General features: G+C 70.3%; 56 protein-coding genes, 2 tRNA genes, 1 pseudogene and 1 riboswitch (1 of these 60 only partly in view). Of the genes and pseudogenes, 27 read left to right on the top strand and 32 right to left on the bottom strand.

Annotated features, from left to right (window positions below; translation table 11 throughout):
* Positions 1–114 precede the first annotated feature (114 nt).
* Positions 115–999 (top strand): rhomboid family intramembrane serine protease, encoded by an 885-nt coding sequence (locus ACFFR3_RS36335; RefSeq protein ID WP_364368536.1) that lies wholly within the window; start codon positions 115–117, stop codon positions 997–999.
* Between the two features lie 35 nt (positions 1,000–1,034).
* On the opposite strand, the gene ACFFR3_RS36330 is transcribed toward ACFFR3_RS36335, so the two are convergent.
* Positions 1,035–1,280, bottom strand: a complete 246-nt coding sequence (locus ACFFR3_RS36330) for a cell division protein CrgA (RefSeq protein ID WP_364368533.1) — start codon at positions 1,278–1,280, stop codon at positions 1,035–1,037.
* Between the two features lie 144 nt (positions 1,281–1,424).
* On the opposite strand from ACFFR3_RS36330, the gene ACFFR3_RS36325 reads away from it, so the two are divergent.
* From ACFFR3_RS36325 to ACFFR3_RS36315, 3 genes are read left to right on the top strand one after another with little or no spacing between them, the layout of a single operon-like run.
* A complete protein-coding gene (locus tag ACFFR3_RS36325) occupies positions 1,425–2,039 on the top strand; it encodes a class E sortase (RefSeq protein ID WP_345393422.1) in 615 nt (204 codons plus the stop codon).
* Between the two features lies 1 nt (position 2,040).
* Positions 2,041–2,199: a hypothetical protein gene (locus tag ACFFR3_RS36320; RefSeq protein ID WP_345393424.1), complete on the top strand. Its 159-nt coding sequence runs from the start codon at positions 2,041–2,043 to the stop codon at positions 2,197–2,199.
* Complete coding sequence (locus ACFFR3_RS36315) at positions 2,196–2,768, top strand: anthranilate synthase component II (protein ID WP_379484608.1); 573 nt, start codon at positions 2,196–2,198, stop codon at positions 2,766–2,768. Before ACFFR3_RS36320 ends, ACFFR3_RS36315 begins: the two co-directional genes overlap by 4 nt.
* A 187-nt stretch (positions 2,769–2,955) precedes the next feature.
* Here ACFFR3_RS36315 and pknB read toward each other — a convergent pair whose 3' ends face one another.
* The 7 genes from pknB to ACFFR3_RS36280 form a co-directional block, all read right to left on the bottom strand.
* The gene (pknB, locus tag ACFFR3_RS36310; RefSeq protein WP_364368524.1) at positions 2,956–4,845 is read right to left on the bottom strand and encodes a Stk1 family PASTA domain-containing Ser/Thr kinase; all 1,890 of its coding nucleotides are present in this window, start codon (positions 4,843–4,845) and stop codon (positions 2,956–2,958) included.
* An 83-nt stretch (positions 4,846–4,928) separates the two neighbouring features.
* Complete coding sequence (locus ACFFR3_RS36305; protein ID WP_364368521.1) at positions 4,929–6,299, bottom strand: serine/threonine-protein kinase; 1,371 nt, start codon at positions 6,297–6,299, stop codon at positions 4,929–4,931.
* 21 nt (positions 6,300–6,320) lie between these two features.
* On the bottom strand, positions 6,321–7,781 hold the full coding sequence (locus ACFFR3_RS36300) for a peptidoglycan D,D-transpeptidase FtsI family protein (protein ID WP_364368518.1): 1,461 nt from the start codon (positions 7,779–7,781) through the stop codon (positions 6,321–6,323).
* Positions 7,778–9,157, bottom strand: coding sequence for an FtsW/RodA/SpoVE family cell cycle protein (locus tag ACFFR3_RS36295; protein ID WP_364368515.1), 1,380 nt, complete (start codon positions 9,155–9,157; stop codon positions 7,778–7,780). Before ACFFR3_RS36295 ends, ACFFR3_RS36300 begins: the two co-directional genes overlap by 4 nt.
* Positions 9,158–10,471, bottom strand: a complete 1,314-nt coding sequence (locus tag ACFFR3_RS36290; protein WP_364368512.1) for a Stp1/IreP family PP2C-type Ser/Thr phosphatase — start codon at positions 10,469–10,471, stop codon at positions 9,158–9,160.
* Complete coding sequence (locus tag ACFFR3_RS36285; RefSeq protein ID WP_345393437.1) at positions 10,468–10,938, bottom strand: FHA domain-containing protein FhaB/FipA; 471 nt, start codon at positions 10,936–10,938, stop codon at positions 10,468–10,470. Before ACFFR3_RS36285 ends, ACFFR3_RS36290 begins: the two co-directional genes overlap by 4 nt.
* Before the next feature lie 17 nt (positions 10,939–10,955).
* Entirely contained in the window at positions 10,956–11,696 is a 741-nt protein-coding gene (locus ACFFR3_RS36280; RefSeq protein WP_345393439.1) for an FHA domain-containing protein, read from the bottom strand.
* 199 nt (positions 11,697–11,895) lie between these two features.
* Here ACFFR3_RS36280 and ACFFR3_RS36275 point away from each other — a divergent pair.
* Positions 11,896–11,978, top strand: a tRNA-Leu gene (locus ACFFR3_RS36275).
* A 401-nt stretch (positions 11,979–12,379) separates the two neighbouring features.
* On the opposite strand, the gene ACFFR3_RS36270 is transcribed toward ACFFR3_RS36275, so the two are convergent.
* Both ACFFR3_RS36270 and ACFFR3_RS36265 read right to left on the bottom strand, forming a co-directional pair.
* Positions 12,380–13,399, bottom strand: a complete 1,020-nt coding sequence (locus tag ACFFR3_RS36270; protein ID WP_364368509.1) for a hemolysin family protein — start codon at positions 13,397–13,399, stop codon at positions 12,380–12,382.
* Positions 13,396–14,745, bottom strand: coding sequence for a hemolysin family protein (locus ACFFR3_RS36265; RefSeq protein ID WP_345393445.1), 1,350 nt, complete (start codon positions 14,743–14,745; stop codon positions 13,396–13,398). The genes ACFFR3_RS36270 and ACFFR3_RS36265 overlap by 4 nt, the downstream gene beginning before the upstream one ends.
* 393 nt (positions 14,746–15,138) lie before the next feature.
* Here ACFFR3_RS36265 and ACFFR3_RS36260 point away from each other — a divergent pair, with 393 nt between their 5' ends.
* Positions 15,139–16,296: an LCP family protein gene (locus ACFFR3_RS36260; RefSeq protein WP_364368505.1), complete on the top strand. Its 1,158-nt coding sequence runs from the start codon at positions 15,139–15,141 to the stop codon at positions 16,294–16,296.
* A 6-nt stretch (positions 16,297–16,302) separates the two neighbouring features.
* Here the strand turns inward: ACFFR3_RS36260 and ACFFR3_RS36255 are convergent, their stop codons facing one another.
* Positions 16,303–16,923: a GOLPH3/VPS74 family protein gene (locus tag ACFFR3_RS36255; protein WP_345393451.1), complete on the bottom strand. Its 621-nt coding sequence runs from the start codon at positions 16,921–16,923 to the stop codon at positions 16,303–16,305.
* Between the two features lie 69 nt (positions 16,924–16,992).
* On the opposite strand from ACFFR3_RS36255, the gene ACFFR3_RS36250 reads away from it, so the two are divergent.
* The 3 genes from ACFFR3_RS36250 (at position 16,993) to ACFFR3_RS36240 (ending at position 19,736) form a co-directional block, all read left to right on the top strand.
* The gene (locus ACFFR3_RS36250) at positions 16,993–17,871 is read left to right on the top strand and encodes an Fpg/Nei family DNA glycosylase (RefSeq protein WP_364368502.1); all 879 of its coding nucleotides are present in this window, start codon (positions 16,993–16,995) and stop codon (positions 17,869–17,871) included.
* Positions 17,872–17,916: 45 nt separating this feature from the next.
* Complete coding sequence (locus ACFFR3_RS36245) at positions 17,917–18,240, top strand: rhodanese-like domain-containing protein (RefSeq protein WP_345393457.1); 324 nt, start codon at positions 17,917–17,919, stop codon at positions 18,238–18,240.
* Positions 18,241–18,293: 53 nt separating this feature from the next.
* Positions 18,294–18,408, top strand: a riboswitch (TPP riboswitch).
* Positions 18,399–19,736 (top strand): purine-cytosine permease family protein, encoded by a 1,338-nt coding sequence (locus tag ACFFR3_RS36240; RefSeq protein WP_364368498.1) that lies wholly within the window; start codon positions 18,399–18,401, stop codon positions 19,734–19,736. (Overlaps the previous riboswitch by 10 nt.)
* On the opposite strand, the gene ACFFR3_RS36235 is transcribed toward ACFFR3_RS36240, so the two are convergent.
* On the bottom strand, positions 19,705–20,274 hold the full coding sequence (locus ACFFR3_RS36235; protein ID WP_345393466.1) for a methylated-DNA--[protein]-cysteine S-methyltransferase: 570 nt from the start codon (positions 20,272–20,274) through the stop codon (positions 19,705–19,707). The genes ACFFR3_RS36240 and ACFFR3_RS36235 overlap by 32 nt on opposite strands.
* Positions 20,275–20,369: 95 nt before the next feature.
* Between ACFFR3_RS36235 and ACFFR3_RS36230 the strand changes: the two genes are divergently transcribed.
* Both ACFFR3_RS36230 and ACFFR3_RS36225 read left to right on the top strand, forming a co-directional pair.
* Positions 20,370–22,238, top strand: coding sequence for a sensor histidine kinase (locus ACFFR3_RS36230; protein WP_379484607.1), 1,869 nt, complete (start codon positions 20,370–20,372; stop codon positions 22,236–22,238).
* A gap of 151 nt (positions 22,239–22,389) precedes the next feature.
* Entirely contained in the window at positions 22,390–22,812 is a 423-nt protein-coding gene (locus tag ACFFR3_RS36225; RefSeq protein ID WP_364368492.1) for an ATP-binding protein, read from the top strand.
* Here ACFFR3_RS36225 and ACFFR3_RS36220 read toward each other — a convergent pair.
* The 3 genes from ACFFR3_RS36220 to ACFFR3_RS36210 form a co-directional block, all read right to left on the bottom strand.
* Positions 22,796–23,437: a YidC/Oxa1 family membrane protein insertase gene (locus ACFFR3_RS36220; RefSeq protein ID WP_345393478.1), complete on the bottom strand. Its 642-nt coding sequence runs from the start codon at positions 23,435–23,437 to the stop codon at positions 22,796–22,798. The genes ACFFR3_RS36225 and ACFFR3_RS36220 overlap by 17 nt on opposite strands.
* A 118-nt stretch (positions 23,438–23,555) precedes the next feature.
* A complete protein-coding gene (locus ACFFR3_RS36215; protein WP_345393481.1) occupies positions 23,556–23,753 on the bottom strand; it encodes a DUF6412 domain-containing protein in 198 nt (65 codons plus the stop codon).
* A complete protein-coding gene (locus ACFFR3_RS36210; protein ID WP_345393484.1) occupies positions 23,753–23,926 on the bottom strand; it encodes a hypothetical protein in 174 nt (57 codons plus the stop codon). Before ACFFR3_RS36210 ends, ACFFR3_RS36215 begins: the two co-directional genes overlap by 1 nt.
* A gap of 94 nt (positions 23,927–24,020) precedes the next feature.
* Between ACFFR3_RS36210 and ACFFR3_RS36205 the strand changes: the two genes are divergently transcribed.
* Both ACFFR3_RS36205 and ACFFR3_RS36200 read left to right on the top strand, forming a co-directional pair.
* The gene (locus ACFFR3_RS36205; RefSeq protein WP_355416044.1) at positions 24,021–24,716 is read left to right on the top strand and encodes a response regulator transcription factor; all 696 of its coding nucleotides are present in this window, start codon (positions 24,021–24,023) and stop codon (positions 24,714–24,716) included.
* Positions 24,716–25,819: a sensor histidine kinase gene (locus tag ACFFR3_RS36200; RefSeq protein WP_364368485.1), complete on the top strand. Its 1,104-nt coding sequence runs from the start codon at positions 24,716–24,718 to the stop codon at positions 25,817–25,819. Before ACFFR3_RS36205 ends, ACFFR3_RS36200 begins: the two co-directional genes overlap by 1 nt.
* 334 nt (positions 25,820–26,153) lie before the next feature.
* Here ACFFR3_RS36200 and ACFFR3_RS36195 read toward each other — a convergent pair whose 3' ends face one another.
* Positions 26,154–26,543, bottom strand: coding sequence for a hypothetical protein (locus ACFFR3_RS36195; RefSeq protein WP_364368482.1), 390 nt, complete (start codon positions 26,541–26,543; stop codon positions 26,154–26,156).
* 187 nt (positions 26,544–26,730) lie between these two features.
* On the opposite strand from ACFFR3_RS36195, the gene ACFFR3_RS36190 reads away from it, so the two are divergent.
* From ACFFR3_RS36190 to mptB, 4 genes and pseudogenes are all read left to right on the top strand, one after another.
* Positions 26,731–27,078, top strand: coding sequence for an STAS domain-containing protein (locus ACFFR3_RS36190; RefSeq protein WP_345393493.1), 348 nt, complete (start codon positions 26,731–26,733; stop codon positions 27,076–27,078).
* Between the two features lie 46 nt (positions 27,079–27,124).
* Positions 27,125–27,853 carry a glycosyltransferase family 2 protein gene (locus ACFFR3_RS36185; protein WP_364368479.1) on the top strand — a complete coding sequence of 243 codons (729 nt, stop codon included), beginning with the start codon at positions 27,125–27,127 and terminating at the stop codon, positions 27,851–27,853.
* 28 nt (positions 27,854–27,881) lie between these two features.
* Positions 27,882–28,421, top strand: a complete 540-nt coding sequence (locus ACFFR3_RS36180) for a DinB family protein (RefSeq protein ID WP_364368476.1) — start codon at positions 27,882–27,884, stop codon at positions 28,419–28,421.
* A 298-nt stretch (positions 28,422–28,719) separates the two neighbouring features.
* Positions 28,720–29,991: pseudogene (mptB, locus tag ACFFR3_RS36175) on the top strand (polyprenol phosphomannose-dependent alpha 1,6 mannosyltransferase MptB); the annotation flags it as partial.
* 325 nt (positions 29,992–30,316) lie between these two features.
* On the opposite strand, the gene ACFFR3_RS36170 reads toward mptB, so the two are convergent.
* Entirely contained in the window at positions 30,317–32,725 is a 2,409-nt protein-coding gene (locus ACFFR3_RS36170; protein ID WP_379484606.1) for a hypothetical protein, read from the bottom strand.
* Positions 32,726–33,076: 351 nt separating this feature from the next.
* On the opposite strand from ACFFR3_RS36170, the gene ACFFR3_RS36165 reads away from it, so the two are divergent.
* The 4 genes from ACFFR3_RS36165 (at position 33,077) to serS (ending at position 37,096) form a co-directional block, all read left to right on the top strand.
* Entirely contained in the window at positions 33,077–34,282 is a 1,206-nt protein-coding gene (locus tag ACFFR3_RS36165; RefSeq protein ID WP_364368470.1) for a glycosyltransferase 87 family protein, read from the top strand.
* A 22-nt stretch (positions 34,283–34,304) separates the two neighbouring features.
* Positions 34,305–34,724, top strand: coding sequence for a DUF4446 family protein (locus tag ACFFR3_RS36160; RefSeq protein WP_345393520.1), 420 nt, complete (start codon positions 34,305–34,307; stop codon positions 34,722–34,724).
* Between the two features lie 75 nt (positions 34,725–34,799).
* Entirely contained in the window at positions 34,800–35,720 is a 921-nt protein-coding gene (pheA, locus tag ACFFR3_RS36155) for a prephenate dehydratase (RefSeq protein ID WP_364926922.1), read from the top strand.
* Between the two features lie 113 nt (positions 35,721–35,833).
* Positions 35,834–37,096 (top strand): serine--tRNA ligase, encoded by a 1,263-nt coding sequence (gene serS / locus ACFFR3_RS36150; protein WP_379484605.1) that lies wholly within the window; start codon positions 35,834–35,836, stop codon positions 37,094–37,096.
* A gap of 4 nt (positions 37,097–37,100) precedes the next feature.
* Here the strand turns inward: serS and ACFFR3_RS36145 are convergent, their stop codons facing one another.
* On the bottom strand, positions 37,101–38,654 hold the full coding sequence (locus tag ACFFR3_RS36145; protein WP_379484604.1) for a beta propeller repeat protein: 1,554 nt from the start codon (positions 38,652–38,654) through the stop codon (positions 37,101–37,103).
* 187 nt (positions 38,655–38,841) lie between these two features.
* Complete coding sequence (locus ACFFR3_RS36140) at positions 38,842–39,045, bottom strand: cold-shock protein (protein WP_043619750.1); 204 nt, start codon at positions 39,043–39,045, stop codon at positions 38,842–38,844.
* A gap of 223 nt (positions 39,046–39,268) precedes the next feature.
* Between ACFFR3_RS36140 and ACFFR3_RS36135 the strand changes: the two genes are divergently transcribed.
* Positions 39,269–40,066 (top strand): Cof-type HAD-IIB family hydrolase, encoded by a 798-nt coding sequence (locus tag ACFFR3_RS36135; RefSeq protein ID WP_379484603.1) that lies wholly within the window; start codon positions 39,269–39,271, stop codon positions 40,064–40,066.
* 30 nt (positions 40,067–40,096) lie between these two features.
* Here ACFFR3_RS36135 and ACFFR3_RS36130 read toward each other — a convergent pair whose 3' ends face one another.
* Together ACFFR3_RS36130 and ACFFR3_RS36125 are read right to left on the bottom strand one after the other, a co-directional pair.
* The gene (locus ACFFR3_RS36130; protein ID WP_364368456.1) at positions 40,097–40,609 is read right to left on the bottom strand and encodes a bacterial proteasome activator family protein; all 513 of its coding nucleotides are present in this window, start codon (positions 40,607–40,609) and stop codon (positions 40,097–40,099) included.
* A 5-nt stretch (positions 40,610–40,614) separates the two neighbouring features.
* On the bottom strand, positions 40,615–41,571 hold the full coding sequence (locus tag ACFFR3_RS36125; RefSeq protein WP_345393538.1) for an NAD(P)H-quinone oxidoreductase: 957 nt from the start codon (positions 41,569–41,571) through the stop codon (positions 40,615–40,617).
* A gap of 114 nt (positions 41,572–41,685) precedes the next feature.
* Here ACFFR3_RS36125 and ACFFR3_RS36120 point away from each other — a divergent pair, with 114 nt between their 5' ends.
* Positions 41,686–43,971 carry a MinD/ParA family ATP-binding protein gene (locus tag ACFFR3_RS36120; RefSeq protein WP_379484602.1) on the top strand — a complete coding sequence of 762 codons (2,286 nt, stop codon included), beginning with the start codon at positions 41,686–41,688 and terminating at the stop codon, positions 43,969–43,971.
* 1 nt (position 43,972) lies between these two features.
* Here ACFFR3_RS36120 and ACFFR3_RS36115 read toward each other — a convergent pair.
* Positions 43,973–44,059, bottom strand: a tRNA-Ser gene (locus ACFFR3_RS36115).
* Between the two features lie 24 nt (positions 44,060–44,083).
* Here ACFFR3_RS36115 and ACFFR3_RS36110 point away from each other — a divergent pair.
* On the top strand, positions 44,084–44,440 hold the full coding sequence (locus ACFFR3_RS36110) for an STAS domain-containing protein (protein WP_364368450.1): 357 nt from the start codon (positions 44,084–44,086) through the stop codon (positions 44,438–44,440).
* Here the strand turns inward: ACFFR3_RS36110 and ACFFR3_RS36105 are convergent.
* The 6 genes from ACFFR3_RS36105 to ACFFR3_RS36080 are packed head-to-tail and all read right to left on the bottom strand — an operon-like array spanning position 44,423 to position 49,007.
* Entirely contained in the window at positions 44,423–45,268 is an 846-nt protein-coding gene (locus ACFFR3_RS36105) for an NUDIX hydrolase (RefSeq protein WP_379484601.1), read from the bottom strand. The two genes, ACFFR3_RS36110 and ACFFR3_RS36105, sit on opposite strands and share 18 nt — an antisense overlap.
* 12 nt (positions 45,269–45,280) lie before the next feature.
* A complete protein-coding gene (locus tag ACFFR3_RS36100; RefSeq protein ID WP_379484600.1) occupies positions 45,281–46,015 on the bottom strand; it encodes a M15 family metallopeptidase in 735 nt (244 codons plus the stop codon).
* A 29-nt stretch (positions 46,016–46,044) separates the two neighbouring features.
* Entirely contained in the window at positions 46,045–46,521 is a 477-nt protein-coding gene (locus ACFFR3_RS36095) for a universal stress protein (RefSeq protein ID WP_345393553.1), read from the bottom strand.
* Positions 46,522–46,534: 13 nt separating this feature from the next.
* Positions 46,535–46,771 carry a hypothetical protein gene (locus tag ACFFR3_RS36090; protein WP_345393556.1) on the bottom strand — a complete coding sequence of 79 codons (237 nt, stop codon included), beginning with the start codon at positions 46,769–46,771 and terminating at the stop codon, positions 46,535–46,537.
* Positions 46,768–47,202, bottom strand: coding sequence for a hypothetical protein (locus ACFFR3_RS36085; RefSeq protein ID WP_345393558.1), 435 nt, complete (start codon positions 47,200–47,202; stop codon positions 46,768–46,770). Before ACFFR3_RS36085 ends, ACFFR3_RS36090 begins: the two co-directional genes overlap by 4 nt.
* A complete protein-coding gene (locus tag ACFFR3_RS36080) occupies positions 47,199–49,007 on the bottom strand; it encodes an MDR family MFS transporter (RefSeq protein WP_364368440.1) in 1,809 nt (602 codons plus the stop codon). Before ACFFR3_RS36080 ends, ACFFR3_RS36085 begins: the two co-directional genes overlap by 4 nt.
* 99 nt (positions 49,008–49,106) lie before the next feature.
* Between ACFFR3_RS36080 and ACFFR3_RS36075 the strand changes: the two genes are divergently transcribed.
* The 3 genes from ACFFR3_RS36075 to ACFFR3_RS36065 all read left to right on the top strand — a co-directional run bounded on the left by ACFFR3_RS36075 (position 49,107) and on the right by ACFFR3_RS36065 (position 52,249).
* Complete coding sequence (locus ACFFR3_RS36075) at positions 49,107–49,667, top strand: TetR/AcrR family transcriptional regulator (protein WP_364368437.1); 561 nt, start codon at positions 49,107–49,109, stop codon at positions 49,665–49,667.
* A 139-nt stretch (positions 49,668–49,806) separates the two neighbouring features.
* Positions 49,807–51,144, top strand: coding sequence for a glycoside hydrolase family 6 protein (locus tag ACFFR3_RS36070; RefSeq protein ID WP_345393567.1), 1,338 nt, complete (start codon positions 49,807–49,809; stop codon positions 51,142–51,144).
* Positions 51,145–51,268: 124 nt separating this feature from the next.
* Positions 51,269–52,249 (top strand): LLM class flavin-dependent oxidoreductase, encoded by a 981-nt coding sequence (locus ACFFR3_RS36065; protein ID WP_345393570.1) that lies wholly within the window; start codon positions 51,269–51,271, stop codon positions 52,247–52,249.
* On the opposite strand, the gene ACFFR3_RS36060 is transcribed toward ACFFR3_RS36065, so the two are convergent.
* The 4 genes from ACFFR3_RS36060 to ACFFR3_RS36045 form a co-directional block, all read right to left on the bottom strand.
* Positions 52,246–52,644 carry a MerR family transcriptional regulator gene (locus ACFFR3_RS36060; protein WP_345393573.1) on the bottom strand — a complete coding sequence of 133 codons (399 nt, stop codon included), beginning with the start codon at positions 52,642–52,644 and terminating at the stop codon, positions 52,246–52,248. The two genes, ACFFR3_RS36065 and ACFFR3_RS36060, sit on opposite strands and share 4 nt — an antisense overlap.
* A gap of 9 nt (positions 52,645–52,653) precedes the next feature.
* The gene (locus tag ACFFR3_RS36055) at positions 52,654–53,022 is read right to left on the bottom strand and encodes an SDR family oxidoreductase (protein WP_364368425.1); all 369 of its coding nucleotides are present in this window, start codon (positions 53,020–53,022) and stop codon (positions 52,654–52,656) included.
* A 312-nt stretch (positions 53,023–53,334) separates the two neighbouring features.
* Positions 53,335–53,772, bottom strand: coding sequence for a DUF8820 family protein (locus ACFFR3_RS36050; RefSeq protein WP_364368422.1), 438 nt, complete (start codon positions 53,770–53,772; stop codon positions 53,335–53,337).
* Positions 53,773–53,782: 10 nt separating this feature from the next.
* Positions 53,783–54,077, bottom strand: partial view of a DUF6745 domain-containing protein gene (locus ACFFR3_RS36045; RefSeq protein WP_379484599.1) — the 3' portion only. It continues 779 nt past the right edge of the window; the window shows 295 of its 1,074 coding nt (coding positions 780–1,074); the start codon falls outside the window, past its right edge; it ends in the stop codon at positions 53,783–53,785.

The following is a 54,077-nucleotide window of genomic DNA, read 5'->3' as shown; positions in this document are numbered from 1 at the left end:
CTCCGGCCGCGCAGGGCAGCGGGACGTGCCGATCCGCGACGGGCGCGTCGCCCCCGCAGGACGGCAGGTTCGCGGGCTCACGCGGCATACCCCCGCAAGCCTTAGGCTTCGGTCATGACCAGCCAGCCGCCGAGCCAGCCCCCACAGCCCGAGCAGCCCGCTGAGGCCGTGCCCACGTGCTACCGGCACCCCGACAGGGAGACGTGGGTGCGCTGTCAGCGTTGTGAGCGCCCCATCTGCCCCGACTGCATGCGCGACGCCGCGGTCGGCTTCCAGTGCCCCGAGTGCGTCGCCGAGGGCAACAAGGCCATCCGCCAGGCCAAGTCCACGTTCGGCGGCGGCCTGGTGCGCACCCCGATCGTCACCTACGCCATCCTGGGGCTCATCGTCCTGGTCTTCGGCGCCCAGCTGCTCGTGGGCGACGTCGTCACCGCCGCGCTGGCGATGTGGCCCCCCGGCGTCGCCGTGCTCGGCGAGTACTACCGCCTGATCACCGCGGCGTTCCTGCACCAGGACTTCATCCACATCCTGTTCAACGGCTGGGCGATCTGGGTCATCGGCCCCTACCTGGAGCGCGCCTTCGGCCACGCCCGCTTCATCGCCCTCTTCCTGCTCAGCGCCCTGGGCGGCTCGGTGCTCGGCTTCTGGGTCGACCCGCTCAACACCTTCACGCTGGGCGCGTCGGGCGCGGTGTTCGGCATGTTCGGCGCGGTCTTCGTGGTCGGCCGCCGGCTCAACCTCGACGTACGCGGCATCGCCGTGATCATCGCGCTCAACCTGGCCATCACGTTCGTGCTGCCGGCGTTCTCAGGCCTGCGCATCAGCTGGACCGGTCACGTCGGCGGCCTCGTCACCGGCACGCTCCTGGCCCTGGCGCTGGCCTACGCGCCGAAGGCCAACAGGACGCTGGTGCAGTGGCTGGCGATCGCTGGAGCGCTGGTGCTCCTCGTGGCGCTCGTGCTGGTACGCGTCCCAGCGATAGCAAGCATGGTCGGCTGAGCTTCCCCAGGCTGTGGAAAAGACTGTGGAAAGAACTAACGCCAGCGGGTGGAAAGAACCACACCGAAGATGATGAAAACAAACCCGATCAGCAGGTTCCAGTTCTGGAGGTCGCTGAAGAAGGGAGCCTGCGGAGCGACGTAGTAGACGGCGATCCACAGGATTCCGATGATCCACGCGGCGACCATCGTGGGAGCCAGCCAGCGGGGGCTGACCTTGACCTGCTGTGACCTCTGCGGCGGGGTGTAGACCGCCTTCTTGCGAGCCTTCGACTTGGGCACTGGGTAACTCCTGCTGAGGGCCTGGGCTTCCGGATCATCCGCAGGCTCTTCGGTAAGGGTAATTGAAGTGAGGCCCAGGATAGTCGCCACGCGCGTCGCATGGCGATCCCCGGGCCCCGCATCGTCGCCGAATACCCTGATCGCATGCGGGCCGTGTTCCGGGCCCTCGGGGAGACCAGCATCACCGCGGGCCTGATCCTCATGCTGTTCTGCGCCTACCTGCTCTGGGGCACCGGCGCGTACACGCAGCGGCAGCAGCTGCTGCTCCAGCGCGAGCTGGCGGCCGAGAAGAGCCGCACGGCCCCGCCGGAGCCGAAGGCCGGGCAGGCGTTCGCGCTGCTGCGCATCCCGCGGCTGGGCCGCGACTACCGGTACGCGATCGTCGAGGGCGTCGGCGCCGACCAGCTCAAGAAGGGCCCAGGCCACTACCCCGACAGCGCCATGCCGGGCGAGGTGGGCAACTTCGTGCTCTCGGGCCACCGCACCACGTACGCGGCCCCGTTCAACGAGATCGACGAGCTCGAACGCGACGACGAGATCATCGTGGAGACCCGCGAGGCCCGCCACACCTACCGCGTCACCTCCCAGGACGTCGTGCGGCCCGACGAGGTCGAGGTGCTGGCCCCGGTGCCCGGCAAGCCCGACATCCGGCCCATCCGCGCCTTCATCACGCTGTCCACCTGCCACCCCGAGTACTCCGCCGCCGAACGGCTCATCGTCTACGGCGTCCTGAAGCACAGCGAACCGCGCGAGGAGTGACATGTACGCCTGGCTCTGGCGCAAGCTGCCCGGCCGCCCGCCCGCCCGGCTGCTGACGGCCGCCGTGCTGGTGCTCGCCGCGGTGGCCCTACTCTGGTACGTCGTGTTCCCGCTGATGGAGCCGGCGGTGACACTCGATGAGGTGACGGTGAGGAAATGAGCCGTGTGCTGGTCGTGGACAACCACGACAGCTTCGTGCACACCATCGTGCAATACCTGCGCGAGCTGGGCGCCGAGTGCGACGTCCGGCCCCGCGACGACGTCCGGGTGCACGACGCCGACGGCTTCGACGGCGTGGTCGTCAGCCCGGGCCCCGGCACGCCCGAGGCGGCCGGTGTGAGCGTCCCGCTGGTCCGCCACGCGGCGGAGACCGGCCGGCCGCTGCTCGGCGTCTGCCTCGGCCACCAGGCCATCGCGGTCGCCTTCGGCGCCACCGTGACGCGCGCTCCCGAGCTGTTCCACGGCAGGACCAGCGACATCAGCCACGACGGCAGGGGCGTGTTCGAGAGCCTGCCGTCGCCCGTGCGCATGACCCGCTACCACTCGCTGGCCGTGCTGCCCGAGACCGTGCCCGCCGTGCTCGACGTGACGGCCCGCACCGCCGACGGGGTCGTCATGGGGCTGCGGCACCGCGAGCTGCCCATCGAGGGCATCCAGTTCCACCCGGAATCGGTGCTGTCCGAGCACGGTCATCGGTTGCTGGGGAATTGGCTGCAAAAAATGGTGTAACAAACGTCTCGCGTAGAGCGACGTACCAGTGAGCGTCCCCGCCGTTGCCCCCGAGCGGCGGGGGCGTTCTCATGTCCGGCCCCGCTCGCCGCGGGGCCTTCTCATGCGCGCGGCCTCTCACGGACCTCAGCAGCCCGGCAGCGCGAAAGCCGCCCCTCCGCGCAGGAGAGGCGGCTTTCAGCGTGTCTCAGCGGTTGCGCCAGCCGTCACCGTGCAGACCGCCACCGAGGCCCTCGTCGCCGATCGGGTTGTCCGTCGGCGGCTCCTCCTCGTCCGTCGGGAAGTCGTCGGTCGGCTGGTCGTCCGTCGGGAAGTCGTCCGTCGGCTGGTCGTCCGTCGGCGGCGGCGCGGTGTCCTGGGGACCGGTGGACACCGTGATCGTGATCGTGGTGCCCGGCAGCAGCTTGGTGCCCTCGCCCGGGTTCTGCTGCACGACGGTGCCCTCGGGCTCCTGCGCCGGCTGCTGGGAGACCTTGACCTTGAAGCCCGCGCCCTTCAGCTGAGCCGTGGCGTCCTGCTGGGTGAGCCCGATGACGCTGGGCACCTCGCGCTGCTCCTTCGGCACGAAGAGGGTGACGGAGCCGCCCTTCTCCAGCTCGGCCCCGGGCTTGGGGTCGGTGGCGATGACAGTGCCCTGCGCCTTGCTGGAGTTGCGGGTCTTGATCACGCCGCGCAGGCCCACCTCTTCGAGGACCTTCTGGGCGTCCTCGGAGCTCATGCCGACCAGGCCGTCGGGCACCTTGATCTTCTCGGGCCCCTTGGACACGATCAGCTTGACCGTCGAGCCCTTCTCGACCGTGGTGTCGGCGGGCGGATCGGTCTCGATGACCGCGCCCTTCTCCACGTCGGAGCTGGCCTTCTGCACGAGCTCCGGCACCAGCCCGAGCTTTTTCAGCTCCGCTTCCGCGTAGGAGCGCTCCTGCGACACCAGCGACGGGATCTTCACCGACGTCTCGGCAGGGGTGTCCTTTCCGCTGAAGACGACGTAGCCCACCGTGATGAACGCGCCGATGATGAGCAGCGGGATGACGATCCACAGGGCGGTCTTGACGGCGTTGTTGCCGCCGCCACCCGACGCCCTCCGCCGGCCGCCCCGGCCGCCGCCCTCGTCGTAGTCGTAGTCGGGGATCGCGTTGGTGCGCTGCGTGGCCGGGCCGCCGGCCGCGTGCGTGGCGGTCATCATGCGGGTGCCCTGGCCCATGGTGCCGGTCATCGCCATCGTCTGGGCGTCGGTCGGCATGCCGGACATGGCCCGCTGGATGTCGGCCCGCATCTCGCCCGCGCTCTGGTAGCGCTGGGCCGGGTCCTTCGCCATGGCCTTGAGCACGATGGCGTCGGCCCACGCCGGGATCTCGCGGTCGATCTGCGACGGCGGGATGGGCTCCTCGCGCACGTGCTGGTAGGCGATCGCGACGGGGGAGTCGCCGGTGAACGGCGGCTGGCCGGTCAGCAGCTCGTACAGCACGCAGCCGGTGGAGTAGATGTCGCTGCGCGCGTCGACCCGCTCGCCGCGGGCCTGCTCGGGCGACAGGTATTGGGCGGTGCCTATCACCTGCGCGGTCTGCGTCATGGTGGCCGCGGAGTCGGCCATCGCGCGGGCGATGCCGAAGTCCATCACCTTGACGTCGCCGGCGCGGGTGATCATCACGTTGGCCGGCTTGATGTCGCGGTGGACGATGCCGCCGCGGTGGCTGTAGTCGAGCGCCCGCAGGATGCCGTCGACCAGCTCGACCGCGCGCTCGGGCAGCAGCCGCCTGTCCTGGCGCAGCAGGTCGCGCAGCGTCCGCCCGTCGACGTATTCCATCACGATGTACGGCACGGGGGTGCCGTCGGTGACGTCTTCGCCGGTGTCGTAGACCGCGACCACGGCCGGGTGGTTCAGTGAGGCCGCCGACTGCGCCTCACGGCGGAACCGGGCCTGGAAGGTGTGGTCTCGCGCCAGGTCGGACCGGAGGGTCTTGATCGCGACTATGCGGTCCAGCCGGATGTCTCGGGCGCGATACACCTCGGCCATGCCGCCGCGCCCGACGACACCGTCGAGCTCGTAGCGACCTCCGAGTAGCCGAGGCTGAGTCATTTCCTGCACTGTCCCTTACCGTTCATCTTGGGTACCGGCCGGCTCGCGGGGCCGCCGGTGTCCATCATCGACCCCATGGCGCATCACGTCTCCTCTTTGGGCGGGTTTGTCTCACCCGGATCCGGCGTGGCGGTGGGTGTCGGTGTCGTCGGTGTCGTGGTGGGCGTTGGGGTCGGGGTGGGGGTTGGCGTCCGGGTGGTGGTCGGGGGCGGTTTCGTCGGCGTCGGCTTCTTGGTGGGAGTAGCCGACGTGCTTACCGTAGCCGACCGTGAGGGTATCGGCCTCGGTGTCCTCACCGTAACAACCGGCGGTCGCCGCGTGCTCTTCGTCTTCGACGGGCGGGGCTTCTGCCGGGTCGGCGTGGCCTTCACGGTAGGCGATTGTGTCGGTTCGGCCACCTCGGGAGTCGCCTGCGGCCGCTGCGGATCGGCGAACGTGATGGCCGTCAGCCCCACCGCCGCCACGCAGCCCGCCGCGGCCACCAGCGCGAGCGTCCGCGCGCCCCTGCGCCGCTTCTTCCGCGGGCCCTCCTGGAGCGTGGCCGGGTCGAGGTTGTCGGTGGCCAGCTCGTCCTCGGGGGCCGGCTCGCGGACGCGGAAGCCCCCCGGGTCGGTCAGCATGCTGAGCTCGGCGGCGCCGTGCACCGCCCCCGCCAGCGACTCGCGCAGCACGTACGCCCGATCGGCCACCTCGATCGCCGACCCGGGCCGCTGCGCGGGCTCCTTGGCCAGCAGCCCCATGACCAGCTCGCGCACCGCGGCCGGCACGTCGGCGCCGAGCGGCGGCGGCTGCTCGTTGAGGTGCAGCAGCGCGATCGCCACCTGGCTGTCGGCACGGAACGGCGTGCGCCCCGCCAGGCACTCGTACGCCACCACGCCCAGCGAGTAGAGGTCCGTCGAGGGCGTCAGCGGGAAACCCTGCGCCTGCTCGGGACTGACGTACTGGGCGGTGCCCAGCACCGTGCCGGTCTGCGTCACCGGCGCCGCCTCCAGGGCACGCGCGATGCCGAAGTCGGTCACCTTGATCGACCCCTCGGGGGTGACCAGCAGGTTGCCCGGCTTGACGTCGCGGTGGATGATCCCGGCGGAGTGGGCCGCGTGCAGCGCCTTGGCGGTCTGGTGCACCACGTCGAGGGTCACCTCGGGCCCTAGCGCGCCGTTGCGCGCCAGGATGGCCGACAGCGGCTCGCCGTGCACCAGCTCCATGACGAGGTAGGCGAGGTCGCTCTGCTCGCCGTAGTCGAAGATCTGCGCGACGCCGGGGTCGGCCAGCGCCGCGGTGAGCCGCGCCTCGTTCCTGAACCGCTCGCGGAACGTGGGGTCGGCGTAGATGTGGCTGCGCAGGATCTTCACCGCCACCTCGCGCCCGAGCAGCTCGTCGCGGGCACGCCAGACCTCTCCCATACCGCCCGTGGCGATGCGGGAGACCAGGAGGTAGCGGTTACGGAGCCGCATGACCCAGCAGGTTACCGTCGCTCACTTGTTCAGCACCGCCTCCAGCACGGCCTTGGCGATGGGCGCGGCGGTGTGACCGCCGGTCGCCTCCGCCCCGACGTTGGCGGCGCCCGACTCGACGATGACCGCGAGCGCCACCTTCGGGTTCTCCGCCGGCGCGAAGCTGATGAACCACGCGTGCGGCGGCTGCCCGTCGGAGGTCTCCGCGGTGCCCGTCTTGCCCGCTACTTGGACGCCCGGCACCTGCGCCAGGTTGGCGGTGCCGTTGGAGACGACGCTCACCATCATGTCGCGCAGCTTGGCCGCCGTCCCGGAGCTGACCGCCGTGCTGAGCTCTTCGGGGTCGGCCTCGTCGATGGTGTCGCCCTTGGAGTCGGTGACCTTGTTGACGAGGTACGGCTTCATCACCGTGCCGTCATTGGCGATGCCCGCCGCGATCATGGCCATCTGCAGCGGCGTCATCCGGTTGCTGCGCTGCCCGATCGAGGCCATCGCCACGGCCGCCTGGTCCTCCTTGGGCCCGAAGTCGCTCTGGGCGACCGGCATCGGCACGGCGACCTGCTGCCCCATGCCGAACTTCTCGGTCTGCTCCTTCATCTTGTCGTAGCCCAGCTCCATGCCCATCGAGCCGAACGGCGTGTTGCAGGATCTTTCCAGCGCGTAGACCAGCGTGACCTGGCCGCTGCCGCACGCCGCGCCGCCGTAGTTGGGCAGGCTGATGTTCGTGTTGGGCAGCGGCAGCCGCTGTGGCGCCTCGACCGTGGTCTCGGGGCCGCGCGAGTCGTCGTCCTCAAGGTAGGCCGCCGCCGTCACGACCTTGAACGTCGAGCCGGGCGGGTAGGTCTGGGCGATGGTCCTGTTGAGCAGCGGCTGGCTCTTGTCCTTGGCCAGCTCGTCGTAGCGCTTGAACACCTTGGCCTTGTCGGTGCCCGACAGCTCGGTGGGGTCGTACGTGGGCAGCGAGACCATGGCGAGGATGCCGCCGGTCTTCGGGTCGAGCGCCACCAAGGCGCCGCGCTTGCCGCTCTGCCGCAGGGCGTCGTAGGCCGCCTTCTGGGCCTTGGGGTCGATCGTCAGCTCGACGTTGGCGCCCTTGGTCGGCTCGCCGGTGAACAGGTCGATGCTGCGCCGCAGCAGCAGGTCGGCGCTGGAGCCGTCGAGGAGCTTGTTGTGGGTCGACTCGATGGCGTCGGCGCTCTCGGGGGAGAAGAAGCCCGTGACGTGCGCGTAGAGCTTCGCGTCCGGATATTTCCGGATGAAGCGGAACCTGTTGTCGCCGGTGTCCACGGACTGCGCGATCACCTTGCCGCCCGCCGTGATGCGGCCGCGCTCGATCGCGTACCGGTCGAAGAAGTTGCGGGTGTTGCGCGCGTCGGATTGGTACTCCTCGGCCTTGACGGCCTGGAGCCAGTTCACGTTGATCATCAGGAGCGCGAACATGGCCAGCGCGGCCACCGCCACTCGCTTCAAGGTGCCGTTCATCGCTGGAACACCTGCGTCAGTCCCTCGTTCTGGATCGCCTGGGGTGGGGGGCGTCTGGCGGCATCTGACGTTCGTACCAGGAGAGCGATAAGAATCCAGTTAGCCAGCAGCGCCGAGCCGCCCTGCGACATGAACGGCGTGACCAGGCCGGTCAGCGGGATGAGGTTGGTCACGCCTCCCACGATGATGAACACCTGCCAGGCGAGGATGAACGACAGGCCGCCCGCGAGCAGCTTCGAGTAGGGGTCGCGGGCCGCGAGCGCGGTGCGCAGGCCGCGCTCGACGATCAGCGCGTAGATCATCAGGATCGCCATCAGCCCGGTCAGGCCGAGCTCCTCGCCGGTGGCGTTGAAGATGAAGTCGGAGAAGGCCAGCGGGATCAGCTCGGGGTGGCCCTGGCCGAGCCCCGTGCCGAGGATGCGGCCCGCGCCCAGCCCGAACAGGCCCTGCATGATCTGGTAGCTGCCGCCGAAGGGCCGGTCGTAGTACTCCTGGGAGCCCGGGTCGAGCCACACGTCGAAGCGGTCGCCGACGTGGGAGAAGATCTGGCCGGCGATGAACGCGCCGCCGACGAACAGCAGGATGCCGATCAGCACCCACGACGTACGCTGCGTGGCGATGTAGAGCATCACCACGAACCCGCCGAACAGCAGCAGCGACGAGCCCAGGTCCTTCTGCAGCACCAGCACGCCGATGGCGACGGCCCACGTGATCAGCACCGGGCCGAGGTCACGGGCCCGCGGCAGGTCGATGAAGAGCAGCCGCCGCCCGGCCAGCGCCAGCACGTCACGCTTGGCGACCAGGTAGCCGGCGAAGAAGATGACCAGCGCGATCTTCGCGAACTCGGCCGGCTGGATGGTGGCCGCGCCGAACCCGATCCAGATGCGGGCGCCGTTGCGCTCCTGGCCCAGCCCGGGGGTCAGCGGCGAGATCAGCAGGACCACGCCGATCAGCCCCGCCGTGTACGTCAGCCGCTGCAGCGTGCGATGGTCGCGCAGCACCACCAGCGTCACGGCGAACAGCACGACCCCGACGCCGGTCATGATGATCTGGCTGGTCGCGGAGGCGCCGTCCATCGGGGCGTTCTCCAGCCGGTAGATCATCACCAGGCCGATGCCGTTGACCACGGTGACCAGCGGCAGGATCAGCGGGTCAGCCCAGGGGGCGAACTTCGCGAGCACCAGATAGGCGGCCAGCATCAGGCCGCCCAGGCTGAGCCCGTAGGTCAGCATCCCGGCCGGGATCTGCCCGTCCATGGCCAGACCCACGTTGGCGTAGGCGGCCATGACGATCACCACCGCGAGCGCGAGCATGACCAGCTGCGCCACGCGCCGCTTGGCCGGCATCGGGACGGGGGTGATGTCGACTTCGCTCATCTACTGCTGTCTCGTCTTGGACTTGGTGGCGGAGGCGGTGGCGCTGGGAGAGGCGCTCGCCTCCGTCTCGGGTTCCTTCTCTTCCGCGGCCTTGTCCTGCTCGTCGAACGACAGGCTGTTGATCTTCGTCATGCCCTCGGCCACGTTCGGGACGGGGATGCCGCTCCTGACCAGCGCCTGATCGGCCTCCGACAGCTGGGACAGCTGGCGGCCAGTGGGCTTGGAGACATGGAAGAGCTGGAAGGGACCCACCTCTTTCTTGACCCCCTGGAACACGACCACCTCGCCGCCCCTTGCACCGACGAAGAACTGGTCCTGAGTCCACTGGTAACCGAAGTAGCCGCCGACGAAGACGCCGACGGCTCCGACACCGAGCACGGTGACCAGCACGGGCCACATCCGGCGACGCTTCCTCGAACGCCGGGACGAGGTCCCGGCGACCGGCTCAGCGAAATCGTCGTCGGAGAGCACCGGCTGGGGTGCGGTCACCGCGCCTGCTCGCCCCGGCGGGACGTCCTGCGGGCTCCCGTCGAGCACGGCCATGCCCGCCGCGCCGACGATGGCGGCCTCCGCGGGCGGCTGCTGCCCGTCGGAGATCTCCAGCACGTCGGCCAGCACGCACGTGATGTTGTCGGGCCCGCCACCCCGGTTCGCCAGATCGATGAGCTGGCGGACGACCTCTTCAGGATCGTCGATGTTGGTGAGCGTGGCATGCAGCGTCTCCGCGCTGACCACGCCCGACAGGCCGTCGGAACACAGCAGGTAGCGGTCGCCCACCTGCGCCTCGCGCAGCGTGAGATCGGGATCGACCTCGCCGCTGCCGTCGAGCGCGCGCAGCAGGATCGACCGCTGTGGGTGGGTGGCCGCCTCTTCCGGCGTGATGCGCCCGTCGTCCACCAGCTGTTGCACCAGCGTGTGGTCGTGGGTGATCTGGTAGAGCTCACCACGTCTCAGGAGATAGGCGCGCGAGTCGCCCACGTGCACCAGGGCGACCTGGGTGCCGTTCCAGAGCATGGCGGTGAGCGTCGTGCCCATGCCTTTGAGGCTGGGATCCCGCCCCACCATTTCGTGCAGCTTGCGGTTGGCGTCGCGTACCGCTGCCTCGATGGCGTTGAGCAGGTCACCCCCCTGTTGGGCCTCTTCCAGAGAGGCCATGGCGGCGATGGCGACAGAACTCGCCACCTCGCCGTGTGCATGCCCGCCCATGCCGTCGGCGACGGCGAGCAGGCGGCCGCTAGCGTACGCCGAGTCCTCGTTTCCTTCGCGGAGGAGGCCGACGTCCGAGCGGGCGGCGTAGCGGAGTGCGATGGTCATTTGCGCAATTCAATGACTGTCTTGCCGACGCGGATCGGAACACCGAGCGGCACCGGGGTCGGGCGGGTGACTTTTGAACGGTCGAGGTACGTGCCGTTGGTGGACCCAAGATCTTCCACGATCCATTGACCGTCCTGAGGAAAGAGCCGGGCGTGCCGGCTGGAAGCGTAGTCGTCGGTGACCACCAGCGTGGCGTCATTGGCCCGGCCAATGGTGATGGGCTGCTCCGTGAGGTTGATGGTGGTGCCCTGGAGAGGCCCACCCGTGACGATGAGCTGGCGTGGCTCGCCCTTCTTGCTCTTGGGCTTGGCCACGGGTTTGGCGGGCTTCATGGCCTTACGGCCACCCGCCGGCGCGGTGCGTGAACCGAACAAGTCAGTCCGGATCACGCCGACTGCGGCAATGACGAAGAACCACAGCACCGCCAGGAAGGCGAGCCGGATCAGCAGCAGCGTGAGCTCGGACATGGACCGTCTGTCTACCCCTAATCGCGCCGGAACACCAGAGTCGTACGCCCCAGGGTCACTCGCGTGCCGTTCTGGAGCTCGATCCTGCGCACCGGCTGGCCATTGACAAAAGTGCCGTTCGTCGAACCCAGATCGACGAGAACCACATTCTGGCCCTCGACACGCAGCTCCGCGTGATGTCGCGAAACTCCGGGGTCGACGAGACGAAGATCGCAGTCGGTGCCCCTGCCTAGCAAGGTCACCGGAGTGGTGAGCTCGTAGGAGCGGTCGCCCTGCGGATCGTCCTGAGTGCTGACGAGCAGCCGCGGCCGCCCGCCGAAAGCGTGAGGTCTCGACGGAGGCAGGTCGCTCGCCGGCTGGCGAATCTCGTCCTGCTCCACCGTCGCGCCGCGGATGACCCCCGAACGGATGCGGAACAAGCCCACAGCCAGATCGCCGGCGGTCTCGAAGCGAACCCGGACCGGTCCCACAAAGGAGTAGCCCTGTTCCTTGGCGTACTCCCTGGCGAGGTTGGCCAGCTCGTGGCTGATGCTGTCGGCGTAGACCTCGAGCCGTTCGGCGTCGGTCGTGGACAGCTCGACCACGAAGTCGTTGGGCACGAGCGTGCGACCTTGAGCGACGATCGCCGCACGCTCATCCATCTCCCGCTGAACCGCGCTGGCGACCTCGACCGGCTGAAGGTCAGATTTGAACGCCCGCGCAAAGGCTCCCTCAACCAGGCCTTCGAGCCTTCGCTCGAAGCGCTGAAGGACTCCCACCGGGTACCTCCCTTCCTCCGTGCATATGATCGCGGCTCCGTAGACGCATCGGCGCCCGGTCTCCGCTCGTTCCACGTGACGGTGTCACAGGCGCTCGTCGGCAGCCGCGCCCAGCTCCTCCGCTCCCGTGTCTTATGCGATCGTATCCGGGTTCAGTACCAGTGGCTGTTCCGTGCTAATGTTCTTTCCGCACCCACAAGGGCGGGTGGCGGAACGGCAGACGCGCACGGTTCAGGTCCGTGTGTCCGCAAGGACGTGAGGGTTCAAATCCCTCCTCGCCCACTCGTGTGACTGGGGGATCCTTGGTCGCAAGCCTTTCAGGTTTGCTCCCTCGGGTCCCCCTCGTCATGTCTGCCCGGGGGTAACCCCAGGACCCCCAGCGTCTTTCGCTGGCGCTCCTGGGGGCTGTCGCCCCCAGACCCCCAGTCCTGTCGCTGGCGCTCCTGGGGCTCTCGCCCCAGACCCCAGGACTTTCTGGTGGTCCTTTGTGCTCAGGCTTTCCCTCGAGTGCTTCGGTCCCAAGGTCGGCTGTCCCTGGTGCTTCTTTCCCTCGGTGGGTCTGTGTTTGCTCACCCTGTCTAAGGGGTGCTGTTTGCGCAAGGGGATCTGGGGTTTCTTTTCGGGTTGAGGGTAGGGCCCGGTGGTTGCAGGGTACTTTCATCCCCTCCCGGGCCCTTTGTGTTCTACGTCACACTTGCTGTTCTGGTGTCCAGAAGTTCGCCTACCAGGTCGGTGAGGCTCACCATTCCGATGATTTTTTGGTCTTGGTTCGTAACCAAGGCCAAATGGGATCGTTGTTCCTGTAGGGCGGTGACGGCTTCGGGGACCTGGGTCGTGCAGGGTAGCTCTGGGAGCTTGCGTAGCAGGTCGCTTGCTTTGCTTGCTGGTTTCAGTAGGGCGTCTCTCACGTGTAGCGCGCCTTCTACGCCGTTCGGGCCTTCCACCAGGAGCCTGAGGTGGGCGCTTCCCGCTGCTGTCTTCTTGATCTCTGCTGCTGTGGCGTCCTTTGTGACCTTTACCGCCCTGTCCAGGGGGACCATCAGGGGTTCTATGCCCTCGTCGCCCAGGCGTAGGGCTCTGGTCAGGAGGTCGTGTTCCTCTCTGTCCAGGAGGCCCATGCGGCCTGATTCGCCTACCAGCATGGCCAGCTGACGGGGGGTTCTCGTCGTTGCCAGCTCGTCTCTCGGCTGGACGCCGAAGAGGTGGAGGATGGCGTTCGTCAGGGCGTTCAACGTTGCCAGCAGCGGGCGCATGACCGTCGTGAAGGCTCTGAACGGGAGGGTGAGGATCAGGGCCGCTCGTTCCGGGTGGGTCAGTGCCCAGCTCTTCGGGGCCATCTCCCCTACGACCATGTGCAGGAACGTCACCAGGGCCAGGGCGAAGGTCAGGGCTATCGGGAGGCGCATCGCCTCCGGGATGCCCACTGCTGCGAAGACTGGTTCCAAATAGTGTTCTATCGCCGGCTCCGTCACCTGGCCCAGGCCCAGCGTGCAGAGGGTGATGCCCAACTGGGCGCCGGCGAGCATCAGGGAGAGTTTTCTGCTGCCGCCTGCTGCTGAGCGGGCGGCCATTCTGACCAGGCGGTTGCCTGTCGCGCCTATCTCCTCCAGGCGGTGGCGTCTGGACGAGACGAAGGCGAACTCTGCTGCCACGAACAACGCGTTGAAGGCGAGGAGCGCCAGGCTCAGGGCGATCATGCTCATCTGGTCGTCGCCTCCGCGTGTTTGGACGGGGTCAGGCGGACCCACTCCGGGACCCTGCGGTGGAGGGACATGACCGTCAGCTCTGCCAGGGCTTCTTCCTGGTCGTCCGCGAAGGGGTCGGTGTCCTGGGTCATGGGGACGGTGACCTTGTCGCCCTGGTTCGGCATTCTGCCGAGCCTTGCGAGGACCAGGCCGGCCAGTGTGTCGTAGTCGTCGCTCTCCGGGAGCGCCAGACCCGTTGCTCGTTCCACCTCGTCAAGGCGTAGGTGGCCGGGAACCTCCCAGACTCCTCCCGGGCGTTCGACTGCTCCTTGGGGCTCCGGGTCGTTCTCGTCCACCAGTTCGCCCACCAGTTCCTCTGCCAGGTCCTCGATGGTTATCACTCCTGCCAGGCCGCCGTACTCGTCTATGACGCAGGCGATGTCGTCCCTGGCCGCGCGCATGCGGTCGAGGACCGCCGGCAGGGGCACCGAGTCCGGCACCAGGAGTGCCGGGCGGGTGATGGCGGCTATGGTGCCGATCTCCACGCCCGTCGTCAGCAGCTCGCGTACGCCCGTCACGCCGGCCACGTCGCCCTCCTCCGTCACCACCGGGTAGCGGGAGTGGCCGCAGTCCTGCATGACGGCCAGCAGGTCGGAGATGGGTTGCGAGGAGCGGAGCACCACCACCCGGGGGCGGGGGACCATGATCTCCTCGGCCGTGCGGTCGCCGAACTCCAGAGCCCGCTCCAGGAGGTCGGAGAGCCGGGCGGGCAGCTCGCCCGCCTGGGTCGACTCCGCGATGATGCGGGACAGCTCTTCAGGCGTCGCGCCGTGCTCCACCTCCTCCACGGGCTCGATGCCGACCCGCCTGAGCAGGCCGGTGGCGGCCGAGTCGAAGAGCTTGACCACCGGGCCGACGATCACGAGGTACGCCAGCGTCGAGCGGGCCAGGAACTTGGCCACCTGCTCGGGCCTCGCGATGCCGAGGTTCTTGGGGGCCAGCTCGCCGAAGACCATCTGCACGACGGTGGCCACGAACACGCCGGCGGCCACGGAGACCCCGGTGATCATGGCGTCGGGCAGGCCCAGGTCGGTCAGCCAGGGGCGTACGAGGGCGGCGATCGCCGGCTCGGCCAGGAAGCCCACCAGCAGGGCCGTCACCGTGATGCCGAGCTGCGCGCCCGAGAGCATGAAGGACAGGCGGGAGGTGACCTGGAGTGCCTTTTCGGCGGAGGTGTCGCCGGCGGCGGCCTGCTCACGCAGGAGGCTGCGGTCGGCGGCGACGAAGGCGAATTCCTGGGCGACGAAGTAGCCGGTCGCCGCGGTCAGGAGCAGGAGGGCCAGCAGCCCGAGATAGGCGCTCACCGTAGTGAGCCCTCAGAGGAACCCGTGCCCGAGCACGGGCGAAGACTCCACGGGTCCGGATCGGACACGATCTTCCTTTCGATAGTGGTCGTCCATAACCGTAACGATGCTGGTGGCATCTATGTTTCCGCAGTGACTCTCCGCTGGTTCCGCGTACTTTTCCGTAGGAAATCCTTGGCGGAGCGTCTTCACTGGCGAGGGTTGGACGTAGCGTTTATGACAAACCGAGGGGAAGAAGGCGAAGTGTCTGAGGACGACCGGACGCGGGCTTACCGCTCGCCAGGCGACGGCCGCCCGCTGCCACCGCGGCCCGGTGACGGCCTGCGCTCTGGAGGAGCGCCCGCGCACCGGATCCCGCCCGGAGGGCCAACGCCGCCAGGAGGGCAGGGCCCCGTGCCTGCGGCGGGGGCGCCCACCCAGAAGCTTCCCACCGCCGCCCCAGAGGGCCCTGCGGAGGCTCCGCCGCGCAGGGGGTCCTCCAGGGTCTACGGGCGCGAGCGGGCCGGCGAGAGCCCGGTCAGGCCGCTTCGCTCGCGGTCCGGTGGTCCCGCCGAGCCGCGGCCTCCCAAGGGGCCGCCCAAGGGGCCGCGTAAGAAGATCTCCGGCAAGGCGATCCTGTCGATCACCGCCGGGTTCCTGGTGCTGCTGCTCGTCGCCGGGGTGGGGTTGTTCTTCTGGGTCAACTCGCGGCTGACGGGCATCGAAGGGGTGCTCGACGAGTACGAGGGGCGGCCCGCCGACACGCCTGGCACCAACTGGCTGCTCGTCGGCTCAGACAGCCGCAAGGGTCTGACCGCCGCTCAGCGGAAGAAGCTCGCCACCGGGCGGGCCGCGGGGCAGCGTACGGACTCGATGATGCTGCTGCACATCCCCGAGGGGAGCGACGCGCCCACGCTGGTCAGCCTGCCGCGCGACTCCGCGATCACCATCCCGGGCAGGGGGCGCGACAAGCTCAACTCCGCCTACGCCTTCGGCGGGCCCAAGCTGCTCGTCCGCACGGTCGAGAACGCCACCGGCGTGCACATCGACCACTACATGGAGATCGGCTTCGCCGGGTTCGTGGACATCGTGGACGCCGTGGGCGGGGTCGAGATCAACGTACGGGCCGCCGTCAACGACCCCAAGGCAGGGCTCAAGCTGAAGAAGGGCACCCAGGTGCTCACCGGCTCACAGGCGCTCGGCTACGTACGCACCCGCAAGGGCGGCGCGCTGCCCGACTTCGAGCGGACCAAGCGGCAGCGGCAGTTCCTCAGCGCGGTCGTGAAGAAGGCGGCGAGCCCCGGGGTGCTGCTCAACCCGTTCACCGCGATCCCGCTGGCCGCGAGCGCCACCGACGCGGTCGAGGTCGACTCGAGCACCGGGGCGTTCAACATGCTGTCGCTGGGGCTCGCCATGGGCGACAGCCCGGTGACGACGGTGGTGCCGTTCGGCGGCACCGAGCGCGTGGCCAGCGGTGACGCGGTGAAGTGGGACAGGACGAAGGCGCTCGCGCTGTTCAACGCGCTGAAGGAGGACAAGCCGGTGCCCAAGGACGTCGTGGACGCCGGCTGACGGGCCTCACGTCACGGTGGTGACCACGACGGCGGCGTTCATGTCGGCGATGGCGCGGGCCACCGCGTCCGCCACCCAGTCGCCCTTGGCGAGCTCCTTGACGCGGGCCTTGCCGGCGTCGGGGAACGCCTTGCGGTCGAGCCCGGCCGCCTTGGCCAGCGCGATCAGGGCGGTCGTGCGGGGGTCGGGGGTGGCGCCTGCGAGCACGGCCGTCATCCGCTCCCTGATGTCGGCCTCGACGGCGGAGTCCAGCTCGGGCCAGCGGGTGACCGTGAAGATGCCGAGCGCCTTGGTGCGCTCTCTGGCCAGCACGCCGGTGTTGGCCAGGCGGGTGAGCAGGCGGTCGCGCAGGTCGTCCGTCTGCAGCTTGCGCACCCACCACTCCGGGGTGCGCGCCTTGTCGTTCGCGATGCGTTCCAGCGCGGCGTCCAGCTCCCGGTCGCCGACCGGGTCGGGCGTGGCGACGGCCAGCTTCTTGCCGTCCTTGGTGACGCGGCCGGCCAACGCCAGCTCGGCCAGGATGCCGCCGGAGAGCGCCAGGTCGAGCGTGGCCGCGTTGATGAGGAGCTTGCCCTTGTCCTCGCTGAGTGCCAGGAGGAGGAGCTCTTCTGCGATCGTCACGGTCATGCACTTGACCCTAACGACCCGATGGCTCCCGTTCTGGGGACAGTTCCGTGCGGGCCGTACTCTGGGGGCATGCCCGAACTTCCCGAAGTCGAGTCGCTCACCCACTTCCTGCGTGAGCGGGCCGTGGGCCGCGCGATCGCGGGGATCGACGTGGTGGCCATCCAGGCGCTCAAGACGTTCGACCCACCCGTCACCTCGCTCGGCGGGCTGACCGTCACCGGTGTGAGCAGGCACGGCAAGTTCCTCGACCTCGACTGCGACGGGCTGCATCTGATCATCCACCTGGCCCGCGCCGGGTGGCTGCGCTGGCGCGACGACCTGTCGGGGGCCAAGCCGGTGCGGCCGGGGAAGGGGCCGCTGGCCGTACGCGTGCGGCTGGCGCCCGACGACGAGGGGCTGGCGCCCGGGTTCGAGCTGACGGAGGCGGGGACGCAGAAGCGCCTCGCCGTCTATGTCACGAAAAATCCGGACGAGGTGCCCGGCATCGCCGCCCTCGGCCCCGACCCGATGGCCGAATCGTTCACCGTCGAGGCGCTCAAGCGCATCGTGGGCGGCAAGCGCACCCAGATCAAGGGCCTGCTGCGCGACCAGAAGGTGATCGCCGGCATCGGCAACGCCTACTCCGACGAGGTGCTGCACGCCGCCAAGATGTCGCCCTTCAAGATCGCCGCGACGTTGACCGACGCGCAGCTCGCCGACCTGCACGAGGCCATCGTGACCACGCTGCGCGACGCGGTCGAGCGCGCGCACGGGCTCGCGGCCAAGGATCTCAAGGCGGAGAAGAAGTCGGGGCTGCGGGTGCACAACCGTGCGGGGCAGCCGTGCGACGTGTGCGGCGACACGATCAGGGAGGTCTCGTTCGCCGACTCCTCGCTGCAGTACTGCCCGACCTGCCAGACCGGCGGCAAGCCGCTGGCCGACCGCCGCCTGTCCAAGCTGCTCAAGTAGGTGCGGGCGTCCGGTGCACGGCTTCGGGCACGCCATGATGGAGTCATGACCGTTCCTGAGATCGAGGCCAGTGCCGTGCCCGCAGACGCTTACCTGCTCGACGTCCGCGAGCAGGACGAATGGCTGGCGGGCCACGCGCCGCAGGCCGTCCACATCCCCATGACGCAGATCCAGGGCCGGGTGGAGGAGGTCCCCGGCGACCGCACGGTCTATGTCGTCTGCCGGGTGGGCGGCCGGTCGCTGCAGGTCGCCGCGTGGCTCAACCAGCTCGGACGCGAGGCGGTCAACGTCGGCGGCGGCATGCAGTCGTGGGAGGCCGCGCAGAAGCCGATGGTCAGCGAGACGGGCCAGGAGCCTTTTGTGGCGTAAGTCGCCCACTATGGCGATTTGACCCTCTCTAAGGCAAGATAAGGGCGCAAACTACAGATCGTCGCGGGAGCTCGGGGTCGCCGGGCTGAGAGGGCAGCAATGCATCCGCTGCCGACCGCCTGAACCTGTCCGGGTAATGCCGGCGTAGGGAGTGTGCGATGTCGCACGGCGTCGAAGAAGTTCCGCTGACCCTCGAAGGCGAGGCGCCCAAGACCCTGGGCGTGCTCGATCAGGGCGCGCTCTGGGCCAACCTCGGGGTCAGCCTCCTCGGCTTCTCCGGAGCGCTGCTGCTGCTCGACCCGCTGGGCAATGCGCCGCTCACCCTCGCGGCGGCGCTGGTCGCCACCGTGGTGGGCAGCCTGATCGGCACCGCCATGGTGGGCCTGTCGGCCATCCCGGGCACGCGCACCGGCAAGCCGGCCATGGTGCTGCTGCGCGGGCTGTTCGGGGCCAGGATCTCCTACGTCCCGACCTTGCTGAACATCATCCAGATGATCGGCTGGGGCGCCTTCGAGCTGTGGGTGATCGCCAAGGGGGCCGGCGCGATCTTCCCGTCGGTGCCGTACCAGGTGTGGGTGCTCGTCGCGGGCGTCCTGACGGCGGCGCTGACCGTCTGGCCGCTCGGCTCGATCCGGCTGCTGCGCCGCTACGTCACCGTCGGCGTCATCGTGGCGATGGTCTGGTTCGCGGTGTTCTTCCTGCGCGAGGCCCCCTCACCCGAGGGCGGGAGCTGGACGGCCTTCCCCGCCGCCGTCGACTACGTGATCGCGCTGTCGGTGTCGTGGGTGCCGATGGCGGCCGACTTCGCCCGCCACTCGCGGTCGGGACGCGCCGCGTTCACCGGCGTGGTCGGCGGCTACACGCTGGCCCAGGTGGCCTGCCTGGGGCTCGGCGTCTACGCGGTGGCCCTGGCGGGCGCCGACGGCGTGCTGGCCGACGCGACGTCGGTGTTCACGCCGTTCGTGGCGGTGCCGCTGGGCGCGCTGTTCTTCGGCATCCTGGTGCTGCGCGAGACCGACCAGTCCTTCGCCAACGTCTACTCCACCACCATGTCGCTGCAGAACCTGATGCCGCGGGTGGACCGCCGGATCCTCTCGACCGCCATCGGCGTGGTGACGGTCGTGATCGCGCTCTTCGCGGACGTCAACTCCTACGGCGTGTTCCTCGGCGTGATCGGCGCCGTGTTCGTGCCGATGTTCGCGGTGCTCGCGGTCGACTACTTCGTGCTGCGCCGCGGCGAGGGCTGGAACACCGCCGAGGACGCACCGTCGCGCTGGTCGATGCTGGTGCCCTGGGCGCTGGGCTTCGCCGCGTACTGGCTGACCACCTCGACGCCGACCTTCCCGCAGTGGGACGCGCTCTGGACGGGCGTGCGCGAGGCGCTCGGCTTCGTGCGTCAGTCGTGGATGAACGGCGCGCTCGGCGGCGCCTTGGTGGCGGCGCTGGTGACGCTGCTCATCGGGCTCATCCAGCGGTCGCGCGCTGCTCGACGTTGAGCAGGTGCTGCTTGGCGGCGGCGCCGCCGGCGTAGTCGCCGAGCCCGCCGTCCTCGCGCAGGACCCGGTGGCAGGGCACGATCACGCAGACTGGGTTGGAGGCCAGCGCGTTGCCGATCGCCCGCAGCGCGCGCGGCCTGCCGATGCTCTCGCCGATCTCCTCCAGCGTCGTGGTCGTGCCGTAGGGGACCGCCATGGTCTTCTGCAGCACCGTACGGGCGAACGGCGTCGCCAGCGTCAGGTCGACCGGCGTGGCGAACGTCCGCAGCCGCCCCGAGAAGTAAGCGTCGAGCTCTCTGCGCACCGGGTCGAGCCGCCGCGCGTCGGGCCCGATGAACCGCCCCACGTGCCGGGTGATCAGCTCGAACACGTCGTTTTCCGCCTCGAAGCTGCACGCCGCGATGCCTTTGCCGGTCACCGCCAGCACCATCCTGCCCACCGCGCCGTCGTAGGTGCCGAACGCGATGTCGGGTGGTGTCTCACCCCGATAGGTGCTGGAGGTCACCCGCAGCAGGGCATCGAGATCGTTGCTCGACATACCCCTCACCCTCCCACCTGCCGGGAATCACCGTGACCGCAGCGTATCGGACGGATCGCCCGACGCACCCACCGCGCCACGTGCACTATGGAGTAGTGGGGGACGAATGGGCCGGTAGTGACGATGAGATCGCTCGTGCGGCGCTCGCCAGCTCGCCCAACGCCATCGTGGCGCTCGACCGCGACCAGAGCGTGCTGGTGTGGAACGCCGCCGCCGAGCGCATGTTCGGCTGGAGCGCCGACGAGCTGCTCGGCCGCCGGGCCCCGATCGTGCCGGACGAGCTGGGCGCCGAGCACAACGCGGTGCTGGAGCGCGTACGTACGGGAGAGCCCGTGTCGCTGCGCACCAAGCGCCTCCACGCCGACGGCCGGGTGCTCGACCTGCGGGTGGACATCAGCGCCCTGCGCCTCGGCAGCGCCGTCGCCGGTTACGTGTGCGCCTACCACCCGGCCAGGGCCGACGAGATGGCCGAGCACCGCATGGCGCGCCGCGCCCGGCTGGTCGCCCGCCTCACCGACGTCGTGGGGGACATCAACTCCGACCTTGAGCTGTCGGCCGTGCTCGACCGCATCTCGGCCAGCCTGACCGAGCTGACCGGGGCGGACGCGGGCGGGTTCGTGCTCATCGAAGGCGAGCGGCTGCGGCTGGTCAGCACGTACGAGCTGCCGGAGGCGATCAGGGGCACCACCACCGACCTGCGGACGAGCCTGGTGGACAAGCTCTTACGCACCGGCAAGACCGTGATGCTGGAGTCCCACGGGCTCGACGACCTGGTGTGGGCCAAGCTCAAGGGCCTGCACACGATCGCGCTGGGGCTCGCCGCGGTGGGCGGGCGGCCGTACGGCGCTCTCTATGCCCTGTTCGCCCGCCGCAACCCAGGACACCTGGAGCTGGAGCTGCTGGAGCTGCTGGCCGGGCACGCCGGCATCGCGGTCGGCAACGCGGTCGCCTACCAGGAGGCGGTGCGGCAGCGGGCGCACGAGCGGGCCGTGTTCGACGCCAGCGCCGACGGCATCGCCGTGCTCGACCAGGACGGCCTCGTGGTGCGCTGGAACCCGGCCGCCGCCGAGCTGACCGCGCTGCCCGCCGAGTCCGTGATCGGCGGCCCGCCGCCATTCCCGCTGCCCAAGGCCGGCGAGAAGGGCACCTTCCAGCTCGACAACGGGCGCTGGCTCGACGTGGTGAGCGCGCAGATCGAGGAGACCGGCGAGGTGGTCGTCGACTTCCGCGACGTGACCGCCGCCAAGGAGCTGGAGGAGGCCAAGGACCTGTTCCTCGCCACGACCAGCCACGAGCTGCGCACGCCGATCACCATCGTGCGGGGCTTCGCCAGCACGCTCGACTCGCGCTGGGACGACATGAGCGACCCCGCGCGCCGCTCGGCCGTGCACACGATCGCCGAGCGCGCGAGGTCGCTGGGCGTGCTCATGGACCACCTGCTGCTCGGCGCGCGGGCCGGCGCCGACGAGCTCAAGGTGCGCATCGAGGAGTTCGACCTGGGGGAGCGCATCGTGGCGGCCACGCTGGGGCTGCCCGAGCTGTCGGACCGGCACCGGGTCGAGGTGGACGTGCCCGAAGGGCTGCCGTACGTGCTGGGCGACGCGCTGGCCACCGACATCCTGCTCGGGCAGCTGCTGGAGAACGCGTTCAAGTACTCGCCCAAGGGCGGGCTGATCAGCGTGGCGGCCTGGCCGGAGGACGACAACGTGGTCGTCGTCGTGGACGACGAGGGAGTCGGAATCGCCCCGCCTGACCGTGAGCGGGTTTTTGAACGCTTCGTCCAGGTGGACAGCGGCGACCGGAGACGGTTTGGTGGAGTGGGGCTCGGTCTCTACATCGTCCGCAGTCTCGCCAGGGCACAGGGAGGAGATGTCAGCGCTCATTCGCGACCAGGAGGAGGCACCAGAATGCGGCTCGTATTGAGGGGCTCTTCCACTATCGGATCCGACACACCGATGCGGTAACGAGGTGGTCACGGTTGCGCTGATCTATCTTCCAATGTGTACAAGCTGTGATCGAGATGCGGTTTCTGGGATCGAGTAACGGGGCATTTCGGTCGTACCGGGGAGTGTTCCCGCGGGGGGCACAGGGAACGGGGAGGTGGGTGTGTCAAGCGTGGTGCTGCTGCCGTACGCGCCGTCCAGCGTTGCCGTCGCCCGCCAGCGTCTGAGCACTGATCTGCAGGACAGTGGGGTCTTCACCGCGGCCATCGACGATGCCGTGCTCGTCGTGAGCGAGCTTCTGAGCAACGCGCTGCGGCACGCTCATCCGCTGCCGTCGGGCATGGTGCGGGTGGCGTGGCTGCGCAGCGACGATCACATCGAGGTGGCGGTCAGCGACGGGGGCGCCGCGACCGAGCCCCGTGCGGGCCGGCCGACGCTGTCCTCGCTCGGGGGCCGGGGGCTCGGCATCGTGGAATATGTCGCCGAGAGCTGGGGGGTGCGGCACGACGGCGACACGACGACCGTGTGGGCGATTCTGCCCGCGCCAAGCAAAAGTGTGAACGGGCAGGTCGCGGCCCTCAGAGAGGCCGGCTAGCCAGCACGGCGCGCTCGCTCACGGCCCACGCCGTCGAGACGAGCAGATAGAGGCCGGCGGCCAGCGGCAGCACGAGCGCGGCCAGCGCCGAGCCGTACGGCAGCAGCCGCATGATCCGCTTCATGGCCTCCGGCTGCTCCTCGGCGACCTTGATCTGCCGGGCCGAGAGCCACGCCACCGCTGTGACCAGGGCGATGACCAATACAAAGACCAAAACCGGGGTGCTGACCAGACCGAAATGGGCGACCACGCCGGCCGCCTGCTCCCCCAGCGGCGTCCCGAACAACGTGTGCCCCGCGAGCGCGGTCGGATGCGTGGCCACCCGGTACATCAGCCACAGGAACGGCAACTGGGCCAGCATCGGCATGATCCCGGCAAACGGTGACGTGCCCTCCTTGGCGTAGAGAGCACTCAGCTCCTTGCTCAGGCGTTCAGGGTTGCGGCCATGGCGCTCACGCAGCGCGCGGAGCTTGGGGGCGAGCCGTTCGCGGATCTTCGCCGTACGGGCCTGGCGGACGTTCAGCGGCAGCAGCAGAAGGCGTACGGCGAGGGTGAACAGCACGATGCCGAGGGCGGCACTGCCGCCGGAGACGTGAATGACGAACGTGACGAGAGAATCGATCATGAGCCCTGTTCCCTGCTAGAGAGGCGTGATGACGACGGGCTCGCTCGTCATGGCCGAGGGAGCCCCGCTTCGACGGGGGCTCGTAAGGAAGCCCCGCGTCCAGGAAAAGCGGGGCGCGCTAAGGGGCGCGGGGACGCGGCCGCCCGGCCGCGTCGGGGTCGCGCAGCCGCTGGAAGGCCGTGCGGCGCGCGTAGGACAGCGGGAAGCCCACCGGCTCCCCGAGAAGGACGGGCAGCAGCGTGGCCGCCCACGTGGCCAGCAGCAGGATCGCCATCATGGTGATCCCCACCAGCCACGGGTCGAACAGCAGCTGCATCAGCTGGAGCGGGACGTCTTACCGACGACGGTGACCGCGACGAACACGACCAGGGCGATCACACCGATGATCAAGGCAAGCTTGATCAGACCCACCAGCATCGGCAGGATGAAGGTGAAAAGCACGAAGAGACCCAGCAAGGTCCCCAGAACGAGCATCACGACTTTACCCATGCGCCCACCGTACGTCCTCGGGGCATGATCCGCGACCCTTACGAAGCCATGACGTACCGGCCGGTTCCGGGCGGCGGGGCCGTACCGTGAAGACGTGAACACGCGCATCCTGGTGGTGGACGACGATCCCACGGTGTCCGAGGTCGTGGCGCGCTATCTGGAGCGCGACGGGCACGAGGTGGAGTGCGTCGGCGACGGCGCCGAGGCGCTGCGCAGGGCCCTCGCCCATCCGCCCGACCTCATGGTCCTCGACCTCATGCTGCCCAAGATCGACGGCCTCCAGGTGTGCCGGCGGCTGCGGGAGCGCTGGCCGGTGCCCGTGATCATGCTGACCGCGCTCGGCGAGGAGATCGACCGGGTCGTCGGTCTCGAGACCGGCGCCGACGACTACGTGACCAAGCCGTTCAGCCCCCGCGAGCTGGCGCTGCGCGTCCAGTCGGTGCTGCGGCGGGCGCGCGGGGCCTCCGTCACCGGCGGCACCGGCGTGCTGCGCGACGGCGACCTGCTGGTGGACGTCGGAGCCCACGAGGTACGCCTGCGCGGCGAGGAGGTGCTGCTGACCGCCCGCGAGTTCGACCTGCTCGCCTACCTCATGCGCAACCCGCGCCAGGCCTTCAGCCGCTCCGCGCTGCTCAACCAGGTCTGGGGATGGTCGTTCGGCGACTCGTCCACGGTGACCGTCCACGTACGGCGGCTGCGGGAGAAGATCGAGCCCGACCCGACGGAACCGCGCAGGATCGTCACGGTGTGGGGGGTCGGCTACCGCTACGAGCCCCTGGACGGCCTCTGATGCCGCGCCCCGGCGACCTGCCCATGGTCATGGCCGTCACGGCCGGGCTCGGGCTGCTCATCGCGCTGGCGGGCGTCTGGCTGATGGGGCGGCTGCGCACGCGGTCGATCGGCGTGGCCATGGCCGTCGTCGTGGTGGTCGCGGTGGCGGCCACGCTGGCGGGCGTGGTGGCCATCATCAACAAGATGATCATCGAGGGGCCCACCAAGGACTTCGTGCTCAGCGTGGTGGCCGTCGGGGGGCTCGTGGGGTTGGGAGTGGCGTTCGTGCTGGCCAGGCGGGTCGTCCAGGAGAGCAGGCGGTTGGTGGCCGCCGTACGCGACCTGCCGTTCGTCGCGCCGACCGGGCTCCCGGCCGAGCTGCAGACGATCGCCAACACCCTGGAGGAGGCGTACGCGCGGGAGCAGGCCCTGGAAGGGGCGCGGCGCGAGCTGGTGGCGTGGGTGAGCCACGACCTGCGTACGCCGCTGGCCGGCATGCGGGCCATGGCCGAGGCGCTCGAGGACGGCGTGGTGACCGACCCCGAGACGGTCACCCGCTACCACGGGCAGATCAAGCTGGAGGTGGAGCGGCTGTCGGCGATGGTGGACGACCTGTTCGAGCTGTCCCGCATCCACGCGGGGGCGCTGCGGCTGTCACGCTCGCGGATCGGGCTCGCCGACCTGGTCGCCGACACGCTGGCCGGGGCCGAGCCGCTCGCCAGGGCCAAGGGGGTGATGCTCACCGCCGAGGCCGCCGCGGCCGTGCCCGTGGAGGCCGACGCGGGGGCTCTGGGGCGGGCGCTGCGCAACCTCGTGGTCAACGCCATCCGGCACACGCCGTCCGACCGGCCCGTGGTGCTCAGGGCCGCGGTCGAGCAGGGGATGGCCTGTCTGTCGGTCACCGACTGCTGCGGGGGGATCCCCGAGGAGGATCTGCCCCGGGTGTTCGAGGTCGCCTTCCGGGGGGAGGCCGCGCGGACGCCCAGCGCGGACGGCGGAGCCGGGCTGGGGCTGGCCATCGCGCAGGGGATCGTGGAGGCGCACGACGGGGAGATCGGCGTGGTCAACGACGGGCCGGGGTGCCGGTTCGAGATCCGGCTGCCGCTCGGAGAATCGAAGTGATTCTCTTGCCTGCTTCGCTTCGCTGGCATCTGCCGAGCCGGAACCTGGTCTTACGCCGCCTCCACAGGCGTTCAGCGTCTCCGGGGAACTGCCCGGCGACGTGAAACCAGGCCGCCCGCTCGCCTCGCGCGCGGCCGACAGATGCTCGAAACCGAACCTGGCGCATCTTCCCCTCTCGTGCCCGCTGCCAAGCGATCTGGTAGTGCACGCTGTTCGGCCGGGCCCAGCGGGAAAGCCTCACACGGCGACGGTCGCAGGGAAGAACTGATGCGAGCTGATCATTCCGCTGACAGCTGACAACCCTTGGTCGGCGAGATTTTGGCGTGCGGGTCTGTCAGGGGCCTTCTGCGGCCTCCCGGCCGAACGACTCCGACATCGCCCGAAACGTCGGGCAGGGCCAGCGCCACATGCAGCTCCTGCAGCGCAGGATCGGATGTGCCGCGTCGCTCGTGATGCCCCCCGCGTCGCGCGGCTGGTGGAGGTCGAGCAACCTCAGCCCGAGCTCCGAGAACCTGAGCAACTCCGTACGCGCCCCCGCCAGGAACTCCAGGTCCTCGATCGCGAGGCGGGTGCGGATGGGGACGTAGCCCTCATGGTTCACCAGGGCGCGCAGGTGACCTGCTTCTTCATGCCATGACGTCGCCTTCTCCGTGGTGATGAGGATGGTCTCCAGGCGTTCGCGGAGGCCCTGACGCTGCGGATCTTCGGGTTCGTCTGCGTTCATCGATCCGGGGCTCCTCGGTCGTGCCCCAGCCCTTCCTTCTCCGTGAGGCGGTGGCGGTTCCGGTGTCACGCTGTCAAGCTTCGCGTACTCTCCGTTTTCATGGAGCCCAAACGGAGGACAAAAACCTGTGGTTGCCCTATCGGCGTGACAACGTGACCGGAAGCCTCAGCGCCGCTAGCCTGCCCATGTGGAGCTCAAGGTCTCGACTCGATCACATGCCGGGTGCGCACTCGTTGCCGTCACCGGGGAAATCGACCTCTATACGGCGCCTCACCTGCAGTCCGAGTTCACTCGGCTGCTGCAGGAAGGGCCTAGCCGGGTGGTCATCGACATGTCCGCCGTGGATTTCTGCGACTCCACGGGGATGAACGTCCTGCTCTCGGCGCTCAAGCGGATGAAAGAGCAGGGAGGGACGCTGGAGGTGGCCGCGCCGCGTCCCGCCGTACGCAAGATTCTGCAGGTCACCGGGCTCGACTCGGTGTTCACCGTGCACGAAGAGGTGCCGCAGGAGTTCCTCATCACCGAGGGATCATGAGGCAACGCGATCGCGGCTGCGCCGCGCTTGAAGGAGGTGCGGCTCGATGAGCGCTGACACGGCGGTCGTCATCCCGGCCGCCAACGAGGCCGACCGCATCGCCGCCACCGTCAAGGCCGCCGCGGCCCTGCCGGGCGTCGATCTCGTCGTGGTCGTCGACGACGGCTCGCACGACCAGACCGGCAGGGTCGCCCGCGCGGCCGGCGCGCGGGTCGTCCGGCACAGCCGCAACCGGGGCAAGGCCGCCGCCATGGAGACGGGGGCCGAGGCCGTACGCCTCCTCGACGAGGACGACGCCCCCCGCCACCTGCTGTTCCTCGACGCCGACCTGGGCGAAACCGCTCAGACCGCCGCGCCTCTCATCGAGCCCGTACGCGCGGGCGAGGCCGACATGACCATCGCCGTCTTCTCCACCAGGGTGAAGCTGGGCGGCCACGGGTTAGTGGTCCGCCTGTCCAAAGAGGGCATCCGCCGCGCCACCGGCTTCGACGCCACCCAGCCGCTCAACGGCCAGCGCTGCCTGACCAGGGCGGCCTTCGAGGCGGCGCGCCCGCTGGCGCACGGGTTCGGAGTGGAGACGGCGCTGACGATCGACCTGCTGCGCAAGGGGTTCCGCGTCAAGGAGGTCGAGGTCGACATGGCCCACCGGGCCACCGGCACCGACTTTCGCGCCCAGCTCCACCGGGCGCGGCAGCTCCGGGACGTGGCGCGGGCGCTGGCGGTACGGGAGCCGGTGGTCGTACAAAATCTGGACAAACTTCGTCCCAAGCGCTGAACCGGCGAACCCCCTAAACTGACCGCCCATGACCGACACAGACGAGCAGGGCCGTCCTGAGCCTCCCCTCGCCGCCGACGAGCTCGGCACGCTCGTGGGCTACCTGGAGTTCCACCGGGCGACGTTCGCGTGGAAGTGTGCCGGCCTCGACGCCGCCGGGCTGAAGGCCACCGTGGGGGCGTCGGCGATGACGCTCGGGGGCATGCTGAAGCATCTGGCGTACGTCGAGGACCACTGGTTCTCCCGCATGCTGCACGACCGGCCCGGCCAGCCGCTGTGGACCACGGTCGACTGGAAGGCGGACCAGGACTGGGACTGGCACTCGGCGTCCGCCGACTCCCCGGAGGACCTGCACGCGCTGTGGCAGGACGCGGTCACCCGCTCCCGCCACCTCCTGGACGAGGCCCTGGCCGCCGGCGGCCTCGACCAGCCGGCCAGGCGCGCGTGGCCGGACGGCCGCGAGCCCAGCCTGCGGTGGATCCTCGTGCACATGATCGAGGAGTACTCCCGCCACAACGGCCACGCGGACCTCATCCGCGAGTCGGTGGACGGCCTCACCGGCGAATGATTTTCGCTCGGGGTGGCTAGAGGGCGCTCTGTGGCACGGTCCGGCAGCGCGTTCGCTTGAGCTTCGAGCGCGGGCTGACCGGCCTTCGGCTTGCCGGTGGATTCGACCCAAGCGTGCAGCAGCCTGTGGGCTGGTGGACGGAGAGGTCGGCGGGTTGTCCACAGGCCGGGGTGATTCGCTGCGGTTGTCCACAGGAGGGGCTGAGCGGGCCGGATCCCTTCCGCGGGTGTGCTGGAATCTTCCGGTGACTTCGGAAGCGCGGCGCAAACAGGGACGAGGCCGGTTGGCCGGGCCGGCCATGGTGGCGATCGTCGCCTCGATCCTGCTGACCATCACCATCGGCCTCCTGGGCCCGTCCGCGATGGTCCCCGCGCTCACCGGCCCCGCCTGGCAGCCGCCCTACTCCCTGGCGGCGCACCCCGGCCCCTACCTCATCATCGCCCTGGCAGCCGCAACCCTGCTCCTGGGCGGCCTGGGCCTCCTGGCCGCCCTCCTCGCGACAAGCCGCCCCGGCTCCCCTCCGCCCACCACCCGCGACAACCCCGACTCCACCCGCGACGGCTCCGGCTCCACCCGCGACGGCTCCGGCTCCACCCCCTACGGCTCCGACACCACCCCTACGGTCGCTCCAGACGGCCCCGGCGCCATCCCCACGGCCACTCCGGACGCCCCCGACCATGGCTCGGGGGGTGCCGCTTTCCGCAGGCCCTCTCCCGCCCCGCTCAACCGGCTCGGAGGAGTGCTCCTCAATGCCAGGGCTCTGGTGCTCGTCGGGTGTGTCGCCGCCGCCGTGCTGGCGTTCCTGCCGCCCTCCGGGTCCGGGGACCACCTCAACTACGCCGCTTACGGGCGCATGGTCACCTTGGGCGTCGATCCGTACACCCACGGCGCGATCGACCTCCCAGGCGACCCCATCGCCGACGCCGTCGAGGAGCCCTGGCGGGAGGAGCCGAGCGTCTACGGGCCGGTCGCCACGGCCGTGCAGGCGGTGGCGAGCTGGATCGGCGGTGACTCGCTCAGGCTGACGATGTTCGTCCTGGCGCTGTTCAACGCCGCCGCGTTCATCGTGACGGGGCTGCTCGTCGACCGCTTCACCCGGCACGACCCCCGCAGGCGCCTGAGGGCGGCCCTGCTGTGGACGGCCAACCCGCTGCTTCTCTATCACCTCGTCGCCGGCATGCACGTCGACACCCTCGCCATCGCCTGCATGGTCGCCTCCCTGCTGGCCAGGGGGCGTCCCATGGGCTCAGGTGTCCTGCTCGGGCTGGGGGTGGCGATCAAGGTGAACGCCGGTCTCGTCGCCCTCGGCCCCGCCTGGGAGTTGCGCCGCCGGCCCGGCCGCCTGGCGCTCATGGCGGGGTGCGCGGTCGCGGTGGTGGTCGTCGGGTACGCCGTCGTCGGGTTCGACGCCCTCGCGCCGATCACCCGTACGAGCAAGTCGATCTCCCATGCCTCGTTCTGGAAGCTCGTCCAGGGCTGGCTGCAGGCCGTCGTGGGGACGGGGAGCGCTTACCGGGGGGCCATCCAGGTCGGGTCGCTGCTGGTGCTCGTGCTCATCGCGTGGTCGTTGCTCCGCCTGGCCGTACGTGCCGGGTGGTCGAGCGGCGGTGGGGCGCTCTCCAGCCAACCTGGCGCGCTTTCCGGGCATGCCTCTTCGGTGGCGTCCGGGGGGTTGGATGCGCCGGTGGTCGCCATGGCGTTGGTGGTGGCCTACCTGTTCGCGACGCCGTACATCCTGCCCTGGTACGACGGGCTGGCGCTCGGGATGCTGGCGCTGGTGGGGGCGTCCGCGCTGGACGGGCTCGTGGTCGCGCATCTGCTGGTGCTGTCGCTGGCGTACCTGCCGGCCAGGGTCGAGGGGCAGCCCGACGACCTCGAGTGGCTGCGTACGGTGGTCAGACCTCAGCTCGGCTGGGCGCTGCTGGCTCTGACGGTGGCGCTGGTGGTGTGGGCGTGGCGAGCTGCAGGGCGCGAACGCAGGCGGCAAGCGTCAGCGGCACCGCGACGGTCAGGGCCATAGCGGGGATGGCGATGCCCGAGTCGTTCATGAGGAAGCCGATGAGGGCGCAGGCGAGCGCGCCGAACAGGCCCGCTCTGAGCGTGGGGGTCAGCCCGTACGCGAGGCCGAGCGCGGCCACGCCCCAGCGTGAGGGACGGGCCAGCACGAAGAACAGGAAGGCCAGCGCCACCAGCGAGAGGAGGGTCAGCGACCAGTTGCCGACCGTGACGCCGATCATCGCGCCGAACTTGCGTCCGATGATCGTCCACGCCTCGCCGTCGATGATCTGCTGGACGAAGGTGCCGAGGTGGGTGCGCTCGGACTCCGGACGCAGCCAGTCCACCACGGACAGGGCGCCCACGAGCACCGCCCCCGCCAGCCCGACCAGCACCAGCAGCAGCGGCGACACCCGCCGGCCGGAGAGGAGGATCAGGAAGACCGCCAGACCGACCACGAACGCCGGCACGCCCCCGAAGTCCGCACCCCAGGCCGGCCATCCGTCCGCGAACACCGCGAACCCCCCGTACACCGCACACAGCGTCACCACCACGGCCTTCGGCACGCCCTTGCCGAGCAGCCAGTGGGCGATCCCGGCCAGGGCGAGGATGGTGCCGGTGGCGTAGATGGCGAAGGCGATGTTGCTGAAGCCGTAGAACCGTCCGCCGGTCACGGGCTCGTACCCGCCGACGGCGTTCACCTGGAGCGTCGAGCCGGTCATGACGTCGAGGAGGAGGGCCAGCGAGGTGACGGCGGCGACGACCGTCAGCGGGCCGAGCACGTGCGCACGCCAGGGGCCGGCGAACGCCACGGCGGTGATGAGCCCGGCGATGCCCACGATCGTCACGATCACCGACACCATCGGCACCGGCAACGTCCACCAGGGCACGAGCTGCGCCAGAAACGTCGAAACGGTGATCGCCCCACTGACCACAGCCACGACCTGCACGGACTTGAGCACGAGAGACCCGCTCGCCGGCTCGCCGGCCGAGTGGGCGGCGGCCAACTGGCCCGGGGCGGCCACGTGCGCGGGGGCGCCGCCGCCTGGGGTCGGCCGGCCCGGGGTTGCCGGTTGTGCTGGGGTGCCGGCCGGGGTCGCCTGTTCAGCCGGGGGCTGGGTGGCCGGTGGTTGGTCTGTGAGGGCGTCGGTCTGGGCGGCTTGTGCGGATGTGGCGGTTGCCCCCGGGGGTGCTTCTCCTTCGAGGGCTGTGGCGGTGGGCTGGTGGTCTGTGGGCCGAGGCTGGGTGGTGGGGGGTGTTCGTGTGCTTTCTGCACCCGACCGCTGGGCTTTCCGGGTGGGGTGGCGGTGGCGGAGGGTCAGGGCGGCGAAGGCGTAGAAGAGGAGTTGGGCTATGACCAGGACGGTGAAGAACGGGCCGCGGACCTCACGCAACACCTGGCTGGCCAGGTCTTCGTCGGCCAGTTCCGTCGCCACGTCGGCGGGGGTCGCGGGAGGTTGGCCGCCGGCCTGCCAGGGGCGGCCGACCACTTCTCGGGGTGGGGTCAGGCCCAGGACGTCGATGGCCGTCGCGGTGAGGTCGCTGATCGTGACCAGGGCGTCCTGGCGAGTGGAGGTGGCGGTCAAGTAGCCGTGGGGGTAGGCGGGGCCGGTCGGTGCAGGGCCGGTGGCGATGGCCACGTGGAGGTGGGCGTTCGGGGTGACGTCGGAGACGCCGGCCAGCAGGATCGTCGTGTCGGGAGGGAGCCGGGTGAGCAGGGCGCCGATGCGCCCGTCGGCTTCGGCGACGGCCTTCTCGCGGGCCGCCGCGGGAAGGGCGGTGGGGATGCCGTAGTCGTCCACGGGCTGTTGTGACCAGGCCGTTGCCAGGCCGGCGGCTTCCAGGACGATCAGGTGGTACGGGGTGGGGTCGCCCAGGGCGGAAGGAGTGGGGGCGTATTTGGCGATATTTCCGGACTTGTCGGCGGCGGCCAACGCGGCGCCCGGACCTATGGCGGCCACCTTGCCGCCGCCGTCCGTGACGATCTGGCCCAGGGTGCCGAGGCGGGCGTTGTACCCGGTCTCCGACTGGTGGGCGGTCAGGGCGTCCCAGCCCGGGATGGTGGCGCCCTCGCCGCTCTGCTGAGGGGCGGGTGGTGCGGGGCAGCCCTCGTCCGGTGTCCCGGCTCGCTGGCCTGCCGAGACGGTCAGCCAGCCCGCGGTGGGGCAGGTGATGCCGCGCCCGGGGGGCGGCACGGTGCGCGTCGAGAGGGAGGCCGACGAGCCCTCGGACATGAGGCGCCACAGGTTGGGGGTGCGCGTCTGGTCGAGGTCGCTCCACTCCAGCCCAGGGACGCCGATCAGAGCCACTCGGCCTTGGAGGGCGTTCGCGGTGCCGCCCGTGGGGGTGGCCGTCGCCGGGGCGCTCGTGCCGCCGGTCGCGGTGGTGGCTCGCCCGCCCGGGGCGGCAGGACGAGCGCTGCCGATCAGAGGGTCATCGGGCAGGGCGGTTTCTCGGTGAAGGCTCGAGGTGGGGTGAGCCGTGGCCGCTGTGGCGGGGGCGGTCCAGAGGAGCGGGACGGACAGGGCCAAGAGGGTCGTCAGGAGGCGGCGGCGCCGCCGCTTTTCGCGCCGGACCGGGCACGCCATGGCGTTCGGCATGTACGGACCCCCAGTAGTCTGCCCCTCGACCAAACAACAGCCACGGTAACGTGCCACACCGTGACAAGTGGCGAGGTACGGGTGAGACGGCGGCAGTGGTGGGCCTGGGTGATCGCGGCCCTGCTCGTCGCGGCGGCCGCGGCGCCGCTGGTGTACGAGTGGCTCACCAACCCCGACGACCAACGCCTGGTCGACCTGGACGTTTACCGTACCGGCGGGCAGATGCTGCTCGACGGCCGCCCGGTGTACGACTACTTCACGCCGGCCCCGCAACTGCTGCCGTTCACCTACCCGCCGGTCGCGGCGATGCTGGCGGTGGGGCTGGCCGGGATGTCGTGGGAGACGGCGCAGTGGGTGTGGACGGCCGGGATCTTCGTGGCGCTGGCGGTGACGGTCGGGTTCTCGTTCCGGCCCTTGCTGGTCAGGGAGTCGCTGCGTAAATACGCGCCGTGGGTGTTCGCGCTGCTCATGGTCCTATGCACGTACCTGATGCCGATCAGGGACCAGGTCAGGTTCGGGCAGGTGGACATCCTGCTGGTCGCCTTGTGCGTGGCCGACTGTGTCGCGCGGCGGCCGTGGTGGCCCAGGGGGTTCCTGATCGGGCTGGCGACGGCGGTGAAGCTGACGCCGGGCGTCTTCCTGATCTACCTGCTGATCACCAAGCAGTGGCGGACGTTCTTCATGGCCTCCTTCGCGGCGGCGGTGCTGACGCTGCTGCCGTTCGCGGTGATCCCGCAGGACGCGGCCGACTTCTGGTTCTCCGCGCTGCTCGACCCTGAACGCCTCGGCGCGAACGCGGCCACCACCAACCAGTCGATCCGCGGGATGCTGATCAGGCTCTACTGGCCGGACGCGCTGACCTCGGTGCTCTGGCTGGCGATCGTGGCGGCGGTCGGCTGGTACGGCTTCCGCGGGGCGCGGGACGCGTACCGGAACGATGATCACGTGACGGCGGTCGCGCTGGTCGGGCTGATGGCCGTGCTGCTGTCGCCCGTCGCCTGGATCCACCACCTGGCCTGGGTGGTCGTGGTGCTCGCCGCGATCGCCGGCGACGGCCGCGATCCGGTACGGCTGCGCGTGGCGGCCGGAGTGTGGCTGTACTACGTGGTGCCGGTGCCATGGTGGGGGGTGTCGCTCAAGGCGGCGGACATCCCGGGCGTCAGCGTGGTGCTGGGGAAGATCGTCCAGAACGGGTTCGGGCTCGGCGCGCTGGCCCTGGTGTGGTTGCTGGTGCATTGGCTGCCGAAACGGCGGCAGCTCGCTTGACTTTCCCGTTACCCTTCGTGTCGTGCTCGTTACCATCTGGGTGATCGTGGGCGCCGTGGCAGGCGTCAGTGGCGTGCTGGTCGGTTATTCGGCGCTGCGGCAGGCCAGGGCCACGGTCGAAGACTGCCGGCGGCTGCTCGCCCGGCAGCTCGGCGAGGGCCGCGGCGATCTCAAGGCCATCAGGGACGTCGCCGTGTGCCGGTATGACGCGCTGTCGGAGATGACGGGGCGGCTGTCGTTCTCGGTGGCGATGATCAACGGGCTGGGCGACGGCATCGTGCTGACGTCCATCAACGGGCGCAGCGAGACCCGTACGTACGTGCGCCCCGTGGTCGGCGGCAAGGGGCAGGAGCCGCTGTCGCCCGAGGAGGAAGAGGCCGTGCGCGCGGCCAGGCTCGGGTTGGGGCCCCTGGTGGCGGGGCCGGTGCCGGGGACGTTCTAGCAGGTGATCCACGCCGGAGACGAGCCATCGGAGTAAACGGCCGCGAGGCCGCCCACCTGCGGATACCCTGGACGCATGCCCAGACTCGCCTATCTCGGACCGGAAGGCACCTTCACCGAAGAGGCCCTGCGGCTCCTCGATCCCACGGCAGACCGGCTGCCCTGCGCCAACGTGAGCGCCGCGCTCAACGCCGCGCGCTCCGGCGACGCCGACGGCGCCGTCGTGCCGCTGGAGAACTCGATCGAGGGCGCGATCACCACGACGCTCGACGAGTTCGCGTGGGGCGAGCCGCTGGTGATCAACGCCGAGCTGCTGCTGCCGGTGCAGTTCTCGCTGCTGGCGCGGCCGGGCACCGAGATCCCCCACATCAAGCGGGTCTACACGCATCCCGCGGCCATCACCCAGTGCCGCGCGTTCGTCGCGCGTGAGCTGCCCGACGCCGTCGTGGTGTCCGCCCCCTCGACGGCGGCCGCGGCGCAGGAGGTGGCGCTGCCAGGGTCGCCGTACGACGCGGCCATCGCCGCCCGCATCGCGGGCGAGCATTACGGGCTGGTCGAGCTGGCCTCCGGCATCGGCGACAGGTCCGACACGGTGACCAGGTTCGTCAAGGTCGCGCGGCCTGGGCCGCTGCCGCCGGCCACCGGGTCCGACCGCACCACGCTGGTGGTCTTCCTGGCCGACGACCACCCGGGCGCGCTGCTGGAGATGCTGACCGAGTTCTCGGTGCGCGGGGTCAACCTGACCCGCATCGAGTCCAGGCCCACCGGCGACGGCATCGGCCGCTACTTCTTCCACTTCGACTTCGAGGGCCACATCGCCGACGCGCGGGTGGGCGACGCCATCGCCGGCCTGCACCGCATCTGCGGCGAGGTGCGCTTCCTCGGCAGCTACCCGCGCGCCGACGGGCTGGTGCCCCAGATCAAGCGCGGCACCTCCGACTCCGACTTCGCCGAGGCCGCCGAGTGGCTGGCCAAGGTGCGCGCGGGCGAGATCTGACCTGGCGTGCCGTGCGGCCCGCCGGCGGGGCGCGGTGCGGGTCGTCGGCGGGTTTTCCGGGTGTCGGGGATAACGAGGGGCAGCGGGGGTCCGTACGCCGGTAGCCTTTCCTTGTGATTGACCTGCGTACCCTTCGTGAGGACCCCGACCGGCTACGGGCGTCGCAGCGTGCCCGCGGTGAGGACGACTCTGTCGTCGACACGCTGCTCGACCTCGACGAGCGCCGCCGATCCGCGCTGACCTCGTTCGAGTCTCTGCGCGCGGAGCAGAAGAGCATGGGCAAGTCGGTCTCCAAGGCGCAGGGCGAGGAGAAGGCCGCGCTGCTCCAGCGGGCCAAAGACCTCGCGAGCCAGGTCAAGGCCGCCGAGGCCGAGGCGGAAAAGCTGGGCGCCGAGCTCGACGGCGTGCTCCAGACGGTGCCCAACATCGTCGAGGAGGGCGCCCCGGCCGGCGGCGAGGACGACTACGTCGTGCTCGAGACGCACGGCGAGCCCCGGAAGTTCGACTTCGAGCCGAAGGACCACCTGGCCCTGGGCGAGGCGCTCGGCGCGATCGACATGGAGCGCGGCGCCAAGGTGTCGGGCGCCAGGTTCTTCTTCCTCAAGGGCGTCGGGGCGCGGCTGCAGCTCGGCCTGCTCAACATGGCGATGCAGCAGGCCATTGAGGCCGGGTTCACGCCGATGATCACGCCGGTGCTCGTCAAGCCCGAGACCATGCAGGGCACGGGCTTCCACGTGGCCCACGACAAGGAGATCTACCGGCTGCCCGACGACGACCTCTACCTCGTCGGCACCTCCGAGGTGTCGCTGGCCGGCTACCACGCCCAGGAGATCGTCGGCGGCGACGAGCTGCCGCTGCGCTACGCGGGCTGGTCGTCGTGCTTCCGCCGCGAGGCGGGCTCGTACGGCAAGGACACCAGGGGCATCATCAGGGTGCACCAGTTCGACAAGGTCGAGATGTTCTCGTACGTACGGCCCGAGGACGCCCACGAGGAGCACCTGCGGCTGCTCGCCTGGGAGAAGGAGATGCTGGCCAAGATCGAGGTCCCCTACCGGATCATCGACACGGCGGCCGGCGACCTCGGCATGTCGGCGGCCAGGAAGTTCGACTGCGAGGCCTGGATCCCGACCCAGGGCCGCTACCGCGAGCTGACCTCGACGTCCAACTGCACCGAGTTCCAGGCCCGCAGGCTCGCCGTCCGCTACCGCGACAAGGACGGCAAGCCGCAGCACCTGGCCACGCTCAACGGCACGCTGGCCACGACCCGCTGGATCGTGGCCATCCTGGAGAACCACCAGCAGGCCGACGGCTCCGTGGTGGTTCCCGCGGCGCTGCGGCCGTACGTCGGGCTCGATGTCCTGGAGCCCCCCAAGTAGGTGCTCAGAGCCCCGCCGAGGAGCGTTGCTCCTCGGCGCGGGCGTCGCGCCTGACCAGCAGGGCGCCCGCGACCAGCACCGCCGCCGTCAGGAGCACGGCCAGGGCGACGGCTATCTGGTACGACGCCAGGGAACCGTCGGCCCAGGCCCTGAAGGGCAGCGAGACGGCGGCGTAGACCAGCGGAGCCCCGAGCACGCCGGTCAGGACGGGCACCTTGCGCGGCCGTCCTGCGACCGCCAGCCCCAGGCAGACCGGGGCGCCCAGCACCGCTGCCAGAAGTCCGCCCGTGCCCATGAGCATCGAGACCTCCTGGTTCGCCGGCATCGACGCGTAGTCGAACCAGGGTGTGAGCGCCGCCGCGAACCCGGCGCAGGTGACGGCGGCGATGCCCAGATACGTACGCCCGTAGCGGCGCAGGCCAGCCCCCATGAAGCCGAACAGCGCGCACGCGGCCAGGGCCCAGGCCCAGACGAGTTCGCCGCGCAGCGGGACTTCAGGGGCCTCCTCGGGCAGGGAGACGCGGCGCCACGTCCCTGAGACGTCGCGGATCACGACCGAGTCGGGACCGCCGGCGACGACCACGATGTGGCCGCCGGGCCTGGCCTGCACGGCCAAGGTGGTGGGGAAGCCGGAGGGGTCGTCGTAGCGCCTGCTGAGGCGTTCGATGTCGTCCGACGACAGGCGCCAGGACGGCCGCCAGGTGCTGCCGCCGTCGTCCGACTGCTCGACGCCCTTGCGGTCCTCCGTCACGCGGTAACACCGGGTGGCCTGCTTCGGCACGCACTGGGCGGTCTGACCCTTCCTCTCCTTGTCCGCGGTGCTCTCCGACCATGTGCGGCCGCCGTCCTCCGAGGTCCACACGGTGTGCGGCCAGGTGTGGACGGCGATGCGGTCCTGGTCGTCCACCGTGACGGAGCCGACGTACGGGGTGGGCGGGGCCGCCGAGGTCGCGGTCACCGCGAGCACGGCCAGGGGCATCGTCACCGCGAACCGCCAGCGGGCGGCGGGCGGGCGGCGGAGGCTGTGGGCGCGTACCCACCAGGCGAGGGCGATGGCCGGCAGCGCCAGGAGGTCCGTAGGATCGGCCAGGACCCGCGACGGGCCCGCGAGGAAGGTCCAGGCATGGGAGGCGGCCTCCGCGCCCGTCTCCGTCGTTTTCACGGCCGCGAAGAGCACCCCGGTCACCACGACCGCCACCCCGTCACTCCCCACCCACGGCCCCCCGGACCGCACGAAGCGGGAAAGCCGGCGCAGCGGCCCGACCGAGGAGGGGTGGTGGCCGCTTCCGGAGAGGTGGGAGGGGCGCCGATCGGAGCGGACGCCCCTGGAGGACCGGGCTCCTCCAGGGAGCCGCCGCAGGAAGCGCCGCAGCCGCTCAGGGAGTCGTCGGTCGAGACCGTGGAGCAGGCGTTTCGTGAGGGCTGCTGCGGGGCGGGTCAGGAGGAGGGCGACGAGGGCGGGGGCCACGAGCAGGCCGGCCACGTCGCTGAGCTTGCCCGTCACGACGCCGGGAAAGGCCGCTTTGAGCAGGTGGTCGTTGACCAAGAGCACGAGCACCCCGGCAACCGTCACGGGGTGGCACAGCCACGCGTACCTCATACCCAGGTTGACCGCTCGGGGGACGGGGCGGTTCAAGGGTCATGTGAGTCGAGTCACAGCCGTGACCAATCCGACATCACACTCGACACAAGCAAAAGACCGGAGCCCGCTGGAAGCGAACTCCGGTCTGTCTCGCTGCTACAGGTCAGATGGCTCGGACCTGAGAGGCCTGCGGCCCCTTCTGGCCCTGCGTGATCTCGAACTCGACCCGCTGGCCGTCTTCAAGGCTGCGGTAGCCGTTGCCGACGATCTCGGAGAAGTGCACGAACACGTCCGGCGCACCGCCGTCCGGGGCGATGAAGCCGAAGCCCTTCTCGGCGTTGAACCACTTGACGGTTCCCTGAGCCATAAAAGCTCTCCCTCAGGATGTGAATCTATGGGACCCACACCTCGTGGGTCCCGGTGTGTCGTACAGCAAGCACCCGGGGTGGCTCAGACAAAGTCATGCTGGTTTTCACTACGGGATCAGCTAATACAACGCCATCACATCTAACACCATTCTGGAGCGTTGGTGTTCCCCTCCCAACGAAGATTTCTGTCAGGCGGCATCACCGGGCAAACTGGAACCTGTTATGCGCAGCCTTCCCGCACCGCGTCTAGTGGCCACCGACCTCGACGGCACCGCGTTGCGTACGGACGGAACCGTGTCTCCCCGCACGGTCGCCGCCTTCGGCAAAGTCGAGGAATCAGGGGCGGTCCTGGCCTTCGTGACCGGGCGTCCGCCCCGGTGGATGGGCGGGGTGGCCAGCGCGGTACGTCACCGTGGCCTGGCGATCTGCGCGAACGGAGCGCTGATCTACGATCTCCATACCGAACGGATAGTGGAATCTCACCTCATCGGCATCGAGGTGCTCGAGGAAGTCGTCGCTCAGCTAAGAGCGAACGTGCCCGAACTCGTATTTTCGGTCGAGTATGAAGCCGGTTTTGCGCATGAGTCAGATTTCCGGCTCGGCGGGTTGGACCGGGCACTCGGAGCAGCGCGTGTGGAATCGGTCACTTCCCGTCCATGCGCCAAGTTGCTCGCCCTGCATCCCCGCATGAACGCCGACGAGCTCCACGCGGCCGTGGACGAGCTGGTCGGCCATCTCGTGACCACCACCCACTCCAGCAGCAGAGGGCTGATCGAGATGAGCGCCCAGGGCGTGACCAAGGCCACCGCCCTGGCGGCGCTCGCGGAGCAGCTGGAGATCAAGCCATCGCAGACCATCGCATTCGGCGACATGCCCAACGACCTGCCCATGCTGAGCTGGGCAGGCACGTCGTACGCGGTCGCCAACGCGCACCCTCGCGTGCTGGCGGCGGTCGATCACGTGACCGCGACCAACGACCACGACGGTGTCGCGCAGGTGATCGAGAAGCTCTACGCCTGACGGCGGAGCCCCGCAGGCCCTGAGAAGGGCCTACAGGTAGGGGCCGGAACCGCCGGGCGGCCGCTGCCCCTCGTCACCCGGCACCCCTGGCAGCGCCCTGCGCATCTGCTCCAACTGGGCGCGGGCGGCCATCTGCTGCGCGAACAGCGTGGTCTGGATGCCATGGAACAAGCCCTCGAGCCAGCCGACCAGCTGGGCGTGCGCGATGCGCAGCTCGGCGTCACTCGGCGGCGTGCCGTTGTCGTCGGTGAACGGAAGCGAGAGCCGCTCCAGCTCATCGACCAGCTCGGGCGCGAGACCGTCTTCGAGCTCCTTGATGGAGGACTCGTGGATCTCCTTCAGCCGCTTGCGGCTGGCCTCGTCGAGGGGAGCCGCGCGCACCTCCTCGAGGAGCTGACGGATCATGCTGCCGATACGCATCACCTTGGCGGGCTGCTCGACCAGGTTGGTGACCGAGCGGTCGTCTTCGCCACCATCGCCCTGACCTTGGAAATCAGGGCCCACCACCACGACGTGGGGGGTGTTGTTGTCCTCAGCATTCATAACACTCACCGTACTAGCAGGATCTTGCCGACGTGCTCCCCCGAATCCAACATTCGGTGAGCTTCGGCGGCGTCGGCCATGGGCACCTCGGCGTACACGACCGGACGTACGGCACCCGCTCCGACCAGGGGCCACACGTTGTCGACCACGCTGCGCACGATGGCGCCCTTCTCGTCGACGGGCCGCGAGCGCAGTGTCGTGGCGTGCACCGAGGCGCGCTTGGCCAGCAGCATGCCCAGGTTGAGTTCGGCCTTGGTGCCGCCCTGCATGCCGATGACCACCAGCCGGCCGCCCGTCTTGAGGGAACGGACGTTCTTGTCCAGGTATTTCGCGCCCATGATGTCGAGGATGACGTCGGCCCGCACCTTGTCGGTGAAGTCCTCCTCGCGGTAGTTGATCACCTCGTCGGCGCCCAGCTCCCTGGCTCGGTCGGCCTTCTCGGCTGAGCCGACGGTGGTGACGACGTGGCTGCCGAGCGCCTTGGCGAGCTGGATCGCGAACGTGCCGATGCCGCTGGCCCCGCCGTGGATGAGCAGCGTCTCGCCCCTGCGCAGCCGCCCGACCATGAAGACGTTGGACCAGACCGTGCAGGCCACCTCGGGCAGCCCGGCGGCCTCGCGCAGCGACACCTGGGAGGGCACCGGCATGACCTGCTGCCAGGGCGCGGCTACGCGCTCGGCGTAACCGCCGCCGGCGAGCAGCGCGCACACCTCGTCACCCGGCTTGAACTGCTCGACGTCCGCCCCTACCTCGGCCACCACGCCCGAGACCTCGAGCCCCGGGTACGGCGACGAGCCCGGCGGCGGGTCGTAGAATCCCTGCCGCTGCAGCACGTCGGCGCGGTTGACCGCCGACGCCGTCACGTCGATCAGCACGTCTCCGCGCCCGACGTGGGGATCCGGCGCCTCGCGCCACTCCAGCACCTCTGGTCCGCCCGGTTCGACGATCTCAATGGCTCGCATGCGAACCACGGTAGCCGGGCAAAGAAGTTGTGGGTTGCCGGGCTGCGACCGAGCGGGTGGCGTTACCCTGCAATGTATTTGCTGCCCCTTTAGACCCACCCGAGGGGGAACACGGTGGCAAGACACGATCGAGAAGAATCTCTCGAGGAACAGCTCGCCTGGCTTGACGCGATCAAAGAGACGGAAGAGGCTCCCGTCTCCGTGAGCGCGCCGGCCGCCCCGGTCGACGAGCCGGTCGCGTCGCCGTACCCCAAAGACCCCTGGTCGCTCGTGCCGCAGCAGCACGAGACGCCGCCGCAGCCGCTGTTCAGGGCCGCGGTCGACTCCGCGTACGGCGGCCCGGCGGCGACCGATGAACGCCCGGCGAGCGACTCGGGCGAGTGGCCGGCCAGGTTCACGGCCGACGAGCCGCGGGCGAGCGCCGCGCCGAGCGTGGACGATCCGTTCCTCGCGCCGCTCAAGCCGCTGCCGCGGCCGGACGACACCGACACGTACGCGCTGCCCTTCACCCCGGCGGAGCCGGCCGGGAAGGCCGAGGAGAGCACCTGGCCGCCCGCGTCCGACTGGCCTGGGCCCGATGACACGGTCCGGGTAGAGCCGCCGCAGGACAAGCCCGCCGCGGAGGACGAGAGCGCCCGAGAGCCGGCCAAGGAGACCAAGGACTCCGGGGCAACCGACACCCGGCCGCGCACCGAGCCTCCGGCTCAGGCCGACGACACGGAGGAGCCGGCCCAGAAGAGGGCCGAGGAGCCGGAGGAGCAGCCGGCCGCGCGTGACGACCGTCCGAATTGGCCGCCCGACGTGTCCGAAACCCTGCCGCGCACCGAGCGCCCGCAGTGGGACGCCGCCGAGACGCCGGCCCCCGAGACCGAGGACGAGCGCCGGAGCGCGCCCGAAACCGACATCCCGCAGTGGGCCAAGGAGGGCTCGCAGTGGAGCCGCGAGCAGTCGGAGGGTCTCCCGCACTGGGACCGCCGCGAGGACGAGCAGCCCGCCGCCACCGAGCCGCCGGACCGGCCCACCAGCTGGGTCGACCCGCCGGAGAAGGCGCCGAGCTGGGGTAAGGCGGCCCAGGCGGACGAGACCCCGGCGGCCTGGACCCAGGACCCGGCCGCGAAGGACGAGGCCCCGAGCTGGGACCAGAAGGACAAGACGCCTGGCTGGGGCCAGGACCCGAAGGACAAGCCGTCGGGCTGGGGCCGCGACCAGACGGAAGAGGCTCCTCGCTGGGACCAGGAGGACGCTCCCCAGTGGGGCAGGGAGCAGCCGGAAGAGCGCCCCCAGTGGGTACGCGACCAGCCGGAGGACCGCCCTCAGTGGACCGAGCAGCCGGAGGAGCGCCCCCAGTGGGCCGAGCAGCCCGAGTGGCGCCCGGCCGAGCGGGACATCCCCCCGGTGCGCCCGCCGCGCCGCCCGGCCCCCGTGCCCGTATTCACGGCGCCGCCCAGGCCACCGGCGACCGGCAAGCCCACGGCCGAGAGCCTCGACCCGGAGTCCCTGCTACGCGGACGGCGTAACGCCCCCTCCAAGGGCTGGCGGCGCATCGTCTACAAGGCGTCGGGCGGCTGGATCAAGCCGGGCGAGCCCCCGGAGGTGCGCCGCCGCCGCGAGCTGGTGACCCGCGCCCGCACCCCGGTCACCGCGGGACACCACCGCGTCGCGGTGCTCAGCCTCAAGGGCGGAGTGGGCAAGACCACGACCACGGTCGGCCTCGGCGCGACGCTCGCGCAGGTGCGCGGCGACCGCGTGATCGCCGTCGACGCCAACCCCGACCGCGGCACGCTGTCGGACAAGCTGGAGCTGGAGACCTCGGCCACCGTACGCGACCTGCTGAACGAGCGTGACCAGGTCAAACGGTACGTCGACATCAGGGCGTTCACCTCGCAGGCCCCGTCGCGGCTGGAGGTGCTGGCCTCCGACCGCGACCCGTCGGTCTCCGAGGCGTTCAGCGGCGCCGACTACCAGGCCGTCTCCCAGGTGCTGGAGAACTTCTACTCGATCTGCATCACCGACTGCGGCACCGGCCTGCTGCACTCGGCGATGGGCGGCGTGCTGGGGCTCGCCGACCAGATCGTGCTGGTCAGCTCCCCGTCGGTGGACGGCGCCAGGGCGGCCTCGGCGACGCTCGACTGGCTGGAGGCCCACCACTACGGCGACCTGGTGAAGAACGCGACCGTGGTGCTGTGCAGCGTGCGGCCCAGGTCGAAGTCGGCGGTGGACATCAAGAAGCTGGAGGCCCATTTCGCCGCCAGGTGCCGCGCGGTGATCAGGGTGCCGTACGACCCGCATCTGGAGGAGGGCGCGGAGATCGACCTGGACCGGCTGCAGGAGCCGACCAGGGACGCCTATCTCCAGCTCGCCGCCAGCGTGGGCGACGGTTTCGCGGGGATCCGCGACTGAGCGGAGGGTGTGGGATTCGAACCCACGAGGCCATCGCTGACCTGGCCGCTTTCAAGGCGGCTGCACTCGTCCACTATGCGAACCCTCCTGTGCGGAAACCACGATAGCGGCTGTGGTGACAGGGGTGTACGTTCAGGTGGTGGCGGATCTCGACGTCGAGGTGCAGCGCGGCTCCCGCGACGCGCTCGTACGGCTGAGCGGTGACCTCGACAAGCTCACCGCGCCACTGCTCAAGGACACCCTGGTCGCGTTGTTCACCGAAGGCAGGGTGCAGGTGGTGATCGACGCCGGGCGGCTCGAGTTCTGCGACTCCAGCGGGTTGTGGGTGCTGGTGGAGCACCGGCGCAGGGTCGCCGCGCAGGCCGGGTCGCTGGGCATCGTGGGCGTCCACGGGGTCCTGCACCGGGTGCTCGACGTGACGGGGCTCAGGGCCGCCTTCGACCGGGTGGACCTACGCGGGCAGTTGTGAGAGCAGCCACTTGGGGCCGACGGTCTCGGCGCCCAGCTTCGCCACGCGTTCGCGCAGGCCACGATCCGCCGTGACGACGAGCAGGCGTTCCCAGACCCTGGCCCGGCGTACGACGTCCACGATCGCGTCGTCGCCGCTCCCCATGGCCGCGACCACCTGGATGCCGGGCACCTCGGGCGCGCTGCGTGCGGCGCCCTCCACGACGGCCACCATGCGCGGATACCACTGCGCCAGCACCGGATGGCTCAGCCGCAGCCTTGAGACGGCCTCCAGCAGCCGGGTGGCGGCGCCCAGGCGGTCGTTCCACCAGCCCCGCTCGGCCCGCGCGCCGACGATGTTGGCGACGTCGAGCACGAGAGTCTCGGGCTGGAGCGCGCCGCTGATGTCGTCCCAGGTGGCGGCGAAGCCCGGGTGCAGCTCGCGCTGGGGCACCTCGGGCAGGGCCAGCCAGCGCATCTCGTCGCTCTCCGAGTTGGCCGGCGCGGCGGCGATCAGCTCGGGCGACTCGGCGATGACGGTCTCGAACGCCCACCCGCCGTGGTCGTCGCGGTAGACGCCCTGGACGCGGAGCGCCTCCGCCCCCAGCGCGGCCTCCTCGTGGGCCTCGCGCAGCGCGCTGGTGACGGCGTCCTCATGGCTGTCGCGGGCGCCGCCGGGCAACCCCCAGGTGCCGCCGTGGTGGCAGCGCAGCGAGCGCTTCTGCAGGAGCACGTACGGGATGCCGCGATCGTCGTGGTGCACGACCAGGAGCCCGGACGCGCCGTGGACGCCCCAGTGCCGATGGCCTTGGGCGCATTCGGTCCAGCCGTCGCCGTCCTTCGCCGTCATGAGGGAATCCTCTCAGCCTCCGCCCTTGGAGAAGTGCTGGTAGTCCTTGGCGCCTGACCAGTAGCCACCCCACTCCCAGCCGACCTGGGCGAAGGTCTTGACGACCCGGTCGCCGGGATTAATCACACCTTTACCCTTCATTGGGCGCTTGGTGAACTTCTTCGCGTTGCGGTGGGCGGTGCCGCCGCTCGCGGTGACGTACGGGTTCTCCAGCGGGTTGACGTCGATGGCCTCGCCGTACGCGTGGTTCGACCAGTTGCTGGACCCCGTGGCCCGGCGGCAGTTGAAGGCCGAGGTGTTGTCGGCGTCGATCGAGTCGTAGTCGTCGGCCTTGTACGCGTCGACCAGCTTCATCTGCCTGATCGGCCAGCGGCGGTCGTACAGCTTCTTGAAGACCGTCTCGATGTCGTCGGTCACCGTCTTGCGCACGACCAGCTCACCGGTGTGCGGCTTGCCGTCGAACCCCCAGTACGACAGCGTCACCAGCCGCAGGTCGCGGTAGTGAACGGGGCACCCGGGGCGCCAGGAGTAGGGCAGGCGGTCGCGGGAGACGCGCGAGACCTTCGAGGTGAACGCGGGCGGCGCCGTCGGGCTGGGCGTCGCTGCGGAACGCTCCGACGTCGGCTCGGCGGTGGCAGTTACGGTGGCGGGCTCTCGCGGCGGGTCGGCGGAGGCCGCGGGCTCCTCCGCGGCCGCACACGCGGCGGACGCGAGCACCACGAACGCGATGGCGGCAGCACGCTTCATCTCGCCACCATATGCGACGTCGGGCCAGGTCAGGGCACTACCAGCACAGTACGGCGAGCTCGTTTCGCCAGGCTGGCCGCCACCGACCGCCGCCACGAGGAGCGGGAGCGGCCCACCACGATGGCGTCCGCCATGTACGTGCTGGCCAGCGCCTCGAGCTCGCGGGCCGCGTCACCGCGCAGGCTGACGAACCGCCACGGCACCCCGGCCCCGCGCAGCTCCTCCCTGAGGTCCTGGGTCAGGTCGGCCGCCGCGTCGGGGATGATGGGCGACCCGGCGAAGAACCACAGCGTCGAGGTGTTGAGCGCCTCGACGAAGGCGATCAGCAGGGCCGCGTCGTCCCTGCGGGCGAGCCCGGCCGCGTACGCGAGCGCGTTGCGGCTCGGGCCCGATCCGTCGAAGCCCACGACGAGCAGGCCGACGCCGTCCTTGCCGATCTCGAACCGCCCTTCGGGGAGCCTGCCTGCCAGCGGCTCCCACTGCGGGTCCGTGCCACTGCCGAACACGGCATCGCCCGCGTCAGACGTCGGCGTGCCTGCCGCGGTGCGCCAGCTCGCGCAGCGCGTCGGCCGCGTAGATCACCAGGGCCACGAACGAGATCCCGGCGAGGGCGCCGCCCAGCCAGAGGTCGTTGACGGTCGCGTCGGCGTATTCGGCGCCGCGCGGCTGGTAGCCGACCGCGAACGGGGCCGCGATCAGCCACAGGCCGCCGAGGAACAGCAGCACCAGGGCGCCCACGCCCAGTTTGGCCTTCAACGGTTGTCCTCCACTCCGACCAGGGAAGCCTTGCCGTTCTGGCGGTGCTCGCCACCGCCCGTACGGGTGTTGAGGTCCTCACGCAGCGCCTCCACGAGCGGGGCCAGCAGGCTCGCCAGCTCGGCGGAGGTGGCCTGCGGCCCGGCGGGAGCGACCGGCACGGGCTCAGGCTCCGGCTCTGGCTCGCGGCGCGGCTTCGGCACGACCAGGCCGCGCACCACCAGGTCCTCGTGAATGGCCGCCACGAAGGCGATCGCGCCCACGACGCCCACGACGGCCACGCCGAGGCCGGTGAAGAACTCCGACTGGGTGGCGTTCGTCCAGTCGGCGTCCTCCGGCTGCGTGCCGAGGGCGAAGGGCGCGATCATCTGCCACAGCCCGGCCATGACGGCCAGGGCCGCGGCGACGGCACCCACGAACTTGCGAATCATTGTGTGATTCCTCCTGAGACGAGGTCCTTCTGCGGTGGCGTGGCCTGCGCGATCAGGGCGCGCGAGGTGGGCCGCAGCACGCTCTGCGCGACCGACCTGGCCCGTTCGCGTTCCGAGCGGCCGTCGGGTGGCGCCATGTCGGCGACCGCGGTGAGCAGTGCCGAGCGCTCACCGTTGGCTCGCTCGATGCGCTGGGCGATGAGCTCCAGCAGCAGGCCCGCCAGGACGAGGTCGTCCTTGCTGAGCGGTTGAGGGGTGGGTGCCGCGGGCGCGGCCGAGCCGCGCAGCGGCAGCTCCTTGAGGAAGATCGTGGCGACGAAGCCGAGCAGCGCGATCGGCACGCCCACGATGAACACCGTCTCCAGGCCCCGCGTGAACGACTCCAGCACGATGTTCTTGACCGGCCCTGGAAGGTGCTGGATGGCCTCGGGGCTGCCGAGCTTGACGTCACCGCCGCCGGGGAGCTTGATGCCGGCCGCCGCCAGCATCGCGGCCATCTCGTCCTTGAGCCGGCCGGTGAGGATCGCGCCGAACGCGGCCACGCCGACGGCGCCGCCCAGGGAGCGGAAGAACGACACGCCTGACGTGGTCGAGGCCATGTCACGCAGCTCGGAGCCGTTCTGCGCGGCCAGGATGAGCATCTGCATGGACAGGCCGAGGCCGGTGCCCAGGACCGCGACGTCGAAGCCGATGAGCCACTCGCTGGAGTCGACGTGCAGCCTGGACAGCAGGAACAGCCCGATGGCCACGATGAGCAGGCCCGCCACGGGGAAGATCTTCCACCGCCCGGTCTGGGTGACGATCTTCCCGGAGATGACGCCGGCCAGGAACAGCGCTATGACCATCGGCAGCGTCATCAGGCCCGAGTTGGTCGGGCTGAGCCCCTTGACGATCTGCAGGTACTGCGGCAGGTAGATCATCGCGCCGAACATCGCCATGCCGACGAACAGCGAGGCGAGGCTGGTGAGCACGAACGTCCTGTTGCGGAACAGCCGCGGCGGCAGGATCGGGTTGCGCGCGGTCCGCTCCGAGAGCACGGCCAGCGCCAGCATGAGCAGCGCGGTGGCGGCGAGCACGTACGTCCAGGGCGAGTTCCACTCGAACTCGTTGCCCCCGAGGGTCAGCAACAGCATCAGCGCGCTCGCGCTGGCCGTGATCGTCGTGGCGCCCCAGATGTCGATCGAGGTCTTCCGCTTGATCCGCGGCAGCTTGAGCACCTTCTGGATGACGAAGAACGACACCAGGGCGAACGGCACGACCACGTAGAAGCACCAGCGCCAGCCCAGCCACTCGGTGTCCACGATGAACCCGCCCAGCAACGGCCCCGCGACCGTCGAGATGCCGAAGACGGCGCCCATGTAGCCGGAGTAGCGGCCACGCTCGCGCGGCGAGACGATGTCCCCCAGGATCACCTGCGACAGAGCCGACAGACCACCGACACCCAGGCCCTGGATGGCACGCGCGGCGATGAGCTGCCCCATGTTCTGCGACATGCCGGCCACCGCCGAGGCCGCCACGAACAGCACCAGAGCACTCTGGAAGAGCAGCTTGCGCCCGAAGACGTCGGACAGCTTGCCCCACAACGGCGTCGAGACCGTCATCGTCAGCATGGTCGCGCTGGCGACCCATGAGTACTGGTCCTGACCGCCTAGTTCCCCCACGATCGTCGGCAGCGCGGTGCCCACCACGGAAGTCGAGATCATCGAGGTCAGCATGGCGAGCATGAGCCCGGACAGAACCTCGAGGATCTCGCGGTGGGTGTAGTGCCGCTTCGCGGGGGACGCGGCCGGTGCGTGCGCTACCAAGACAACACCACATCCCCTTCGTTCATTTTTGTCCTCGACGAGTATACGTCCGTTTACTAGCCGCGCGGTAAGTGGGTGACCGCCGAGTAGAGTGCGGGCATGAGTCCCCAGGTGACTGAGGCCAGGCCGCGCGACCGCGAGGCCACCCGGGAGCGGATCCTCCAGGCAGCCCGCGCGCTCTTCGGCGAGCAGGGCTACGAGCAGGTGACCGTACGCATGATCGCGGCGGCGGCCGAGGCCAACATCGCGCTGGTCGGCCGCTACTTCGGATCCAAGGCCGGCCTGTTCGGCGCCGTGCTGCAGGGCGAGCCGAGGTTCGGCGCCCTGTACGAGGGCGACGCCGAGGACCTGCCCAGGCGGCTGGCCGAGTACGCCGCCGAGCGCATGCACCAGCCGCCGGACAGCCCCATCCTGCGCACACTCGAACGCTCGGCCATGCACCCCGAGGTGCACGCCGTGGCCAGGGAGCGGCTGATCACGGCGGTGCTGGAGCCGCTGGTCGCCCGGCTTGAGGGGCCCGACGCCCGCGCGCGGGCCCGCATGGCCACCGCGGTCCTGCTCGGCATCGGCGCGACGCGCCGCCGCCTCGGCCCCCAGCAGCCCACGCCGGAGGACGTCGACCGGCTCACCGCCGTCTTCGAGGCGTGCCTGGCCGGCTGAAAGTTTCACCGCCCGCACCCGCTCCGACCTGCGGCGCAGGGTTCGGGAGCGATCCGATGTCTTTGTCATGTACGGGGGCGCTTTCTACGATCCACGGAAGCCCGTGGGAGCGCTCCCACATGACGGACGGAGATCGTTCATGTCTCGCAGAAGGCCCGTGTTGGCGGTGCTCCTCACAGCGGCCGCCATGGCCGCGGCGGGGGCGGTCGTCGTCGCCGCCTCGTCGTCCACCGCCCAGGCCGCCGACTCCGCTTTCTACGTCGATCCCCAGACCAACGCCGCCAAGTGGGTGGCGGCCAACCCGGGCGACAGCCGGGCGGCGGTGATCAGGGACCGGATCGCGGCCGTGCCGCAGGGCCGCTGGTTCGCCACCTACAACCCGAGCACCGTACGCAGCCAGGTGGACGCGTACGTCGGCGCCGCCGCAGCGGCCGGCAAGATCCCGATCATGGCCGTGTACGCCATGCCCAACCGCGACTGCGGAGGCCCCAGCGCGGGCGGCGCCCCCGACCACGCCTCCTACCGCGCCTGGATCGACCAGATCGCCGCCGGGCTCGGCGGCCGGCCGGCCACGATCGTGCTGGAGCCCGACGCCCTGGCCATCATGACCAACTGCATGAACGGCTCGGAGCAGGCCGAGGTCAAGGCGTCCATGGCCTACGCCGGCAAGCGGCTCAAGGGCACGTCGTCGCAGGTCAAGGTGTACTTCGACATCGGCCACGACGCCTGGCTGTCCGCCTCGGAGGCCGCCTCCCGGCTCAACGGCGCCGACGTCGCCAACAGCGCCGACGGCATCGCGGTCAACACCTCCAACTACCGCTCGACGCCTGGGCTGGTGTCGTACGCGAAGAGCATCATCGCGGCGACCGGCGTCTCCAGGCTGAAGGCGGTCATCGACACCAGCCGCAACGGCAACGGCCCGGCCGGCAGCGAGTGGTGCGACCCGGGCGGCCGCGCCACCGGCATCTGGAGCACCACGGAGACCGGCGACTCCGCGATCGACGCCTACCTCTGGGTCAAGCCGCCCGGCGAGGCCGACGGGTGCATCGCGCAGGCCGGGCAGTTCGTGCCGCAGCGGGCGTACGACCTGGCCATGGCCGCGCCCGAGCCCACGGTCTCACCCACCGTCACGGTCTCGCCCACCGTCTCGCCCACCGTCACGCCGACGACCGGGCCCGAGGGGTGCTCGGCGACGTTCAAGGCGATCAGCCAGTGGTCGGGCGGCATGCAGGGCGAGGTCACCGTCACCAACACCGGCGGCGCGGCCACCAGCGGCTGGCGGGTCGGCTGGACGCTGCCCTCCGGACAGACGATCTCCCAGCTGTGGAACGGCGACCTGTCCGTCAGCGGCGGCTCGGTCACCGTCACCAACCTGAACTGGAACGGCAACATCGCCCCTGGCGCGACGACCACGTTCGGATTCATCGCGAGCGGCGGGTCCGGCGGCCCGTCCGGGCTCACCTGCGCCACCTCCTAGCGCTCACGCGCACCCGGCCGAGCCCCCGCCCGACGCCTGCGGGGGCTCGGCCCCATGAAATAACCGGGCAGGCGCCGCTGTTGACCACCACCAGGTCACCCCGCTCTGCGAAAGGCGCTCACTCATGGCTCTGCCGCTGTCCATCCTCGATCTGGCGCACATCGGCGAGGGCGAGACGGCCGCCGACAGCTTCGCCGCCAGCGTGACCCTCGCCCAGCGCGCTGAGGAGCTGGGCTACCAGCGCATCTGGTACGCCGAGCACCACAACATGGACAGCATCGCCTCCTCCGCCACGAGCGTGCTGATCGCCCACATCGCCGCCCACACCCGGACGATCCGCCTCGGCGCGGGCGGCGTCATGCTGCCCAACCACTCACCGCTGACCATCGCCGAACAGTTCGGCACCCTGGAGACGCTCCACCCCGGCCGCATCGACCTCGGTCTCGGCCGCGCGCCCGGCAGCGACCAGCAGACCATGCGCGCCCTGCGCCGCACGCCCTCGTCGGCCGACTCGTTCCCGCAGGACGTGCTGGAGCTGCAGGGCTACCTCACCGGCGAGACCCGCATCCAAGGCGTGCACGCCACCCCCGGCAGGGGCACCGACGTGCCGCTCTACATCCTCGGGTCCTCGCTGTTCGGCGCGCAGCTCGCCGCCGCGCTCGGCCTGCCGTACGCGTTCGCCTCCCACTTCGCGCCCGCCGCCCTGGAAGAGGCCGTCGCCCTCTACCGGCGCGACTTCAAGCCGTCGGCCCAGCTCGACCGGCCCCACGTGATCGCCGCGCTCAACGTCATCGCCGCCGACACCACCGAGGAGGCCGAGGAGCAGTTCCTGGCCTCCAAGCGGCTGCGGGTCACCCGGTTCCTCGGGCGCGGGCGCACGTTCACGGACGAAGAGGCCGACATGATCCTCGACTCCCCGGCGGGCCGGCAGCTCGTGCAGATGGCCAAATACTCGGCCGTCGGCGACCCGGCCGAGGTCAAGGCGTATGTCGACCGTTTCGCCGAGCACGCTCAGGCCGACGAGCTGATCGTGGCCTTCTCCGCGGTCGACAGGAAGGCGTGGCTGCGCTCGGCCGAGCTGCTCGCCGAGGTCCACGCCTCTTAAGGCCGGTAGGCGGGGTGGCGGGCGACCGCGCCGGGCCGCCGCGGCGTCCCGCCGCCTGCCAGGGCCCGTACGAGCCGGTCACGCACGGCACTCAGCTCGGCGATCCGCTCGTCCAGGTCCGCCACCTTCCTGGTCACCGCCTCGACGCTGGGCGGACAGGCCGGCCCCAGCGCCACGTCGTCGCCCTCCAGGCAGGGCAGGAAGCCGCGGACGTCCTGGGCGGTGAAGCCGTTGGACAGCAGGAGCCGGATGTTGCGGACCGTCGACACCGCGCCGCGGTCGTAGTGGCGGTAGCCGTTGGAGGTCCGTCCCGGCCGCAGCAGGCCCTGCTGCTCGTAGTAGCGCAGTGCCCTGACGGTGACGCCGCTCGCCCGCGCCAGCTCCCCGATCAGCATCGCTCCAGCCTATGCCTGCTGCCCCGCCGCCACGGAAAGGCCGCCGTCCACCCGGATCACGGCCCCGGTGAGGTACGCGGCCTCGGGGCGCGCCACGTTCACGATCCACCACGCGATCTCGGCGGGCCGGGCGATGCGGCCGAGCGGGATGCGTCCGGTGAGCCCCGCGCCCGCGGCGGCGATCTGCTCCTCGGGTCTTCCGCGGTACGCCGATCGATGGCCCCGAGCGCGGCCGGCTGGGTGATCGCCGCGTTGTTGACCAGGACGTCGTCCGGCCCAGCCGCCCCATCGCCGCCTCCACGATGCGCTCGGGCCCGTCGGGCGCCGCACTGTCGGCGGCGAACAGGTGCGACTCGGCGTCAAAACGCCGCACGACATCGCACGGTTCGGTAGTGTGTTCGACGGTGGTGATGACCAAGCCACTGGACGAACGATCGGAAACATCCTCGCCGCCGGGCTGGCGGAGAGGTGAAACGCCTGTGGAGCTGGTGTAAGACCTCAACGAGAGTTTCTTTCTCGGGCGGGCGACCGGCTGTGAAGCAGGAAGCCTCACGGGCGACCGTGGGAATCCCCCTCGTTCACGAGGTGGAGGATGTCAAGAACGTCCTCTCGTAGGTGAGTGGACGTGAAGCTGAACGTTGACCCGGGCGTCAGGGTCAAACCGCGGCCTGACGCCCGGGTGCGATTCCGCTAGTCGGCCACCAGGCGGGCGCGGCGGCCCTCGTGCTCGCGCTGGCGGCGCACCACGTACGTGCCGGGCGCGCAGCCCGAGCCGCCGTGCTCCGGATGCAGCAGATAGACCGGGGCCGAGGCGGAGAACACGCCGATCGCCAGGCCGTCGGCGTCCGAGACGTTCACCGTCCAGCGGCAGGTGCCCGGCTCGGCGACCAGCGTGTGCGGGTTGCCGCCCGCCGCGCCGCGCAGCAGCTCGACGCCCTCAGGGGGCACGGCCTGCCAGCGGGGGTCGTCGCGGATCTGCACCGACGCCGCCACCAGCCGCAGCGGCACCACGATGAGGTCGCCCTGGGCCTGCGGGCCGTCGAGCACGGGGATCTGGATCGACTGCTCCAGGTGGTCGAGCACGGTCAGGCCGGTCTGCCGGGCCAGCGTGGCCAGCGTCACTGTCATGAGCATCACCTCAGGTTCTGCGTAGGAGTTGGGCGTACTGCTCGCCGGACAGCCCGTACGTCCAGCCGGCGGCGGCGAGCGGATCGTCGAAGTAGCCGGGCACGGTGAGGCCGTACTGCCTGCGGCGGCCGTCGCGCTCGACCGAGCCGTTGACCGCGAGCAGCACCCGCGTGTCCCGGCGCATGTCGTAGAGGCGCAGCTCCGTGCCCGCGTTGCCGGGGTCGGGGGCGGTGGCGACCAGCCGCAGCTCGGCCCGCGCGATGTAGGCGGGCCAGCCGAGGCGTTCGATCGCGCAGCGCCTGACC

Origin of the sequence: Nonomuraea salmonea, assembly GCF_042428605.1 — a bacterium.
Taxonomy (GTDB): Bacteria; Actinomycetota; Actinomycetes; order Streptosporangiales; family Streptosporangiaceae; genus Nonomuraea; species Nonomuraea salmonea.
The sequence above is the reverse complement of the archived record's forward strand: the minus strand, read 5'-3'. Positions and strand labels throughout refer to the sequence as shown.

Bases quoted from the DNA above. Each gene is read 5' to 3' on its own strand.
- ACFFR3_RS36335 (WP_364368536.1), top strand. From the start codon at position 115: ATGACCAGCCAGCCGCCGAGCCAGCCCCCACAGCCCGAGCAGCCCGCT.
- ACFFR3_RS36325 (WP_345393422.1), top strand. From the start codon at position 1,425: ATGCGGGCCGTGTTCCGGGCCCTCGGGGAGACCAGCATCACCGCGGGC.
- ACFFR3_RS36320 (WP_345393424.1), top strand. From the start codon at position 2,041: ATGTACGCCTGGCTCTGGCGCAAGCTGCCCGGCCGCCCGCCCGCCCGG.
- ACFFR3_RS36315 (WP_379484608.1), top strand. From the start codon at position 2,196: ATGAGCCGTGTGCTGGTCGTGGACAACCACGACAGCTTCGTGCACACC.
- pknB (WP_364368524.1), bottom strand. From the start codon at position 4,845: ATGACTCAGCCTCGGCTACTCGGAGGTCGCTACGAGCTCGACGGTGTC.
- ACFFR3_RS36305 (WP_364368521.1), bottom strand. From the start codon at position 6,299: ATGCGGCTCCGTAACCGCTACCTCCTGGTCTCCCGCATCGCCACGGGC.
- ACFFR3_RS36300 (WP_364368518.1), bottom strand. From the start codon at position 7,781: ATGAACGGCACCTTGAAGCGAGTGGCGGTGGCCGCGCTGGCCATGTTC.
- ACFFR3_RS36295 (WP_364368515.1), bottom strand. From the start codon at position 9,157: ATGAGCGAAGTCGACATCACCCCCGTCCCGATGCCGGCCAAGCGGCGC.
- ACFFR3_RS36290 (WP_364368512.1), bottom strand. From the start codon at position 10,471: ATGACCATCGCACTCCGCTACGCCGCCCGCTCGGACGTCGGCCTCCTC.
- ACFFR3_RS36285 (WP_345393437.1), bottom strand. From the start codon at position 10,938: ATGTCCGAGCTCACGCTGCTGCTGATCCGGCTCGCCTTCCTGGCGGTG.
- ACFFR3_RS36270 (WP_364368509.1), bottom strand. From the start codon at position 13,399: ATGAGCATGATCGCCCTGAGCCTGGCGCTCCTCGCCTTCAACGCGTTG.
- ACFFR3_RS36255 (WP_345393451.1), bottom strand. From the start codon at position 16,923: ATGACCGTGACGATCGCAGAAGAGCTCCTCCTCCTGGCACTCAGCGAG.
- ACFFR3_RS36250 (WP_364368502.1), top strand. From the start codon at position 16,993: ATGCCCGAACTTCCCGAAGTCGAGTCGCTCACCCACTTCCTGCGTGAG.
- ACFFR3_RS36245 (WP_345393457.1), top strand. From the start codon at position 17,917: ATGACCGTTCCTGAGATCGAGGCCAGTGCCGTGCCCGCAGACGCTTAC.
- ACFFR3_RS36240 (WP_364368498.1), top strand. From the start codon at position 18,399: ATGTCGCACGGCGTCGAAGAAGTTCCGCTGACCCTCGAAGGCGAGGCG.
- ACFFR3_RS36235 (WP_345393466.1), bottom strand. From the start codon at position 20,274: ATGTCGAGCAACGATCTCGATGCCCTGCTGCGGGTGACCTCCAGCACC.
- ACFFR3_RS36220 (WP_345393478.1), bottom strand. From the start codon at position 23,437: ATGATCGATTCTCTCGTCACGTTCGTCATTCACGTCTCCGGCGGCAGT.
- ACFFR3_RS36215 (WP_345393481.1), bottom strand. From the start codon at position 23,753: ATGCAGCTGCTGTTCGACCCGTGGCTGGTGGGGATCACCATGATGGCG.
- ACFFR3_RS36210 (WP_345393484.1), bottom strand. From the start codon at position 23,926: ATGGGTAAAGTCGTGATGCTCGTTCTGGGGACCTTGCTGGGTCTCTTC.
- ACFFR3_RS36200 (WP_364368485.1), top strand. From the start codon at position 24,716: ATGCCGCGCCCCGGCGACCTGCCCATGGTCATGGCCGTCACGGCCGGG.
- ACFFR3_RS36195 (WP_364368482.1), bottom strand. From the start codon at position 26,543: ATGAACGCAGACGAACCCGAAGATCCGCAGCGTCAGGGCCTCCGCGAA.
- ACFFR3_RS36185 (WP_364368479.1), top strand. From the start codon at position 27,125: ATGAGCGCTGACACGGCGGTCGTCATCCCGGCCGCCAACGAGGCCGAC.
- ACFFR3_RS36180 (WP_364368476.1), top strand. From the start codon at position 27,882: ATGACCGACACAGACGAGCAGGGCCGTCCTGAGCCTCCCCTCGCCGCC.
- pheA (WP_364926922.1), top strand. From the start codon at position 34,800: ATGCCCAGACTCGCCTATCTCGGACCGGAAGGCACCTTCACCGAAGAG.
- ACFFR3_RS36140 (WP_043619750.1), bottom strand. From the start codon at position 39,045: ATGGCTCAGGGAACCGTCAAGTGGTTCAACGCCGAGAAGGGCTTCGGC.
- ACFFR3_RS36135 (WP_379484603.1), top strand. From the start codon at position 39,269: ATGCGCAGCCTTCCCGCACCGCGTCTAGTGGCCACCGACCTCGACGGC.
- ACFFR3_RS36130 (WP_364368456.1), bottom strand. From the start codon at position 40,609: ATGAATGCTGAGGACAACAACACCCCCCACGTCGTGGTGGTGGGCCCT.
- ACFFR3_RS36125 (WP_345393538.1), bottom strand. From the start codon at position 41,571: ATGCGAGCCATTGAGATCGTCGAACCGGGCGGACCAGAGGTGCTGGAG.
- ACFFR3_RS36105 (WP_379484601.1), bottom strand. From the start codon at position 45,268: ATGACGGCGAAGGACGGCGACGGCTGGACCGAATGCGCCCAAGGCCAT.
- ACFFR3_RS36100 (WP_379484600.1), bottom strand. From the start codon at position 46,015: ATGAAGCGTGCTGCCGCCATCGCGTTCGTGGTGCTCGCGTCCGCCGCG.
- ACFFR3_RS36085 (WP_345393558.1), bottom strand. From the start codon at position 47,202: ATGATTCGCAAGTTCGTGGGTGCCGTCGCCGCGGCCCTGGCCGTCATG.
- ACFFR3_RS36075 (WP_364368437.1), top strand. From the start codon at position 49,107: ATGAGTCCCCAGGTGACTGAGGCCAGGCCGCGCGACCGCGAGGCCACC.
- ACFFR3_RS36070 (WP_345393567.1), top strand. From the start codon at position 49,807: ATGTCTCGCAGAAGGCCCGTGTTGGCGGTGCTCCTCACAGCGGCCGCC.
- ACFFR3_RS36065 (WP_345393570.1), top strand. From the start codon at position 51,269: ATGGCTCTGCCGCTGTCCATCCTCGATCTGGCGCACATCGGCGAGGGC.
- ACFFR3_RS36060 (WP_345393573.1), bottom strand. From the start codon at position 52,644: ATGCTGATCGGGGAGCTGGCGCGGGCGAGCGGCGTCACCGTCAGGGCA.
- ACFFR3_RS36055 (WP_364368425.1), bottom strand. From the start codon at position 53,022: ATGTCGTGCGGCGTTTTGACGCCGAGTCGCACCTGTTCGCCGCCGACA.
- ACFFR3_RS36050 (WP_364368422.1), bottom strand. From the start codon at position 53,772: ATGACAGTGACGCTGGCCACGCTGGCCCGGCAGACCGGCCTGACCGTG.